At 45.8% G+C, this 57671-nt stretch carries 57 protein-coding genes (1 of these 57 running past the window's edge); 7 read left to right on the top strand and 50 right to left on the bottom strand.

Features of this window, described 5'->3' with window-relative positions; all coding sequences use genetic code 11:
- Window positions 1–49 precede the first annotated feature (49 nt).
- The gene (locus J7E32_RS02120; RefSeq protein ID WP_214902935.1) at window positions 50–301 is read right to left on the bottom strand and encodes a methyltransferase; all 252 of its coding nucleotides are present in this window, start codon (window positions 299–301) and stop codon (window positions 50–52) included.
- A complete protein-coding gene (essC, locus tag J7E32_RS02125; RefSeq protein WP_214902938.1) occupies window positions 294–4913 on the bottom strand; it encodes a type VII secretion protein EssC in 4620 nt (1539 codons plus the stop codon). Before essC ends, J7E32_RS02120 begins: the two co-directional genes overlap by 8 nt.
- A gap of 420 nt (window positions 4914–5333) precedes the next feature.
- Here essC and J7E32_RS02130 point away from each other — a divergent pair, with 420 nt between their 5' ends.
- A complete protein-coding gene (locus tag J7E32_RS02130) occupies window positions 5334–5672 on the top strand; it encodes a WXG100 family type VII secretion target (RefSeq protein WP_214902941.1) in 339 nt (112 codons plus the stop codon).
- A 213-nt stretch (window positions 5673–5885) separates the two neighbouring features.
- Here the strand turns inward: J7E32_RS02130 and spoIIID are convergent, their stop codons facing one another.
- Complete coding sequence (spoIIID, locus tag J7E32_RS02135) at window positions 5886–6158, bottom strand: sporulation transcriptional regulator SpoIIID (RefSeq protein ID WP_031307660.1); 273 nt, start codon at window positions 6156–6158, stop codon at window positions 5886–5888.
- A 361-nt stretch (window positions 6159–6519) separates the two neighbouring features.
- Between spoIIID and J7E32_RS02140 the strand changes: the two genes are divergently transcribed.
- On the top strand, window positions 6520–7344 hold the full coding sequence (locus tag J7E32_RS02140; protein ID WP_286182604.1) for a LysM peptidoglycan-binding domain-containing protein: 825 nt from the start codon (window positions 6520–6522) through the stop codon (window positions 7342–7344).
- Between the two features lie 40 nt (window positions 7345–7384).
- Here the strand turns inward: J7E32_RS02140 and J7E32_RS02145 are convergent, their stop codons facing one another.
- The 10 genes from J7E32_RS02145 to spoIIQ all read right to left on the bottom strand — a co-directional run bounded on the left by J7E32_RS02145 (window position 7385) and on the right by spoIIQ (window position 18908).
- Window positions 7385–7732 (bottom strand): hypothetical protein, encoded by a 348-nt coding sequence (locus J7E32_RS02145; RefSeq protein ID WP_214902944.1) that lies wholly within the window; start codon window positions 7730–7732, stop codon window positions 7385–7387.
- Window positions 7733–7921: 189 nt separating this feature from the next.
- On the bottom strand, window positions 7922–8587 hold the full coding sequence (locus J7E32_RS02150) for a 3'-5' exonuclease (RefSeq protein ID WP_214902947.1): 666 nt from the start codon (window positions 8585–8587) through the stop codon (window positions 7922–7924).
- 152 nt (window positions 8588–8739) lie between these two features.
- Window positions 8740–10626 carry a DUF294 nucleotidyltransferase-like domain-containing protein gene (locus J7E32_RS02155; protein ID WP_214902951.1) on the bottom strand — a complete coding sequence of 629 codons (1887 nt, stop codon included), beginning with the start codon at window positions 10624–10626 and terminating at the stop codon, window positions 8740–8742.
- Window positions 10610–12277, bottom strand: a complete 1668-nt coding sequence (locus J7E32_RS02160) for a sodium:solute symporter family protein (protein WP_214902954.1) — start codon at window positions 12275–12277, stop codon at window positions 10610–10612. The genes J7E32_RS02155 and J7E32_RS02160 overlap by 17 nt, the downstream gene beginning before the upstream one ends.
- A gap of 44 nt (window positions 12278–12321) precedes the next feature.
- Complete coding sequence (locus tag J7E32_RS02165; RefSeq protein ID WP_023613617.1) at window positions 12322–12624, bottom strand: DUF4212 domain-containing protein; 303 nt, start codon at window positions 12622–12624, stop codon at window positions 12322–12324.
- A 167-nt stretch (window positions 12625–12791) separates the two neighbouring features.
- Window positions 12792–12974, bottom strand: coding sequence for a hypothetical protein (locus J7E32_RS02170; protein WP_214902956.1), 183 nt, complete (start codon window positions 12972–12974; stop codon window positions 12792–12794).
- Between the two features lie 538 nt (window positions 12975–13512).
- A complete protein-coding gene (ggt, locus tag J7E32_RS02175) occupies window positions 13513–15117 on the bottom strand; it encodes a gamma-glutamyltransferase (RefSeq protein WP_214902959.1) in 1605 nt (534 codons plus the stop codon).
- Window positions 15118–15189: 72 nt separating this feature from the next.
- Complete coding sequence (locus J7E32_RS02180; protein WP_214902963.1) at window positions 15190–15765, bottom strand: hypothetical protein; 576 nt, start codon at window positions 15763–15765, stop codon at window positions 15190–15192.
- 93 nt (window positions 15766–15858) lie between these two features.
- Complete coding sequence (locus J7E32_RS02185) at window positions 15859–17859, bottom strand: penicillin-binding transpeptidase domain-containing protein (RefSeq protein ID WP_214902966.1); 2001 nt, start codon at window positions 17857–17859, stop codon at window positions 15859–15861.
- Window positions 17860–17984: 125 nt separating this feature from the next.
- Window positions 17985–18908: a stage II sporulation protein SpoIIQ gene (gene spoIIQ, locus J7E32_RS02190; RefSeq protein WP_483297593.1), complete on the bottom strand. Its 924-nt coding sequence runs from the start codon at window positions 18906–18908 to the stop codon at window positions 17985–17987.
- Between the two features lie 195 nt (window positions 18909–19103).
- On the opposite strand from spoIIQ, the gene J7E32_RS02195 reads away from it, so the two are divergent.
- Window positions 19104–19541 carry a VanZ family protein gene (locus J7E32_RS02195; protein WP_214902972.1) on the top strand — a complete coding sequence of 146 codons (438 nt, stop codon included), beginning with the start codon at window positions 19104–19106 and terminating at the stop codon, window positions 19539–19541.
- Window positions 19542–19857: 316 nt separating this feature from the next.
- A complete protein-coding gene (locus J7E32_RS02200) occupies window positions 19858–20847 on the top strand; it encodes a nuclease-related domain-containing protein (protein ID WP_214902975.1) in 990 nt (329 codons plus the stop codon).
- Window positions 20848–20956: 109 nt separating this feature from the next.
- Here J7E32_RS02200 and spoIID read toward each other — a convergent pair whose 3' ends face one another.
- The 17 genes from spoIID to atpD form a co-directional block, all read right to left on the bottom strand.
- Window positions 20957–21985, bottom strand: a complete 1029-nt coding sequence (gene spoIID / locus J7E32_RS02205) for a stage II sporulation protein D (RefSeq protein ID WP_214902990.1) — start codon at window positions 21983–21985, stop codon at window positions 20957–20959.
- A gap of 248 nt (window positions 21986–22233) precedes the next feature.
- Complete coding sequence (gene murA / locus J7E32_RS02210) at window positions 22234–23541, bottom strand: UDP-N-acetylglucosamine 1-carboxyvinyltransferase (protein WP_214902993.1); 1308 nt, start codon at window positions 23539–23541, stop codon at window positions 22234–22236.
- Between the two features lie 32 nt (window positions 23542–23573).
- Window positions 23574–24293, bottom strand: a complete 720-nt coding sequence (locus J7E32_RS02215) for a YwmB family TATA-box binding protein (protein WP_214902997.1) — start codon at window positions 24291–24293, stop codon at window positions 23574–23576.
- A 307-nt stretch (window positions 24294–24600) separates the two neighbouring features.
- Window positions 24601–24837, bottom strand: a complete 237-nt coding sequence (locus tag J7E32_RS02220) for a DUF1146 family protein (protein ID WP_214903000.1) — start codon at window positions 24835–24837, stop codon at window positions 24601–24603.
- A 334-nt stretch (window positions 24838–25171) separates the two neighbouring features.
- Window positions 25172–26692, bottom strand: coding sequence for an NADH-quinone oxidoreductase subunit NuoN (gene nuoN / locus J7E32_RS02225; protein ID WP_214903003.1), 1521 nt, complete (start codon window positions 26690–26692; stop codon window positions 25172–25174).
- Between the two features lie 6 nt (window positions 26693–26698).
- On the bottom strand, window positions 26699–28219 hold the full coding sequence (locus tag J7E32_RS02230; protein WP_214903006.1) for an NADH-quinone oxidoreductase subunit M: 1521 nt from the start codon (window positions 28217–28219) through the stop codon (window positions 26699–26701).
- On the bottom strand, window positions 28219–30081 hold the full coding sequence (gene nuoL, locus J7E32_RS02235) for an NADH-quinone oxidoreductase subunit L (protein WP_214903009.1): 1863 nt from the start codon (window positions 30079–30081) through the stop codon (window positions 28219–28221). The genes J7E32_RS02230 and nuoL overlap by 1 nt, the downstream gene beginning before the upstream one ends.
- A 144-nt stretch (window positions 30082–30225) precedes the next feature.
- Entirely contained in the window at window positions 30226–30540 is a 315-nt protein-coding gene (gene nuoK / locus J7E32_RS02240; protein WP_214903012.1) for an NADH-quinone oxidoreductase subunit NuoK, read from the bottom strand.
- A complete protein-coding gene (locus tag J7E32_RS02245) occupies window positions 30537–31061 on the bottom strand; it encodes an NADH-quinone oxidoreductase subunit J (RefSeq protein WP_214903015.1) in 525 nt (174 codons plus the stop codon). Before J7E32_RS02245 ends, nuoK begins: the two co-directional genes overlap by 4 nt.
- Complete coding sequence (nuoI, locus tag J7E32_RS02250; protein WP_023613591.1) at window positions 31058–31477, bottom strand: NADH-quinone oxidoreductase subunit NuoI; 420 nt, start codon at window positions 31475–31477, stop codon at window positions 31058–31060. The genes J7E32_RS02245 and nuoI overlap by 4 nt, the downstream gene beginning before the upstream one ends.
- A gap of 43 nt (window positions 31478–31520) precedes the next feature.
- Window positions 31521–32528, bottom strand: a complete 1008-nt coding sequence (gene nuoH / locus J7E32_RS02255) for an NADH-quinone oxidoreductase subunit NuoH (RefSeq protein WP_214903018.1) — start codon at window positions 32526–32528, stop codon at window positions 31521–31523.
- A complete protein-coding gene (locus tag J7E32_RS02260) occupies window positions 32528–33628 on the bottom strand; it encodes an NADH-quinone oxidoreductase subunit D (RefSeq protein ID WP_214903021.1) in 1101 nt (366 codons plus the stop codon). The genes nuoH and J7E32_RS02260 overlap by 1 nt, the downstream gene beginning before the upstream one ends.
- Window positions 33629–33631: 3 nt before the next feature.
- Window positions 33632–35026: an NADH-quinone oxidoreductase subunit C gene (locus tag J7E32_RS02265; protein WP_214903024.1), complete on the bottom strand. Its 1395-nt coding sequence runs from the start codon at window positions 35024–35026 to the stop codon at window positions 33632–33634.
- Between the two features lie 3 nt (window positions 35027–35029).
- Complete coding sequence (locus J7E32_RS02270; protein ID WP_144479119.1) at window positions 35030–35542, bottom strand: NuoB/complex I 20 kDa subunit family protein; 513 nt, start codon at window positions 35540–35542, stop codon at window positions 35030–35032.
- Entirely contained in the window at window positions 35533–35910 is a 378-nt protein-coding gene (locus J7E32_RS02275) for an NADH-quinone oxidoreductase subunit A (protein WP_023613586.1), read from the bottom strand. The genes J7E32_RS02270 and J7E32_RS02275 overlap by 10 nt, the downstream gene beginning before the upstream one ends.
- A gap of 795 nt (window positions 35911–36705) precedes the next feature.
- Window positions 36706–37113 carry a F0F1 ATP synthase subunit epsilon gene (locus J7E32_RS02280; protein ID WP_214903026.1) on the bottom strand — a complete coding sequence of 136 codons (408 nt, stop codon included), beginning with the start codon at window positions 37111–37113 and terminating at the stop codon, window positions 36706–36708.
- A gap of 22 nt (window positions 37114–37135) precedes the next feature.
- The gene (gene atpD / locus J7E32_RS02285) at window positions 37136–38548 is read right to left on the bottom strand and encodes a F0F1 ATP synthase subunit beta (RefSeq protein ID WP_214903028.1); all 1413 of its coding nucleotides are present in this window, start codon (window positions 38546–38548) and stop codon (window positions 37136–37138) included.
- Between the two features lie 57 nt (window positions 38549–38605).
- Here atpD and J7E32_RS02290 point away from each other — a divergent pair, with 57 nt between their 5' ends.
- Complete coding sequence (locus tag J7E32_RS02290; RefSeq protein ID WP_214903030.1) at window positions 38606–38746, top strand: hypothetical protein; 141 nt, start codon at window positions 38606–38608, stop codon at window positions 38744–38746.
- Window positions 38747–38754: 8 nt separating this feature from the next.
- On the opposite strand, the gene J7E32_RS02295 is transcribed toward J7E32_RS02290, so the two are convergent.
- The 20 genes from J7E32_RS02295 to J7E32_RS02390 form a co-directional block, all read right to left on the bottom strand.
- Window positions 38755–39615, bottom strand: a complete 861-nt coding sequence (locus tag J7E32_RS02295; protein WP_023613583.1) for a F0F1 ATP synthase subunit gamma — start codon at window positions 39613–39615, stop codon at window positions 38755–38757.
- Window positions 39616–39710: 95 nt separating this feature from the next.
- Window positions 39711–41219: a F0F1 ATP synthase subunit alpha gene (gene atpA / locus J7E32_RS02300; RefSeq protein ID WP_214903032.1), complete on the bottom strand. Its 1509-nt coding sequence runs from the start codon at window positions 41217–41219 to the stop codon at window positions 39711–39713.
- A 24-nt stretch (window positions 41220–41243) separates the two neighbouring features.
- The gene (locus tag J7E32_RS02305; protein ID WP_214903034.1) at window positions 41244–41780 is read right to left on the bottom strand and encodes a F0F1 ATP synthase subunit delta; all 537 of its coding nucleotides are present in this window, start codon (window positions 41778–41780) and stop codon (window positions 41244–41246) included.
- Complete coding sequence (gene atpF, locus J7E32_RS02310) at window positions 41777–42304, bottom strand: F0F1 ATP synthase subunit B (RefSeq protein ID WP_214903036.1); 528 nt, start codon at window positions 42302–42304, stop codon at window positions 41777–41779. Before atpF ends, J7E32_RS02305 begins: the two co-directional genes overlap by 4 nt.
- A gap of 281 nt (window positions 42305–42585) precedes the next feature.
- Window positions 42586–42798: a F0F1 ATP synthase subunit C gene (gene atpE, locus J7E32_RS02315; protein WP_023613579.1), complete on the bottom strand. Its 213-nt coding sequence runs from the start codon at window positions 42796–42798 to the stop codon at window positions 42586–42588.
- A gap of 71 nt (window positions 42799–42869) precedes the next feature.
- The gene (gene atpB, locus J7E32_RS02320) at window positions 42870–43580 is read right to left on the bottom strand and encodes a F0F1 ATP synthase subunit A (protein ID WP_214903070.1); all 711 of its coding nucleotides are present in this window, start codon (window positions 43578–43580) and stop codon (window positions 42870–42872) included.
- 23 nt (window positions 43581–43603) lie between these two features.
- Window positions 43604–43975, bottom strand: a complete 372-nt coding sequence (locus J7E32_RS02325) for an ATP synthase subunit I (protein ID WP_214903038.1) — start codon at window positions 43973–43975, stop codon at window positions 43604–43606.
- Window positions 43976–43981: 6 nt separating this feature from the next.
- Window positions 43982–44203, bottom strand: a complete 222-nt coding sequence (locus J7E32_RS02330; protein ID WP_102264588.1) for an AtpZ/AtpI family protein — start codon at window positions 44201–44203, stop codon at window positions 43982–43984.
- Between the two features lie 358 nt (window positions 44204–44561).
- The gene (locus J7E32_RS02335) at window positions 44562–46793 is read right to left on the bottom strand and encodes a S8 family serine peptidase (protein ID WP_214903073.1); all 2232 of its coding nucleotides are present in this window, start codon (window positions 46791–46793) and stop codon (window positions 44562–44564) included.
- A gap of 396 nt (window positions 46794–47189) precedes the next feature.
- Window positions 47190–48332, bottom strand: a complete 1143-nt coding sequence (gene wecB, locus J7E32_RS02340) for a non-hydrolyzing UDP-N-acetylglucosamine 2-epimerase (protein ID WP_214903041.1) — start codon at window positions 48330–48332, stop codon at window positions 47190–47192.
- A gap of 12 nt (window positions 48333–48344) precedes the next feature.
- A complete protein-coding gene (upp, locus tag J7E32_RS02345; RefSeq protein ID WP_214903044.1) occupies window positions 48345–48974 on the bottom strand; it encodes a uracil phosphoribosyltransferase in 630 nt (209 codons plus the stop codon).
- 180 nt (window positions 48975–49154) lie between these two features.
- Window positions 49155–50396 (bottom strand): serine hydroxymethyltransferase, encoded by a 1242-nt coding sequence (locus J7E32_RS02350; protein WP_214903047.1) that lies wholly within the window; start codon window positions 50394–50396, stop codon window positions 49155–49157.
- 173 nt (window positions 50397–50569) lie between these two features.
- Window positions 50570–51136, bottom strand: coding sequence for a TIGR01440 family protein (locus J7E32_RS02355; protein WP_214903076.1), 567 nt, complete (start codon window positions 51134–51136; stop codon window positions 50570–50572).
- A 48-nt stretch (window positions 51137–51184) separates the two neighbouring features.
- Window positions 51185–51625 (bottom strand): ribose 5-phosphate isomerase B, encoded by a 441-nt coding sequence (gene rpiB / locus J7E32_RS02360; protein ID WP_214903050.1) that lies wholly within the window; start codon window positions 51623–51625, stop codon window positions 51185–51187.
- A 324-nt stretch (window positions 51626–51949) separates the two neighbouring features.
- Window positions 51950–53245, bottom strand: coding sequence for a methyl-accepting chemotaxis protein (locus J7E32_RS02365; protein ID WP_483297594.1), 1296 nt, complete (start codon window positions 53243–53245; stop codon window positions 51950–51952).
- 96 nt (window positions 53246–53341) lie between these two features.
- Complete coding sequence (locus J7E32_RS02370) at window positions 53342–53779, bottom strand: low molecular weight protein arginine phosphatase (protein ID WP_214903053.1); 438 nt, start codon at window positions 53777–53779, stop codon at window positions 53342–53344.
- A 144-nt stretch (window positions 53780–53923) separates the two neighbouring features.
- Window positions 53924–54478 (bottom strand): manganese efflux pump MntP, encoded by a 555-nt coding sequence (locus tag J7E32_RS02375; RefSeq protein ID WP_041964620.1) that lies wholly within the window; start codon window positions 54476–54478, stop codon window positions 53924–53926.
- Between the two features lie 139 nt (window positions 54479–54617).
- Complete coding sequence (locus J7E32_RS02380) at window positions 54618–55661, bottom strand: L-threonylcarbamoyladenylate synthase (RefSeq protein ID WP_214903056.1); 1044 nt, start codon at window positions 55659–55661, stop codon at window positions 54618–54620.
- A 142-nt stretch (window positions 55662–55803) separates the two neighbouring features.
- Window positions 55804–56247 carry a GNAT family N-acetyltransferase gene (locus tag J7E32_RS02385; RefSeq protein WP_214903059.1) on the bottom strand — a complete coding sequence of 148 codons (444 nt, stop codon included), beginning with the start codon at window positions 56245–56247 and terminating at the stop codon, window positions 55804–55806.
- Window positions 56248–56589: 342 nt separating this feature from the next.
- Window positions 56590–56976, bottom strand: coding sequence for a KGG domain-containing protein (locus J7E32_RS02390; protein ID WP_214903062.1), 387 nt, complete (start codon window positions 56974–56976; stop codon window positions 56590–56592).
- Window positions 56977–57281: 305 nt separating this feature from the next.
- Here J7E32_RS02390 and J7E32_RS02395 point away from each other — a divergent pair, with 305 nt between their 5' ends.
- Window positions 57282–57659 (top strand): globin domain-containing protein, encoded by a 378-nt coding sequence (locus J7E32_RS02395; RefSeq protein ID WP_214903065.1) that lies wholly within the window; start codon window positions 57282–57284, stop codon window positions 57657–57659.
- A 10-nt stretch (window positions 57660–57669) separates the two neighbouring features.
- On the top strand, window positions 57670–57671 hold a 2-nt sliver of the coding sequence (locus J7E32_RS02400; protein ID WP_353654006.1) for a cupin domain-containing protein. The gene runs 343 nt beyond the window's last position; a 2-nt sliver of its 345-nt coding sequence is all that appears in the window; the start codon is cut by the window's right edge — 2 of its three bases fall inside, at window positions 57670–57671; its stop codon lies beyond the right edge, outside the window.

Consider the following 57671-nt stretch of genomic DNA (forward strand, 5'->3'; position numbering starts at 1 on the left):
TCCGCTTTAAGAACCGTCCCTATGTCGCGCGAGAACCGTCCCCATGTCCCTAAATCAGCATCAGCTTCGCCCCGTTCATCAACCCGATTTCTTCGACGGTCTGGTTGATGTTTAAAATGGTGCCGGTCTTGCGGTCACAGAGGATGGTGTCGTGTTTTGCTGAGAAGTATCCTTGTGACAGTTCGGTCATGGTTCCTGCGAGCAGGTAGATGACTTCGTGCAGCAAGACTCCCTGCGGCAGGAAGACGTCGTATGATTTTTCAGAGGCGGGGATGAAGACCTCTACAAGCACCTTATCCATGGTACGCTACCTCCTCTTGCATGCTTTCTACTGAGGATAACAGCTTCACGAGTGTCGGTTTTCCTTTTTTGACCACATAGCCAAAACCTGGCGGAATTTCCTGGTACATATCGTTTGTGACCTTGCCGAGCTTCATGACGTACTGGTCTGTGATGCCATTGCCTGACCAGATGAAATCGCTAAGCGATACATGCTGCTTGAACCAGGCTTCGAATGAGACAGAGCTCAGTTTGTCGGCACAGTCGGAAATGATCAGGTTCACATTGAGGCCATTGCCTTTTTCAAGGAAGACCTTGAGTTTATCCTGCCCGTCCGGTGACAGATACATCATCAGATCAGTGAAGGAATCAATGATGCAGGTGATGTTGCCGAACACTGGCGGCTGTTCGCCCGCTTCGATGGCATCCTTCGTCGTATTGTTGCGGTGCACGAGCGTGTTGAACAAGTAAACGATGGTATCTTCAAATTCAGACGACTCGCAAATATACTTATAATCCTGCGTGCGGCCGGCCGCGATGTGCTCATTAGGGTCGATGACGATCAGCTCCCTGCCTTCTGAGGCTGTGAAAACTTCGGCGACTCCCTGCATGAAGCTTGAGCACTGGTCGTTCTGCAGTGCAGTAACCACGTTTACATAGTTGCCAAGGAAATCGAAATAAGCTGTTTTCAGTGAGTTCTTCTCGATGCCGACTGGCACTTTATTGCTGTTCATATTCCTTGCTTCATCACTTAGGTAGTTCAGATCCACTTTTTCCGGCAGGATTGGCACGCGCATTGCGGCCGGCTGCGTCCATGTTTCACGCAAGCCTTTGCAATAGTCGGTGATGAAGCTGTACATATTGTCTATATCACTTGTAATATGGGCCGTCTGGAATTCATAAGTCGTATCACTCTTGAAGATGCCTCGGCCCTTCAATTTGGATGGATATACTCCGTCTGTATTGCCCAATACGCCCGAGTATTCACTCTGGTCGTTCAGCTGAAGCACATACATCTGCTTGAAGTTCTGCAGCAGCCTGTAGCGTATCGCCCCCGTATTGATTGCGGTGACGATGAAGTAAATGCCGTACTTCAGGCCCTCACGCGTCAGGAATGAAATGCCTTCCTCCAGCTCCTCGAACATCTCCGAGAACGCTGCGTAGTTGTGGATCGCCACAACGATCGATGGCAGGCTCTCACCCGACATCTCGTTGTAGGTGATAAAATCGCCGCCGTAATTCGAAAGCAGCTTCTTCCTCCGTTCAATCTCGCCTGTCAGCATCTTGAACAGATTGTGGATCTTCTCGATTTCATGCGACAGCATGACATCGCCGACATGCGGAGCTTCACGGAACCAGGCAAGCGTTTCTGAGCCAAAGTCAAGTAGGTAAAAATTCACTTCGTTTGGCGTGTGCTCTTCCATTAACGAATAAAGCATCGTCGTCAGGAAGGTCGTTTTTCCGCTGCCAGCGATGCCGTAAATAACAGCATTGCCTTCCTGGGTGATCGGCATCCTCATGACCATCTGCCTCTGGTTCGCCGGATCATCGAATTCACCGATGATCGGGTTCAATGCGAAACCTTGCTGGACGACACCATATTTCTTTTTCTGCTTATCTACAAAAATCAGTTCAGGAATCGGCTCAAGCCACAGCTGGCGGACCTTGATATTCTCCTGCTGCGCCATTTTCGCCAGGTATTCCGTAATCTTATCAATTTGCTTAGGCGGATTCTTCACAGCAGACTTGCGCTTATCGATGCGGGCATTCTTGATGACACGGCCGAGATCATCGATGACTACGACACTATCATCTTTGTGCTTTTCAACTCTGTCAGACGGATAGTAAGGCGCACCGGCCCATGCTGACTGTCCCAGCTCGAACAATTCATTGAAGCCGACCTGGAGATAGAAGCGTCCGGTCTGCTTCAGTTCGGCAGCATCTGGACGTTTAATGACCTCCATACTGTCCGCTTTTTCCTGTACCTTCAAAGAGATACGGAATTTACTGTTGCTCCAGATTTGGTCATCGACGACACCTGATGGCTTTTGTGTCGCCAGGATCAGGTGGACGCCAAGGCTTCGGCCGATACGCGCCGCACTGACAAGCTGATCCATGAACTCAGGCTGCTGGGCCTTCAGCTCGGCAAACTCGTCAGAAATGATGAACAAGTGCTGCAGCGGCTCTGTTACCATGCCTTCGCGGTATAGTTTCTGATATTTATAAATATCGATATTGCTCTGGTCAACAACCCGGCTTGTTTCGCTAAAAATAGCCTGGCGGCGCTTCAGCTCACTCTGGATTGAAATCAATGAACGGTTGACCGCCGCTCCATCAAGGTTCGTGATCGTCCCAGCAAGGTGCGGCAGGTCTTCGAACGCATTCGCCATGCCGCCGCCCTTATAGTCGATCAGAATGAATGCTACCTCATCCGGGTGGTAATTGACCGCTAGCGATAAAATGAACGTCATGATGAATTCACTTTTACCGGACCCGGTCATTCCGGCAATCAGGCCGTGCGGTCCGTGATATTTTTCATGCAGGTCGATCATGAACGGGTCGCCCTGCGTATCTACGCCGATTTGCGTCTGGATCGTGTGGACTGGATTGTTTTCCTTCCATTTTGTCAGCGCATTGAGGTGTTCAATCTTGCCGACGCCAAACATTTCCAGGAATGTCAGCATATCAGGCAGGGTATAGGCCTTCTGTGAGGTATTCAGCTGGATATTGGCCAATTTCACTGCCAGTTCTTCCGCATCCTCCTCCAGATAGCTGTCAGCATTAAAGCCTACATATTTCCCGGAAATATCGTCCTTGTCATAGATCTTTGAAAAGCTCTTGTCGAGTTCGATGACATTCGTACATTCCTTTGGCAGGTTTTTCAGCTCGTCATAAAGAGTGACAAGACTGATTCTGATATTCTTCTTTTCTTTTAAAAGTTGATTGATCATTTCGGCCTTCGAAGCGAGGCTCTTGCTCATCGAGAACACGATATAATGCTGTTCGATTTCCGCAAGGTCTTCTTCATCGAGTGCCTGGCGTGCACTGATATCTTTTTCAAAATAAGCCGAAAGCTCTTTTACCTCGTTCGCATCTGTGGCAACGAAACGGATCGTCTTGCCATCATCCCAGACATGCGGCAGCCATTTCAAGAAATTCCACGTATCATGCTCGTGTTCGTCATAAATGAACACCAACTTTAACTCGTCATAGCTATGCAGTGCCGTCAACTGAAAGATCAGCCCCTGCACGAAGCTCTTCACTTCTTCCCGTCTGCCGATGATTCCAGTGATCCGTTCCTCGGTCAGGTCAACTGTGACCGGAACATCCTTAAGGATTTGCGGCTGATCAACAATCTGGTAAAGTTCATCCTGAAGGTTATCGTCCTCAAGCATGAAGCGCTTTTCCGGATACTTGATTTCTGCGTTTAAGGGCAGATCGCCTATTCCAAGACGGACTTTGAGAAAATCATTCTGCCCTATGCCCCGTTCCCAAAGATTCCTCTGGCGGCGCTTGATTCTCGTCAGGCAGTTTTCCAGTGTGACATGATTCTCCAACAGAATCTCACTCTGGTGCTTGCACTCTTCCGCAATCACCTGCTTCATTTCCGCAAGGTACTTCGAATACTTTTCCTGGCGAATGCCTTCGAGTTTGATACGGCGCTTTTTCTCATATTTTTTAGTTAAAATCGGCCAGAGTACCGTTCCGATCATCATACTGAACGACATAACGAGCATCGGCATCGCCGACATGATATCCCCGTCCTTGCTCATGACATTCTGTAACATCAGGAGTCCTGTAAACATGGATGCCATCCCCATAGTGATTGATGGTCCCAATAGCAGCATCAGCGGTGTTTCATCAATATTCGGCTGTGGCGGCGGCGGATCGATTTTTATCGTCGTTTCCTCAATATCCCTTTTAAAGCGCGGAGAACGGTAAAACAGCTGATCATTTTCTTCTTCAATATGTATTTCATCGAGGTTGAGTTCTTTTTCGACCACAGGTTTTTCGGCAATAAATGAATTGAACGTGTTCCGGTCGAGGAATACCGACTTATGCGGATTGTTAAGCGACAAAAGACGGCCGTTGAAAATGATTTTAAGGCCCATGATGAAAATGACATCACCTACTGCCAGCAACTTCTCCTTGATTCTCTCTCCATTAACATAGGTACCATTTGAACTGTTAAAATCCTTGATGACTGCCTTGCCATTGCTGTTGTATTCAATTACACAGTGTGACCCGGATACAAGTTTATTCGAGAAACAAATTTGGCTGTCCTGTGAGCGTCCGATTTTAATGACATTGCTGGTGGCGATATGTTTTGTGAATTCGTTGCGATCCGCCGTTTGCGGCTCAACATAAACTAGCGCGGATTGATCATTGTTGCGGTGGATACTATATGTTTTGAATGGTTCTATGAGGACCTTCGATTGTATTTCATTTGCGGTATTTTTCAAGAATGCATGTTTATTAGATTTTAAGTACCAGCGGCCATCTTCCGCTTCCACTGCCAGCATTTCAACCTGGTTTTGGTCCTTATCCTCAGTATTCAGTATGTATCTCCCGGTTACCCGATCAGGCAGCACAAGGTCAAACGCCTGATTCCGGTCAAAAAGTGTGAGAATCAACTCCATACCCCCAGCCCAAAAAAATTTCTATTCCTATAGTATGTATAGTGGTAATTTCATATTTTTTTACCATTTTAGCTCAAAAAGTGTAAATTTACATCAAACCTTTGGTTCATCTCTAAATATATAAATATCTTACAATATCAGGAATTATATTCAACTAATTACCCCCTCAATTGGAAAAATAGGGATATTAGTCCTATTCAAGCTTTGAGTTACCAGGGATATCATGGTGTTAATGTACGAAGTTACTAAATCACATACAGAAAACTAGTTCTTTTTACCCCGAAGCAATCTATCCCAAACCACTTTCATCTAAAATATCCCATTATTTTTTACAATTTTTTGCAGGTTTTCATTGGGATTTTTTCAAAAGGCATACTATAATCAAAGAATCTAAATAATGAGCAGGTGATTCAAGTGAAGATTAATGTCGGCCAGGCGTATTCGCAGGCAAATAGAATCAGTGACTACGCGCAGGAATTGAATGAAATCAAAAGCAGGCTGCAGGACTTCAAGGGGAATCTGAACAGCGGATGGCAGGCCCAGGAAATGACCTACATCAATAACGCGATCAATAGCATCAGCAGGGAGATCTCCGAGTTGCAAACGCTGCTTTTTTCGATCGGACCGGATATCGTCGCAGCAGCGAATGAAATCAAAAGTGAAGAAGAAGCAAGAGAGGCAGCGGAACGGGCAGCAGCAGAACGGGCGGCTGCTGAAAGGGAAGCAAGATTGAAAAATACTGGGTTACGGTAAACATGACAGGGCATGCCGGCATTACCGGCTTGTCCCTTTTTTCCCATGATAAAAAGGCGGCAGCCTCCGCTTTTGTATTAAGCAGAATCATACACGCCTTTTGTGGCGATGCCCGGCTTTTCTAAATCTAAGCTGGGCATTTTTCATTTTATTGTCGGAAATGATCACACAGCTGAATTACGGTCCCTCCAATCTGTTAGTTTCAATACTTTTTCACTTAACCGGCTCTTCTTCCCTTTCCTCTTTGCGGTACTTCATTTTCGTGGCTTCCCCGCCTCTTAAGTGGCGGATCGATTTATGATAATCAAGGATTTCTTTTACTTCATTGGCAAGGTCAGGGTTGATCTCAGGCAATCTTTCTGTCAGGTCTTTATGGACTGTACTTTTGGATACGCCAAACTCCTTCGCTATGACGCGAACTGTTTTTCTCGTCTCCACGATATACTTTCCAATCTTGATTGTTCTCTCTTTGATGTAATCGTGCACACCACTCGCCCTCCCTAAATTGGATGTGAGAAGTGTGAAATGAGACTCGCTTTTATCTGCCAATACTGCATCCCGCATAAAACACATACTTGCGGCAGAAGGTTGTTCCTTCTGTATATTACGAAGATTAATCATGTCCCCAGCTGAATCCTCATATTGTTCAAACGACTCCTCACCTCAAACACTCTCTTTGTCAGGTTTGTAACATTTTATTAGCTTGGTTGAGGATATATGCACGAAAAAAGCAATAGGGACAAGGTATTGTTAAGTTTTTTGAAAAATTCAACTATTTTAAAGGCGGAAAACTTTCCTGTATACCCATATTTATGTACATAAAAACCTGTTTCTTAGCGAATTTCTTTTGAGGAGTTATTTTTCACTTGGGGGAGAAGCAGACTTGATTACCTACAGACAGACTAGAAAACAGAGAATCAGAGAGCAAAAACGGAAAGTGACCTTGAAACGGAACAGAAAACTGATCGGCGCAGCAGTAGCCGGATCGGTAGCGGCAGGATTACTGTTTGGCATTGGCCAAAAGAAAACAGATGCAATCGGATCTTTTTATACCGTAAAAAAAGGCGATACACTATACAGCCTGGCGAAAGAATATGATACATCGGTTGAACTGCTGAAGGAAGTAAACTCGTTGCCTTCAGATATCATTAATACAGGACAGAAACTCGAGGTACCTGTAGAGGTTGAAGCAGGGATTTATATCGTAAAAAGAGGCGATACATTGTTTTCCCTTGCTAATAAGTACAGTGTTACCGTCAAGGAATTAAAAAAGGAAAATAAATTGGTCACTGATTCCATTTATATTGGACAAGCCCTTTCAGTACCAACCCACAGCTTTGAAAACAATGAAGGAATTTATTTCGTCAATCCCGGGGATACATTGTTCAATATCTCCCAGCGATTCGGTGTAAGCTTAAAGGAATTAAAACAGGCTAACGGTTTAAAGGAAGACATGGTGCTAATCGGCCAGCAGCTGGCCATTCCAGGAGAAATTGAATTCATGGAAGCAACGATTAACGGTGCGGCGGATAATTTTACGATCGAGGTTGAGAGTGATGGAAAAGCCATTCCGTTAAAAGTTTCTTATGGAACAGCGAGGAAATATGAAGAATTTGCAGGTCAGCGGGTTTTCCTATCCTATAAGAATGGTGCTTTAATTAATATTCATTAATACAAAATGCTTAGAGTGCAGTGAACTCTAAGCATTTTTCTTATGTCCATATGAGATAATAAACACCTGCCATTAAAACAGCGAATGACATTATTCCGACACTCTCTTTCACACTTTTATCCAGGTGATCCAGACCACCATAAAACCAGCCAATAAATAGTATAGATGCCCCGATGTGCTGAATAACGGGATTGAAAGCAATCATTCCAGAAAACATCAAAGCAAAACCTATATATCTAAATCCATCGTCCAGGTAATATAATGGATTTTTTAATGTAGCTTTGATTTCCGCTTGCTCCTCTTCGTTCATCTTCCTGTACATCCGTATAAAACGGACAATCGGTACACCCCACAACAATACCAAAAACACCATTTGCACGGCATCCATGCATTTCCCCCATTTTCATGACAAGTAGAATAAACCTACATTTCTATAAAGTGCAAAATACATTTTTTACACTATCAGCATTATATGAGATTATCAAGATTAAAACTGCTGCGGATCGCCGAGGGATATGCCTTTTTCCTAATCAAATTCTTTCGATCACGTATCGCTGGCCGATATATCTGTTTCCACTTAAAACTGCATCGACCTCATCTGGCTTTCGGTAGCCTTAATCAGCTCACCCCAGGTGGAATGCCCGCGGTTCTTGAACTGCTGCAAGAGTTCTGTGAAAAGATAGGCTGTGGTCAATGCATCGCCCACCGCGCTGTGGCGATCATATATTCGTGTGCCGAATGCCATCGCGTATCGCTCCAAGTCACGCATATCATATGAGGGAGCAATAAAACCAATCAGATCGAGTGTATCGATGGTGAACAGTTTTTTCAGCGCAAGCTTTTCACGTTTCAGTTCGCTCTTCAGCACGAGGTGATCGAAGCCGACATAATGGCCGACAAGGCATACCGCTTCGTGTGATCCAACATAATCAAAGAAGTCATGTATCGCTTCTGATGCCACCGGTGCTCCGGTAACCTTTTCATTCGTAATCGATGTCAGCTCAATTATTTCCCGAGAAATTTGTCGCTCCGGGTTCACATATGTCTGAAAACGGTCATTTTCCATCACCTTCAGCCCGCTTACCGGCACACCGCCAATTTCAATGAGCCGATCTGTGGTCGCTACCTGGAATCCCGTCGTCTCTGTGTCGAAAACAACAAACGTAAGATCATCGATTTTAGTCGATAAAGGAATCTTTTCATACATAAGCGGGCAGGAAATATTCTTCCGTTGAAAAAACATGTCAGCCTCCTTTCGAAGTGCCTGTCTTCGTTGAGATTTTGCCGGGTTTATTTCTGGTGTTCAGCGTACCGTGCTCGTCACTACCTGAATTCCGACAGATTTCTTTCTCATTCCGAGGTGCCTGTCACCACCCGAACTTTGTCGAAACGATTTTACACCGAGAATCTAGCAAATACCATCCCCTGGAGTTCGCGTAGTGTTCGCAGGCTCAGGATGAGTTCATCCTTTTGTCTGGTCGACATGGTGGCAAATGATAGAACGGAGCTGCCGCCGTTATTGCCCCATCTTTGCCTGATATAAAGGTCGAGCACGTGGCTGAAGGCTTCTTTAAGGTCTTCTGTGAATCCTTCTGTAAATATACCCTTTTCTTTTAAACTAGCGATTTTCTCTAGTGGCGTTCCCGGGATTCCTCCGTAATAGAGCGATAGGATTTGCAGGCTGTGGTGGAAAGGAAACAAGATTTCTTTTTTTATATCAATGTTTTTCCTCCCGAGCTTGAATAGCGCGCGGATCGGTTCGTCCAGTGTCGGGATTTCCTGCTCCCTTTCGGCCTGAACCATCCGATACAGGAAGATTTTTGAGCGGTCAAGCAGCTCTGCAATTTTTGCTTCGAACTCCACGTTTAGCACTTCGCTCCCCGCTACGAAGCGGTAGGAGAAAAAGTTATGTGCCAGCAGAAGATTTTCATTAGTGGACTGCAGCATCCACTTCCTGACGCGATCCTGCCACTGCAGCAGCGTCCCTCTCCATCGCTCCTCGCTCGACATCATCAAGCCCTTGCAGCGGGCGTAACCGGCTGCTTCCAGCATTAAAGTGATCTCCGCACCTAACTTTTCAAAGTAGCCGTGCTCACTACATTCCCCATACACAAGGAAATGATCCTGATCCGTCAGCATGAACTGTTCACCTCGACCGGCAGAACCCATTAAATAAAACGCAAAAGGTGCAGGTGGCTCCAGCCCTTTCTTGCGGAGTGCCGCAAGAGATAATTCGACTGCTCTCACTATCAACCGGTCGTATAATTTCGTGATGATATCGAGCAACGCTAGAGCCGGAACTCGATCTCGCATAAGCGTTTCGGTAATTTCATAGATTGCTGCCTTGATTTCAGGTAGGTTCGTTTCATCTGCTTCTTCAATCTTCTTTATCGTCCTCATCAAACTATCATTCTTTTTCCGGAGCAAATCGGTCAGCGTTACAACCCCGGAGATTTTCCCATCATCAACCACGGGCAGATGCTTGATTCCATTCAGCAAAATTTTCGATAACGCATCGTAATAGTAAGCAAACCTGGATATCGTTACCGGTTTCTCCGTCATAACTAGCCTGGATGGCTCTTCAACAGAAATCCCCTTCGCTACCACCCGGCCGACGATGTCCCGTTCGGTGATGATTCCTTTTAATTCCTGCTGTTCCACTACAAGTACCGAGCTTGTCTGTGAATTGGCCATCTTCCGTGCCGTTTCTTTGATGCTTGTTATTGGAGAAACTGATACTATTTCTTCAGTCATCAGATCCTGGACCCTCGCTAAAATCGTCTCTCCCTCGCCAATTCCCTTTGCCATTTTTACCTGCTCGGCAAGTGATCCATAAACATCTTTCAGCCTGATTGAAACCTGGGACAGCAGGTAATCATGTACATCCTGGTCATCCCACCTTTTTGCCAGGATGGAAAAAGGAATCAGAAGTGCCTGAACATCATCTACTGACCTGACCTCGACATTGGCCTGCTGTTTATCGGCGCTCGAGAATCCGAGGAACTCTGCCAGACTTGAAAACCCAACAATTTCACCTTTTCGGATGACTTCAAGGACTTCTTCCTGGCCGGCGGCATTTTTTACGAACACCTCGGCAATTCCCTGTAAAATCAATAAAAGCCCCTGACGTGGTGTGTCCGTCTTGAGCATCATTTCTTTTTTTCCATAGGTAAGAGCTTCACATTCCTCGACAAGGGAAAGGGCTGTGCGTTCATCCACCCCCTGAAACAGGGGATGGAACTGCACAGCCTTCCAAATTTCCTTATTAAGCTTTTGTTGCATCGTCATTCATCCATACTTCGCCGTTCTTATACGTCATCTGTTCAGGATAGCGAAGGTCGAGTACTTCCTCCTGAATTTTTTGCGAAGGAGCCGGAGTCGCAAGTGAAACAATGACGTTCGCAAGGATTGCAGCTGTTGCACCAAACACTCCAGCACCGGTATCAATGATGCCAAGAATAGTGAAACCGCCGTATTTCGCTGCGAAAATGTATCCGAGTGTCACAGCAAGACCGATGAGCATACCAGCGATGACACCTTGTGAATTCGAACGCTTCCACCATACACCCAGAATCAGGGCTGGGAAGAACGTTCCACTGGCAAGCGCGAAGGCCCAGGCAACGATCTGAGTGATCGCTCCAGGAGGATTAAGGGCGATCAGTCCTGCAAACAATGTAGCGACAACAATGGAAATACGCGCCACATTCAGGCGAGTTTTTTCCGTAGCGTTTGGCTTCATGACACGGTAGTAAATATCGTGCGCAAAAGCGGAAGAAATCGCGATCATCAAGCCGCCTGCTGTAGAAAGGGCTGCGGCCATAGCGCCTGCCGCTACAAGGCCAATGACGAATACGCCTAGGTTAGCAATCTCAGGTGTCGCCATAACGACGATATCGTTGGAGATGATCAACTCACTCCACTGAAGGATTCCATCGCCATTTCCGTCGGCAACTTGAAGCTTTCCTGTATCGACCCATGTTTTCGTCCAGGCAGGAAGTTCACTGATTTTGCTGCCGGCAACCTTTGTCATCAGGATAAAGCGTGAGAACGCCGCATAAGCAGGCGCTGACAGGTAAAGCAAACCGATGAATAGAAGTGCCCAGGCGCCTGACCAGCGAGCAGCCTTCATCGTTGAAACTGTATAGAAGCGGACGATTACGTGCGGAAGACCCGCCGTACCGGCCATCAGTGTAAACATAAGGGCAAGGAACTGCCATTTCGTTCCGTTGGTGAATGGCGCGAAGTATTCCGAGATCCCTAGCTCACGGTCAAGCTCACCCATTTTGCCAACGAGCTCACCATAGGAAAGCCATGGGAGTGCGCTGCTTGTAACCTGGAGAGACATAAAAATGACTGGAATCAAGTAAGCAACGATCAAAATGATATACTGCGCAACCTGTGTCCAGGTGATCCCCTTCATACCGCCGAAGGCTGCGTATGTCGCAATCAGGACTACCCCAATCATCGTGCCGAGCTTTGCATCGATTTCGAACAGTCGCCCGATTACCACGCCGGAACCCGAAAGCTGCCCGATCGAATAGGTAAAGCTGATGATGATCGTTGAAATCGCAGCGATGACGCGTGCCGTATGGCTGTTGTATCGGTCACCGATAAATTCAGGAACCGTGTATCGCCCGTACTTCCTGAGCTGTGGCGCAAGCAGGAAGGTCAAAAGCAAATATCCGCCCGTCCAGCCCATGATATACGCCAGGCCGTCGTAGCCGAGCAGCATGATCGTACCCGCCATCCCGATAAAGGATGCAGCACTCATCCAGTCAGCGCCAATTGCCATCCCGTTAAAAATTGGCGGAACGCCGCGGCTGGCAACATAGAAGTCAGACGTCTGCTTAGCCGTATTGTAAATCGCAATCCCGATATACAAACCAAATGTAGCTAAAATAATAGATAATGAGACCAAGAATTGTGTATCCAAAGTTCTCCCCCTTATTCAAACGCTCTTTTTTCTTTCTCCGTGACTTAGTGGTCCAGGCTTTTTCCTTCGCTCAGCTTGACGTTCTTCTCTTCATCGATACCATACTTCCTGTCAATTCCATCACTAAGTTTGGCATTGACAAACAGCAGGATGATGAATGTTACTACTGCACCCTGCGCTCCCATGAAATAGTGGAACGGGAAGCCTCCGATTGAAATCTCGCTTAGCGGTTCTGCGATCATCACCGCACCGAATGAAACAAGGAACCAGATAATGAAATAAATGATCATGTTACGGGTCTTTTCACGGAAATACGCGTCAGCAACTGACTTATCAATTTTCTTCACATTTACACCCCTTTGGTTTTGCTAATCCCCTTTGTATAATCCTTCATGAATGACAGACACAGCCTTGCAATTGAAAGCTTGCTTCACTCCTTTATTTATGGATTTTATTTATATGAACCCTGCGCCAGGCAAGGTCGATACCTTTTTTTTAAAAGAATGTCGACGGATTAACTCAAGCTGAAGATGAATTTTAGCGTTTCGAAAAATGGTGCCGGTACCATGATGATCTGGATGAGGAAGTAGAGAAATATGCTCAGGAACGGGACAGCAAGGAAAATTGCCTTGTTTTTCTTCAAGCCAAGGAAAAGGCTAATGCCGGTAATAACCAGCAGACCGATTAGAATGATCACGTTGATTCCTCCTGTGTAGAAATTAGTGAAGATATATTTGCATAGTTATGAATAAATATTTATTTAACTAAATCTTTAGAAAATTTAATTTAATTATCCATATAATGTCCAGGCAGGTCAATACGTTATTTCTAAAAAATGTAATCGCTTTCTATGTCGATATTTTACTGACCGTGTAAAATTCGTTAGTAATAGTAGGGGTTTAACGGGGTAAGAGGTAAAGGAGTTTGTCGAAAAGTATTTTTAGCTGGTGCGGTATATTTCCCATAGTATTGTATCGTTTGTAATGATTTTACAGAATAGTAAAAGGAACACTCGCCTATGAGTGTTCCTTCATTAGAATAGGCTCTTTTCTCAAACTTTGTTGCTATTGACTACAAAATAAAAGTGAATGAACTATGTTTCTTCGCAAAGTAGACTCTTGTTATGAGAAAAGAGCATGCAAACTTAATACCGACCTACACAATGGCTTTATATTACGTTAAAATCGGCTTTAGGATTTTAACAACACCTTTACGAAAACAGCATTGAATATAATTTACCAGCAGGCAATTGCGCCGTCGGTTCTCATTTCCGTTCCGCCGGTCAGCACGCCGGTTTCTGGATTGCGGACAATGACCTGGCCGCGCCCGAAGCTTCCGCCATCATATGCTACCTTCATCTGATGCCCGCGGGCTGCGAGTTCCTTGACAATATGATTCGGGAAGTTGTGCTCCACTTCGATTTGTTTGCCTTCGATCCATTGCCAGCGCGGTGCATCAAGCGCTGCCTGAGGATTCAAGCCAAAGTCAATCATATTCATCGCTACCTGAACATGCCCCTGTGGCTGCATATAACCGCCCATCACGCCGAACGGTCCGACTGCCTGGCCATCCTTCGTGATGAAGCCAGGAATGATTGTATGGTATGTCTTCTTGCCCGGAGCAAGCGCGTTCGCATGGTTAGGATCAAGCGAGAAGTCATGTCCGCGGTTTTGCAGGCCAATCCCTGTACCTGGAACAACAACACCAGAGCCGAAGCCCATATAGTTGCTCTGGATGAAGGAAACCATGTTGCCTTCTCCATCCGCGGTCGACAAGTAAACTGTTCCCCCTTTAGGGAGCTGGCCAGGTTCCGGCATTCTTGCTTCATCATTGATCTTAGCTCTAGCGTCCTCACCATACTGCTCTGATAGTAGGTCCGCTACCTTTGCCTGCATCGTCTTAGGATCGGTGACATATTCCTTGCCATCCGTGAAGGCCTGCTTCATGGCTTCAAGCTGAAGGTGGACACCGTTCACGTCATCCCGATGAGTAAACTCATAACCTTTTAAAATATTCAATGCCATCAAGGCAACAATTCCCTGCCCGTTCGGCGGGATTTCCCAAACCTCATGGCCGCGGTATGTTACAGAAATCGGCTCCACCCATTCTGGATGATAGTTTTCGAGATCCGCCTTGCTCAGGAAAGCACCTGCTTTTTCAGACGCGTCTGCGATTTTATCAGCCAAGGCGCCCCTGTAAAAGCTTTCCCCATTCGTTTCCGCAATCTCCTGTAGCGTGTTCGCATGGTCCTCAGATTTCCACATCTCGCCTACTTCAGGAACCTTGCCATTAGGAGCGAATACCCGGAACCACTCATCGTACTCCTCGCCCTGGAAGCGATTCTTGTAAGCATTGTAAGCACCCTTCCAATATTTTGCGAGAGTTGGAGTCAGCGGGTAACCGTTGCGCGCATAGTCGATCGCTGGCTGCAGTACCTCAGTAAGCGGCAGGCGACCGAATTTTTTCGACAGCTCCGCCCATGCTGATGGTGCTCCCGGAACTGTAACCGGAATCCAGCCATGTGAAGGCATTTTTTCATGGCCAAGTTCTTTCACTTTCTCAATAGAAATCGATTGTGGCGCAGGACCGCTCGCATTCAGGCCATACAGCTTGTCTTTTACCCAAACAAGCGCGAACGCGTCGCCACCGATTCCATTAGAAGTAGGCTCAACAACCGTCAGGCACGCTGCCGTCGCAATTGCTGCATCAATCGCGTTGCCGCCCTTTTTTAAAATATCAAGCCCAGCCTGCGCAGCAAGCGGCTGTGACGTAGCGACCATCCCATTACGCGCCACCGACGTCATCCGCTGAGAAGGATATGGATATGTATGCAAAGACATTTAGATTCCCCCAATATATTTTCGTCTTACGAAATATTATAGCAAAATAGCTGAAAATTCTAAATAAAAAAGTTAATTATCAACTAATAGAGTAAACGACATCAATGTCATTAATAGCCCACCAAGGTAAAAAACTATTGGAAATATAAGAGGAGGTGCATCGGCATCAAAAATCTGCAATATTATATTTCCGTTTTCATTTGTGAGAAAAAATGAACCTATGAATAATAGAAAAGTTACCCAAATCATTATATATCTGTTTGTTGATAACCCAGAGACCTGAACACCATGGAAAACATCTAGATATCTTAAAATAAAGTTAAAAATGTAGATGAGATACGCAGCCAGTAGAATCCAAAATATCGAAGTACCATAAGCAATCCTTAAAAAAGGTGTAACCCAAAAGAAGCCCATCAGCAAAAATAAAACAAAGCCAACTCGGTTCCACATGGTTCTTGGGTCAGAAACTTTCTTGTAAAAAAGGATAGAGACGATTGTTCCTGCAAAAATGAGTGCCATATTCATTATAAAGATTGATTGCGACCAATCGGGAATGGAACTTCCAATAAAGTTGAAAAAGAAAGCTAGAAGTAATCTGGAGAAGGTTTCAAATAATAATTCATCATCTTTCTTCCGTTTATGTTTCATCTTATCAGTCCTTATTGATTTATGTTGCTTTAATACGCATATATCATCTGTTTGGTTTCATAAAAAAGCCCGGCCTTTTGACCGGACTTTTTACTACATTCCATTCTGAAGTCTTAGTTCATAAAAATCCTTCACTCGCGTCACAACATCCTTTGACCCCGAATCCTCGATCATCATTGCGACAATCATATCGGCGGATTGCGGATTGTAGGCGACGAACCATCCTAGTTCCCGTCCTTTATCGCCCTGCTTTTCCTTGATTTCCGCTGTGCCTGTTTTACCGGCGAGCGGATAGTTGGCAATCAGCCCATTATGCGCGGTTCCTTTTGGATCGGTGATGACTTTTGTCAGCATATTGCTTAAAGCTGCTGCATTTTCGGGACTGACCACACCTTCCTGCCAAATCTGTCCCTGCTCACCCTCCATATTAAGAATTGGCTTAATCAAGTTGCCCTTATTCACGAATGGCGAATATGTCGTCGCCAGATGCAGGATATTCATTTCAACCTGCCCCTGCCCGTAGGCAGAATCCGCCAGGCTGATTTCGCTGTCAATATTGCCGATTTGCGATGGCTCGATTGGATAGAGATATTCCGGCTGATCTTCAAAGCCAAATTTCTTCAATCCTGCTGTAAAAGTATCCTGTCCCATTCCGAGCGCTGCCCGGGCGAAGTAAATATTATCAGAATAGATCAGCGCTTTTTCAAGGTTGATGCTTCCTTTTACATCAGAGTATCTTGTCACCTTGTACTTGCCCCACGATGCGTCTTTTTGCCACTGTTTCTCATTGATATCAAATGCTGTATCCAGCTGGAGTTTTCCACTCTCAAGTCCGATTGCCGCTGTGATCGGCTTGATCACAGAACCCGGCACATAGGTCAGCTTGAATCTATTAAGCATCGGCTTAAGCGGATCATCTTCTAGCATTTTGCGTTTGTTTTGCGAGATTCCAAGTGCCATTTCATTCGAATCGAATCCTGGCGCACTGACCAATGCCAGCGTCTCTCCGGTAGTCGGATTGATTGCTGATGCTGTACCCGATTTTCCTTTTAGCTGGTCGTATAATTGCTGCTGGGCAACTACATCGATTGTCAGCTTAACATCCTTCCCATTTTCAACCGGCTTTTCAGCAAGTGTTTTGACGGTGCCATCCTCTTTTACAATCGAGATTTTCACTCCGTTTGTTCCTTTTAATTGTTCTTCTAGGACCTGTTCAAGGCCGCGGCGGCCAATTAGGTCAGTTGCGGTGTAGCCTTTGCCCTCCAGTTTTTCCAGGTCATCGGCTAGGATTGGGCCGACATATCCGATTAAGTGGGACAGCGCCTCTCCGTATGGATATTCGCGGGCACCTACATTCTGGCTCTTCACGCCGGGCAGCGTGAATAATTTTTCATGAAGGCCTTTATCTTCCTTCGAAATTTTCTTCAACGGCACGAATAAGTCTGGTTTTACCCAACCTGCATTCATGGCCTTGTTGATTTGCTCCTCGGACATATCGAGCAGCTCGGCCAGTTTGGAGATCGTTTGCTCTTTTTGCTCACCCAATTCGCCTGGCACTACTCCGACTTGAGGAGCTGTCCCATTGATCGCAAGGCCATTACCAGCGCGGTCAAGGATGCTGCCGCGTTCTGCCTGGACATTCTTGAAACTGAGTTTATCCCCTGCTTCAAGCTCAGGAAAAATATAAGTCGTATTCCAATCGACAAACCAATTTGTTTCTTTGTCACGTTCTTCTTTTACAAGAGTAGCATTGTGGCCGAATTCGATCGGACCAGCGGCACTATTCATTTTTGCCGAAAAAGGAAGCTCAGCGTTTGCTTCATGTTCTTGTTCTTCCTCAGGCTGTTTATAGCTTACCTTCAGCTGATCAATCTCCAAATCTTTATAAATTTTATTATAGCGATCCACAAATTCCTCCTTAGTGATGGAATCCTTCGCTTTCTCTGATAAAAATGCATACATTTCATCAAACTTCTGGTCGTTCCAAAGTTTTACGTACTGGGAAAACCGTTCTTCGGGAGTCGGTTCTTTGCTGCAGCCGGAAATGAGTGCGGCGATTACGACCGACATGATTATAAATAAAGCACGTTTCATATGTATCCCTCCTCACGTTGATTTTACCATAGATTTCCCATTTACATAAATCCGGATGATTTCTTATTATTCCAATAAAAAAACCCGCCTTTATAGCTAGGCAGGTTCCAAAATTTTATTTTTTATTAAGAATTTGTTGAAGTGTCAGAGTCAGTTGAAGAGTCTTTGTCTTTATCTTCTCCTGCATCCTTATCTTCGTCTTTTTTATCAGAGCCGCCTTCAGCAGGCTTGTCTTCTGCTGGAGTTGTGCCTTCAGCATCTTCCTCTGAGCTTCCTTCTACATCTTCTTCGGCAGCATCTTCAGACTTGCCTGCATCTGCATCAGAAGAAGCTTTCTCTTCTGTCACATTTGCATCCTGCAATGCGCTTAGTGGCTTGTTGAAGAACTCATGCGGATTGACTGGTACATTGTCCTTGCGGATTTCAAAGTGTACGTGGTTGCCAGCCTTTTCATTGATCAGGCTTGTTCCGGACTTCGCAATCACTTGTCCTTGCTCAACCTCGTCGCCAACCTTAACTTGGTAGTCTTTAACTGACTGATATTGTGTTACAATACCTTTGTCATGCTCGATTTCGATGACATTTCCAAGCACTGCATCTTCCATGACATTAGTGACAGTACCGCTTAGTGATGCGATTACATCAAATTCCTTGCCATCTTTTGAAGCAATGTCTAACCCAGTGTTCGGATGGTACGTATTATCATAGAACACTAGAGCTGCTTCTTGCTCAGCCGCGTCGCCGTCATTGTCATAGAATTGCATCTGGATGACAGCATCGTCTTCATTCACCACTGGCATTACAAAGTTCTCCATCGCGCGGTTAACCTCAACTGCTGGCTGATCATTGATCTTTTTGCCAGGCATGTCAGTCGCTTTGTACTCGGACTGATCAATGTTTTCGGTCCCGCTGTTTTGATACCATAGGACACCAGTTAGAATGATTGCGGCACTAGCAATATAAACTGTTGGATACACCCACCGCTTCTTGAAAAAGCTGTTCTTGCTTTTGTCTTGAGAAGATCTTTTTTCTTCCTCTCTCATTTTCATCACCTCAGCAATCAGTTTGAACAGAAGCGAAAAAATATATACATAGAGTTGAAAAATTTTTTACTGCTTATTTTTCGACAAAGGTGAGAATTTTATGCAAAAAAAGTTTTTTGGGTTGATTTTGGGATTGAGATACAGTTTATTCGGGGTCTACTATAAACAACACGAGTTACTACTATAAAGCGAGGTATTAAGATGAAAAAGTTATTAGTATGGTTTTTACGCATTCTCCCGCTGCTCTATATGGCCGCAATCTGGATCATGTCCAGCAATCCTGCAGATGCTTTGGTCGAGCTGCCCAATCAGGGAATTGACCGTTTTATAAAAGAATCACTCCACCTTGTAGAGTTCGGCATCTTGTATGTGCTGCTTGTCCTGGCTGCGTTAACGACCGGGCACTTCACACCAGTGATGAGCTTTGCCTTCATGGGCGTGGCGATCCTGTACGGCCTGCTCGACGAGATCCATCAAAGCTTCGTCCCGTACCGATCAGCGACACTGATTGATTTTATAAAAGACGTAATTGGGGTCTTAGCGGCCTCGCACTTCATCCATCATGCCTACTTCAGCGGCAAGTTCCCGCGGCTGGGGAGGGTTTTGCGCGGGATTAAGGAGCGAGTTCGGGGATATTAGCTGGATTTGTTTTTAAGATAGATATTAGTTACGGTTTTTTAGGGGCCGGCCTTGTTATTTAGGCTGGCTTTTTGTTTATTAGTAGAGACTTATGGCACTCATTGCTTCAACCGTTGATAAAACGAGGCTAGCCGTTGATAAAAACCCCTCAACCGTCGATAAAACTTCTGCAACCGTTCAATTATTCGCTCCAACCGTTGATATAATTAAAAATTGTAAATCGTACAATAAAATTTCATATTAAAACCTTTATATCAGCAGGTATTTTTCTTGTAAATGAAGAATTGATTTAAAAACTAATAAGGAAGTGACCAATTTGATTGAAAAAGAAAGGACATATCCCATTCGGCTACTCATGTATGAGGCACTAATGGAAAGAATCATATCAAATCATCCTAAACTCGCATTAATCGAACAAGATTACAAAGCCTGGCGTGCTGGTTACAAAGGCGAACTGCAAACAGATTACCGTTTAAGCTTTTTACCTGAAAAAGGCTACCACATATTCCGGGATTTACGTCTTCAAGATGAGAAATGGCATTTTCAGATGGATACCCTCATTTTAACTCTTCGTTATATCCTTCTAATTGAAACCAAAGCCTATGCAGGTACCCTTTTCTTTGAAAAACATTCCGAACAAATGATTCAAACAAAGGATGGTCAGGAAAAAGCTTATGACAATCCCATTAACCAGGCTCGAATGCAAGCCTGGCACTTGAAAAGATGGCTTAAGAACCACAAATTCAGTGTCCCGCCCATATACCATCTCGTAGCCATTAGCAATTCCTCTACGATTATTAAGGTGAGTGACCGGTCTCTAAATAACTTAATAGTTAAAGGGGATGTATTATTAAGTCGCGTTCTTCAGATCGACGATACCACTCCTAATCCATGTTTTACTGACAAAGACTTAAAAAAGATATCCAAGTCTCTTGTAAAAAGTCATTCTCCACACCACCCAGACCTTCTTAAACAATATTCCCTTACCCCCGACGATCTTCAAAAGGGTGTTCAATGCCCATCATGTTTATCATATGGCATGTATCGAAAAAAATGGATTTGGCGCTGTCCTGTGTGTGAACATCAATCCAAAACGGCTCATCGTAAAACTGTAAAAGAATTTTTCCTCCTTATTAGTCCTACTATTAAAAACCAGATGTGTAGAGAGTTTTGCCCAGGTGTATCCTCCAAGACTATCAAAGACCTTTTAATATCTTTGAACCTACCCCACACGGGCACCAACAAAGGCCGCATCTACCACATGCCACCAGACATCGAAGCATTCTTCAATCCCGCGAAAAAGTAAAAGTTCACCTGTCATACTTCATCCGCGAAGATTTTAATAGTCAAAACGCCACACCAATCCGCGCTAAAAAGCCAGGGTGCTTTTCACCCTGGCCTCGTCATTATCTCTTTTATTTCTTCGCAGTAACCTTCGTCAGCATGCTATCGGCCTCGCTGATCTCGACGCCTTTATAATAGTGCTTGACGATGTCCTGGTAGGTCTTCCCTTCGGTGGCCATGCCGTTGGCTCCGTATTGGCTCATGCCGACGCCGTGGCCGAAGCCTTCGGTGGTGATGACGACATTGCTGCCTTTGAGCTCCCAGGTGAAGTCGCTGGAGCGGAGTTTTAGCTTCTCACGTACTTCCTTCCCTGTGAGGACTTTGCCGCCTATATCGATTTTTGCAACGCGGTTGCCTGATGTTCTTGAGATTACTTTGCCAATCTCCGAGGTGTTCGGCAGCTTGACACCAAGCTTTGACTCCACCTCAGCAACCGTCATCACCGTTTGACTTCTGAACTTAGGTGACTCGAGATCCCACGGGCTTTCTACACTGCGCAAATACGGCAGCGAGTTTGACCAGTATTCCTCTGAGTTTTCGGTGAAGCCATTCGATGTCGAGAAGAAGGTCGCATCGATCGGGGTGCCATCATATGTAAGCACCTGGCCATCCGTTGCTTTGACCGCTTCAGCAATCTTCTTGACCTTCCATTTGTAGTCGACGCCCCACTGCTTTTTCAATTCTTCTTTATTTTTAAAAACCTGGTGAATTTCTGTATCATTCAACTGGGCGCCTTCAGGTACGCCTACTTTATTTGGGCTCAGCATTTGTTTTACATAATAAGTCCTTGCCGACAGTGCCTGCGCCTTCAATGCCTCCAGTTCGAACTCAGCGGGCATTTCAGCAGCGACGACACCGATCAGGTATTCATCAAGCGGAAGCTTCTCTGTCTTGGACAACGCTGTCCGGTAAACGGCTACCTCAACAGCCGAGTCTGCGGTTGGAACCGCGGCGACATCCTTTGCCTCACTTTGCAGCTCTTCCCCCAGTTTTCCGCCTGCCTTATCTTCCATAAAAGGGAGGACGAGCAAGGATGGGATCAGGAGTGTGACAGCGAATAGAATTGCAGCTAGTACGATGAGTGGTTTGAATTTAAACATAGAAAAAGCCTCCATTATGAAATTAATCCGGTCGAAAACCGTCTCATTTCATTCATATGGAGGCGGACAAGCTTTTATGACAGAAATCGAAAATGCATATTGTTCTGTCGAAAGTCTCATAATAAGTCGGGCAAAACTAATTCACGAAATTGGACAAAATTTTTCGGGCTCAATCCGCCCGCTTAACATCAAAAAACCGCAGAACTATACGTTAAAGCACAATTCTCCGGTTCATTGAGTAGTAATATTTATGCGTTCATGTCTGAGACTAATTGATCAGTTACTGGCTGTTCTTCTACTTCGCTGACGCGTTCGATGTCTGCGCCAAGTGCTGCTAGCTTCTGATGGAAGTTCACATAACCGCGATCCAGGTGATACAGTTCTGTAACGCGAGTCATTCCATCTGCTACAAGTCCAGTCAGGATCAGTGATGCTGCGGCACGCAAATCAGTTGCTGCCACTTCTGCTCCCTGAAGGTTTGATGGTCCGTTCATGATGACAGAGCGGCCATCGATTTTGATGTTTGCGTTCATGCGGCGGAATTCTTCCACGTGCATGAAGCGGTTTTCGAAAACAGTTTCGGTGATCATGCTTGTGCCCTGAGCGCGCAATAGCAATGCCATCATTTGGGATTGCATATCTGTCGGGAAGCCAGGGTGCGGCATTGTCTTGATGTCAACTGCCTTCAATTTTTCAGGCCCGATGACACGAAGGCCGTCTTCTTCTTCAATGATGGTAACGCCCATTTCTTCCATCTTCGCTACCAATGAAGAAAGGTGTTCAGGTACAGCGCCTTTTACAAGGACGTTTCCGCCAGTGATGGCAGACGCAACCATGAAGGTTCCTGCTTCGATTCGGTCAGGAATGATGTTGTGGTCTGCACCAAACAGTACTTCCACACCTTCGATCTTGATTGTGCCAGTGCCGGCGCCTTTTACCTTCGCTCCCATTTTGTTCAGGAAGTTGGCAAGGTCGACGATTTCTGGTTCTTTTGCGACGTTTTCGATGACTGTTGTTCCTTTTGCAAGGACTGCCGCCATCATGATGTTTTCCGTAGCACCTACGCTAGGGAAATCAAGGTATATTTTAGCTCCGTGCAGACCACCGACTGCTTCGGCTTCGATAAAACCGTTTCCTACCTTTACTGTCGCACCCATTGCTTCAAAGCCTTTAAGGTGCTGGTCGATAGGACGGGAACCGATTGCGCAGCCGCCTGGCAATGCTACACGAGCACGGCCATTCCTGGCAAGCAGGGATCCCATTACTAATACAGAAGCACGCATTTTACGAACATACTCAAAAGGTGCTTCTATTTTTAACTCTCTGGATGCATCTACTGTAATTGTGTTATTTTCAAACTCCACTACGGCGTTTAAAGAACGTAATACTTCGTTGATGGTATATACATCGGAGAGAGTTGGCACATCACGAATTACGCTTTTTCCGTCACTTGCTAATAATGTTGCAGCGATAACAGGCAAGACGGCATTCTTAGCTCCTTCAACCTTTACAGAACCGCTTAGCCTTTGTCCGCCGCGGACGATGATTTTTTCCAAGTGTATTCCCCTCCGCGTCCAATTTCTCTATATTAATATTCAATCGTTATGATGGGTGTGCCAACTACTAGGGTAGTCTTTGCGCCCAATCGATCAGTTTTCCGTAATCCAAGCTGCATATTCATCTCATGGTCATTGCTCAAAGAGTTGTCGAACAAAGGCGAAACGGCGGATGTGGAAATAAACGCTTCTTCTTCCAATCCTTCGACTTCCTCGGCTTGAAAAGCCTTTAGCAATTTAGTTTTATAAACAGGTAAAGCCGATTTTATCTTATCATTGATTTCGCCTTCAATACAAGAGAAAGTTGTGGCATTCCCTCGAAAAATGTCAAATAATCTGCCTGGTAAATTTTTGTTTAAAAAGGTTTCTGTATTTTTATTCCACTGCTGACCTCTGACCTCATACATCACATACGTATGTATCGGCCCGTTTGTGTCCGTAGAAACGATTTTAATTTTTTCCTGAATCTCAGAAGAATTCGAAACAGCGGTGAGTTCTCCATTGAGGTGGTTCCATGTCCAATCCGGGAGCTGGACCTTCAAGTTTTTTACCAAATCTTCGACATTTTCTTCTTCCAATGTTTCCCTTGCATATATAGACCAACCAGTGATCAAAATATTTTCGTCCTGCAAAACTGAGGCCAGAGTTTTTATTTCATGATCAGCGTCAGCTACAGTCGTCTTATTCCCAGCTTGAAGCACTATAAAACCAATAATGCCAAAAATTGATAAAATAAATGGAATCTTCTTCATATGTCTTTCACTCTCCCTTATTACCATTCTTACCAGGAGAGCAAATCGCATACTTGGGAATTCTCGTCACTTTTTGACATTATTCTATGTACCAACTTTGCCGGGTGTTCATCGTTTGTGAAAAAATAAACATGCTAACGCAAAAAACAAGCACAAAAACAATAATACTCAAGTTTTCGCGTTTTGGGAACATGTATGAAGACCTAATTTTTTACCAATTTGTTTAGAACTAACAGCAGATGGGCTAAAATTCCAGAAATCGGATCAAGTACAAAACTACCTTTGTTAAGTAAAAACCAATTAGGCCTTACTGAAAAATCATCGGAAGCTGCTGTGACCATTGGAGGTAATCAAGGAAGAAATTACTTACTGTGGATCCCAGTGCGATGGAAGTTAGAATATATAAAACTCGGGCTTGAAGCACATGGTTTGCCCGGAGCAGCTTATCAAATTGGAGTGCTTGAAGAGCCCACCATGAAACGGCGATAAATATAAGATGTGTCAGAATGCTGGTCAGCGCAAAGCCGCCAAAACCTGTAATCATAAACGGTCCCCCCTTACCATGTCTATTTTAACATAAACTAGATGATTACCTGTTATTTTAGACGTTTCAGAAGACGGAAAGTTTCATGTGACCGAAAGTTCTCTTTCCACTAGCTCCTCTGGTATATGCTCTTCTCGCGTGTGATTTAATCTTTCCCGTTGCTATTATCGCAAAAATCCTTCTATGCGATCTTTTCTCAATGGCAAAAAAAAACTGGCCCGCTTTAAAAGCAAGGCCAGCTGAATTTACCCCTTTGTTTCCATGAATTGATTTTCCCCAAAATCCATACATGATTCGAGCTTTGTTCTTACTTCTTAGTTAGCGAAGTGAAAAATTATCTCATGAAGTCAATGAACTGGTTAAAATTACTATGCATGAAGTCGATTGCCAGGTTTGGCATGACTCCGAACAGAATCGTTCCGATGACTGTTACCAGGATCACGACGAGTGTTCCGATTGGCAGCTGAATTTTTTCATCGCTTGCTGCCGGGCGGAAGAACATTTGTGTCATGACTCCGAAGTAGTAGAAATAGGATACAACTGTTGTTGCAATCATGATCGATACAAGGACGTAGTGTGCCTGGTCGACCATCAATGCTCCCATGAAGATGTTCAGCTTACCGATGAAGCCTGCTGTACCCGGGATTCCTGCGAGTGACAGGATGAAGATTCCCATTCCCACTGCCAATAATGGCGAGCGGCGGTAGAGGCCGGCGAAGTGGCTGATATCTTCTGAGCCTGTTTTCATTGTGATCAGCTGAATCACAGCGAAAGCGCCAAGATTCATTAATAAGTAAGCAAGCATGTAAAACCAGATTGCATCGAAGGTCACGAATGACATGGCAGTCAATGCGACAAGGATGTAACCGGCATGCGCGATACTTGAGTAGGCGAACATGCGCTTGATATTGCGCTGTCTTAATGCGATGACATTACCAATGATCATCGTTGCTCCCGCCAGGAATGCAATGTAATCCTGAACCGCGAACAGCAGAGGAATTGGCTGCCCATCTTCCTGTGCTACTGGAATATATCCGAAGATAGATAACAGGATACGCAGGATGATCACAAATCCAGCTGTTTTCGAGACGACGCTCAAGAACGCTGTCACTGGAGTTGGTGCTCCTTCGTATACATCTGGTGCCCACATATGGAATGGAGCGGATGCCAGCTTGAATGACAGGCCGACAAAAATCATGAAGAATGCCAGTCCAAGAATGTAAATGTGCTGAGGGTCACTCAGACCTCCAAAGACTTGAGCGATTCCTTTTAAATTGGTTGTTCCGGCGATTCCGTACACATAGCTCATACCGAACAATGTGATCGCGGAGGAAATTCCGCCGTTTATGACATATTTCATTGCTGATTCGTTCGATTTCAGGTTTCGTTTGCGCATACCTGCAAGAACGTAAGACGGAATAGACAGCAATTCAAGACCGACAAACAAGGTGATCAAGTCTCCGCTTGATGCCATGAACATCGTTCCAAGCAAGGCAGTGAGGAACAGGTAGAAGAATTCTCCCTTATATTCCCCAATTCCATCATTCGGCCTGTAGTCGATCGCCAATAGCATGACAAGCGCCGCTCCGAGAAGGAGAAGCAGCTTGAACGCAATCGCGAACGAATCCAATCTGAATGTATCGTATAAAATCGATGTGGTTTCAGTGCCAATTAGCGATACGAGTGAAATCAGTGCCAGCACCACACCTGCAAAGCCGGCCCAGCCAAGGACTTTCCGGTCGACTTGCTTTGGCATGAATAAATCAGCGACTGATAAAATTGCAATGACACCAAGGATGATGAATTCCGGAGTCATCGTCCCCCAATCAAATGATAGAAGTGTATCTAAATCCATCCTTCATCACCCCCCTATTCCCATCAAGATAGTCTCTAAAGTTGCCTGAAGCGGTTCACTAAGAACAGCTGGATATACACCAATCAGTACGATCAAGCCAATCAACACTAACACTGGTGCCCATTCAAATGAGCGAATGTCTGATATCCCGACAAATTCACGTTCTGCATTGCCATACGTGATGGCGAGGACTGCACGCAGCAGGTAAACGGCTGTCATGATGATGCCGATTGTACCAACCGCTGCAAGGACTGGCATTTCTTCGAATAGTCCAAGGAATGCCATGAATTCACTGACGAATCCTGACATGCCAGGCAATCCAAGCGATGCCATCGCGCCTGCAAGCAGGAAGCCTGATGCAAGCGGCATTCCTTTTGCCATGCCGCCAAGGTTCGCAAGCGTTGTCGTGTGCGTGCGCTCATAAAGAACCCCGACAAGGAAGAACAATAGAGCTGAAATCAAGCCGTGTGACACGACCTGGAAAATAGCGCCTTGAATTCCTGCCTCATTTAATGCGCCAAGCCCGATTAAAACGATCCCCATATGGGAAATAGAAGAGTAAGCAAGGACCATTTTGAAGTCTGTCTGGATAAAAGCAAGGAACGCTCCGTATAAAAGGTTAATAACACCCAATACCGCAAGCAGCACTGCTAATTCCGCGAATTGTTCAGGGAAAATCCCCATCCCGAAGCGGATCAGACCGAATGCACCGATCTTCAGCAAGATCCCTGAGTGGATCATAACGATGGATGGCGGCGCTTCGACGTGGACGCGCAGCATCCAGCTGTGCAGCGGGAAGATTGGCAGCTTGACACCGAACGCGACAAGCAATGCGATCAACAATCCCATCTTCAATGACTCAGAGACTGGCGCGAACATTGGCGCATTGTCTGTGTTCATCATGACTGACAGCATTTCGATATTAGACGTTCCTGTTCTTGAAAATAACACCATGATGACGATCAGCAAAATTGCTGAGCCAAGTCCGTTATAAATCAAGAAGCTGTATGCAGCCTTTTCTTTTTCGTAATAGCCCCATTTCCCAATCAGGAAGAACATTGGGATCAAGGTGATTTCGAAGAAAAGGAAGAACAGGATCAAGTTTTGTGATGTGAATACTCCCAGCATCCCGATTTCGAGAAGCAAGAACAGCATGTAGTAGCCTTTCCATTCTTTTTTGATATGGAAGGACGCGATTGCCGCAAGCGTCGCAATCACTGCTGTGAGAACCACCATGATCAAACCGAATCCATCAATGCCGAGTTCATAGTTCACTGAGAACATGCCCTGCTGCTCAGCACCCTGTCCGCCGAATTGGATCCAGCGGAATTTTTCCGTAAAATTGGCGAGGTCATGGCCGCCGCGATACGAAAAGTATGCGATCAGCGCAAGGATCAATGACGGCAGTGTTGCCAGTACGCCAAGCATTTTGATGCCTGATTCATTCGCCTTTGGCATGAATGCCAACAGCAGGATTCCTAGTATAGGGGAGAATACCAGCAAGGTAAGGAAATAGTTGAAATCCATTATAAATACCCCCCTGTCAGCGCATAGATGACGATCAGGACTGCAAGGCCGACGAAGGCGATTGTGCCGTAAGTCTGTACCTGGCCGTTCTGGATTTTCGCACCTGTTTTACCAAGTGTCTGGACGGCAGCAGTTGTCAGTTTCACAAGTCCTTCAACAAGGAAGACCTCGATGAACCGCAGGAACAAGCTGATCGCTTTCGCACCAAACACGATGCTCTGATTGTAAATCTCATCGATATAGTACTTATTTTTCACGATGCCATATGCAATTGGCGCTCTGCTGGACAGCCAGTCGCGTGAAATCGACTTCTTGCTGTACATCATCCATGCAAGCAGGATGCCGAGCAAGGAAACAGCCGTAGCGACAATCATGATCCAGCCAGGACCTTCGATATGCCCGTGGCCAAGCGCTTCGTTTCCTTCAACGAGCCAGTCGCCAAGGAATGTGCCGAACCAAGGTGTGTTAACGTAACCAGCTACCACAGCCAGTACAGCCAGTACAACCATAGGCATCGTCATGACGGATGGCGATTCATGGACATTCTTCATTTCGCTGCGTGCTTCACCAGTGAATACCATGAAGAACAGGCGGAACATGTAGAAAGCTGTGAAGAACGCCGCAATCACTGCAAGCCAGAACAAAGTGTAATTGCCATGAGCCCATGCAGCAATCAAGATTTCATCTTTACTGAAAAATCCTGAGAACAATGGAACACCACTGATTGCCAGTGTTCCGATCAGGAACAAAGGTCCAGTGAAGGAAAGCTTTTTCCAAAGCCCGCCCATTTTTTCAATATCCTGAGTATGTACAGCATGGATAACGCTTCCTGCTGCAAGGAATAACAATGCTTTAAAGAACGCGTGAGTCATCAGGTGGAAGACTCCGGCAACATAGCCGGCAGAGCCTAATGCAAGCATCATGTAGCCAAGCTGGCTGACAGTCGAGAATGCAAGAACACGCTTGATGTCAGTCTGGACAAGGCCGATTGTTGCCGCGAAAATCGCTGTGAAGGCACCGATGATCGCAACTGTCATCATGGCTGTTTCACTCGCATTAAAGAGCGGGAACAGCGATGCGACCAAGTAAACACCGGCCGCAACCATCGTTGCTGCGTGGATTAACGCAGAAACTGGCGTTGGGCCTTCCATCGCGTCTGGAAGCCATGTATGAAGCGGGAACTGACCTGATTTACCAACTGCACCGATGAAAATCAAGATGGCAGTAAGGGTAATCATCGTTCCGGAAATTGCGCCTTCTTCTACCGCAGCAAAAATTTCATCATATTCGAAGCTGCCAGTTTGCCAGAATAAAAGAATCATCCCGATCAGCAGCCCGACATCCCCGATACGGGTCATGATGAAGGCTTTCTTTGCAGCCGCTTTGGCGCTTTCTTTGTAAAAATAGAATCCAATCAACAGGAATGAACCTACACCGACCAATTCCCAGAAAATATATGTCTGCAAAAGGTTTGGCGAGATGACAAGACCAAGCATTGCAAAAGTAAAGAGTCCTAGATAAGCATAGAAAACCGGAATGCGCTCATCACCATGCATATACCCTTTTGAATAGGTATGCACAAGGAAACTGACAAGAGACACGATCACCAGCATCAATGCGTTTAATTGATTTACTTCAAAGCCCGCAGTTAGTTCCAGATTCCCTATTGTCAGCCATACGGCTTCAGCTTTGAATGTAGACTCCGAAAAGCGCTCGATCAGCACAAGGATGGAGTATACAAGAGAGGCAAGCGTCGCAAGGATGCCCACGAATGCGCTCGCTTCTTTCAGCTTTTTACCGAACAGCAGCAGGAATAGAAAGGATACAAGCGGGAACAGCGGAATGAGCCAAGCATTCTCCATTAATATCACAATCCCCTTTTTTGAACGTGCGCTATCTATCTTATATACGCCCGTCAGATTGAGGCCCGTCTTTCACGGGGCAGTCCAGCTACAAGAAATCTTCTGATTTCAGCGGCAAATGCCGCCTATGAAAAATCCATCAATCTAATTTTTCAACTGATTCATTTCATCAATATTGACCGTACTGCGGTTGCGGTAAAGCGATATCAGAATCGCAAGTCCTACCGCTACTTCAGCTGCTGCTACCGCGATGGAGAACAGCGCGAAAACCTGGCCAGTGATCGAAGGATTCACTCCGTATTTACTGAAGGTTACCAGATTGATATTGACCGCATTAAGCATCAATTCGATTGAGATCAATACAATAACTGTGTTCTTTTTTGTCAGGGCACCGTAGAGGCCGATGCAAAAAAGAATAAGTGCAAGAGCTAGATAGGCTGAAACCGGAACAGAACTCATTCCTGATCACCCTCCTTTTCATCATCCTTGCGCGCCAGTACAATTGCGCCTACGAGCGCAGCAAGCAGGATCACGGATGTCAGTTCAAACGGGATAATGTAATGCGAGAACAGTGATACCCCGATTTGTTCTGTATTGTTTTCATGCAGTGTATTTGGTACTGCTTCGAAATTCAAATCGTAAATTCCGAAATATACTGCTGCTCCAAAGCCGAGTACGCCGAGCAGCAATGCAAGCTTGCGCAGCATACCGCCTTTTGGTTCAGCATCGTCACCATGGTGGCGGGTAAGCATGATTCCGAACAGCATCATGATTGTGATGGCGCCGGAATAGATCATGACTTGGATGACCGCCAGGAATTCAGCGGACAAGAGCACATAAATACCTGCAATACTGACGAAAGTAAAGACGAGCGCTACGACCATGTGGATGACCTTCGTGAGGTTCAATAAAAGCACGCCGCCGATTACCGCCACTAAAGCAAGTGACATAAACGCAAAAAATTCGCCTGTTAACGTCATGCTTTATTCACCTTCCGTATATTCTCATCATTTTCGTCAAGCCATTCCAGGTTCTTGAATAAATCATCCCGGCTGTATTCAGCAAGTTCAAAGTTGTTCGTCATGATGATCGCTTCAGTCGGGCAAACTTCTGTGCACAGGTCACAGAGGATGCATAGTTCGAAGTTGATATCATACGTATCAATGATTTTGCCTTTTTTCGTTGGATCAGGATGCTTTTTACCAGTCAAGTTAATGCAATCTGTCGGGCAAATATTGGCACATTGGTTGCAGACGATGCATTTTTCAGGATAAAACTTCTGGATCCCGCGGAATCTGTCAGGAAGCGGAATCGGTTCGTTTGGATAATCGTAAGTCAGCTTTTCGCGAGTCAATTGTTTAAGGGTATAAGCTAATCCTTTAGTCCATCCTAGCACGTAATTCACCCCTTTAATGCAGGAAGCAATGCTGCTTCCGTTCCTATTTTAGAAAAAATTCTTTAATCAAAGCAGTTAGGAAGATGTTTGCCAGCGCTACCGGCAGAAGCACTTTCCATGCGAACTCCATCAATTGGTCGGCGCGGATACGCGGGAACGTAGCACGGAACCAAATGAGGATGTAGACCACTAAGCTGAACTTGAGCGCGAACCATACAGCTCCTGGAATGAAGCCGAGGAACGGCAGCGGCAGCCAGCCTCCAAGGAATAATACAGTGATCAACGCAGACATTGCGAACATATACACATATTCAGCAAGCATGAACATCGCCCAGCGGAAGCCAGAGTACTCTGTGTGGAAACCGGCAACAAGCTCGTTTTCCGCTTCAGCAAGGTCGAACGGAACCCTGTTCAATTCGGCAGTAGCAGCGATGAAGAACACGATGAACGCGATTGGCTGCCATAGGATGAACCAGCCATTGTCACCTTGTGCTGCAACAATCTCATTAAGATTGAGGCTGCCTGTCAGCAGGACGATTCCAATAACGCTCATGACAAGCGGGATTTCGTAGGAAATCATCTGTGCCGCGGCACGCATACCGCCAAGCAATGAGTACTTGTTGTTGGATGCCCAGCCTGCCATCAGCATGCCGACGATCGTCAGCCCTGAAATAGCGATATAATACAGGAAACCAACATTCAAGTCAGCAAACTGCAGTTTGTCAGTCAAAGGAATCGTTGCCATGACCATGAAGGACGGCGCGAACGCGATGACCGGTGCGATAATGAACAGCGGCTTATCCGCTGCCTTTGGAATTAAGTCTTCTTTTACAAGAAGCTTTACGACGTCGGCTACGGATTGCAACAGCCCCCATTTACCGCCGACATGGGATGGACCGTAACGGCCCTGCATAAAACCAAGCACTTTCCTCTCTGCCAGAATCGCCATTGTTACGAATCCAAGGATTACGAACAGCAGGACGACAGCCAGGACGAAGAAAATACTGAAATTCATGAGGCCTGCGCTTGATTCGAGTAGCTCCTGAACCATTATCCGTCTACCTCCCCAAGAACGATATCAACCGCTCCTAAAATTGCAATCAGATTTGAGATGCTTTCTCCTTCGAGCAGTTTAGGAAGGATTTGCAGATTGTAGAAGCTCGGTCTTCTGAACTTGAGACGGTACGGCTCTTTCTTTCCATCGCTGGATATGTAGCATCCGATCTCACCTCGGGAGCCTTCGATCCGGACAAACGCTTCCCCTTTTGGAGCCTTGATGATTTTTGGAACCTTGGCTATGATTTCCCCGTCTTTCGGGAATTGCTGCACAGCCTGTTCGATGATTTTAAGAGATTCCTCGATTTCACCCATCCTTACATGGTAACGGGCAAAGGCATCTCCTTCTTCGCGAGTGACAACGTCGAAGTCGAAGCGGTCATAGATTGAATACGGCTCATCCTTGCGCAAATCCCATTTCACGCCTGTAGAGCGCAGGTTCGGGCCGCTTAAAGAGTAATTGATTGCGTCTTCCTTTGTATAAGTACCAATGTTCTTTGTACGGTTCAGGAAGATTTCGTTTCCTGATACAAGCTGGTGATAGCCTTTCAGCTGGCCTCTAAGGTAAGGAACAAACTCTGCCACTTTTTCAATCCAGCCTTCCGGAGCATCCCACTTTACGCCGCCTACACGCATGTAGTTGAACGTCAGACGAGCACCAGACAGTTCATTCAACAGGTTCAGGATCATCTCGCGGTCACGGAATGCGTAAAGCAAAGGGCTTGTCGCACCGAAGTCGAGGATGAATGTTCCCCACCACAGCAGGTGGCTGGCAACCCTGTTCAATTCCATCGCCAGTATTCTTAAATACTCAGCGCGTTCAGGCACCTGTAAGCCCATCATCGTTTCGACTGCATGGACGATTACATAGTTATTCGTCATCGCCGAAACATAGTCCATACGGTCTGTATACGGAATGATCTGTGTATATTGCAGATCTTCGGCAAGCTTTTCTGTCCCGCGGTGCAAATAACCGATGACCGGCTTTGCTTCAACGATAATTTCACCGTCAATTTTCAGAACGAGGCGGAATACACCGTGTGTACTAGGGTGCTGAGGGCCCACGTTCAAGAGCATTTCTTCTGTGCGTATCACGGGCTACACCTCCACATCATACGGTTCATAGTCTTTTCTTAACGGGTGGCCGACCCAGTCTTCACCAAGCATGATGCGATGGAGGTTAGGATGGCCTTCGAATTTGATGCCAAGCAAGTCATACGTTTCACACTCTGGCCAATCTGCTCCTGCCCATAGCGGCTGGACGGACTGAGTAACAGGCTGATCGCGGTCTAGCTTGACCTTTAACGCAACTGATTGTCGATTTTTGTATGAGTACAAGTGAACATACACTTCCATATGTGTCTGGAAATCCGTGCCGTGAAGTTCTGAAAGGTAATCAAAACCTAATCGTTCGTTGTACTTAAGGAATTCAGCCAGTCGGTAATAAGATTCCTTCTTCGCGACAAGAGTTGGAACATCCTTTGAAAGAGGGTTAATATAGGAATCTTCCAAAATATCATCACCAAGGTTGTCTGTAATCGTTTTTACATATTTATCTAAGTAAGGCTGGTTTGGAGACGGTTTTTTCTCTTCAACAGGCTCATCTGCTCCTGCTTTTGCGCCAGCTGCTGATTTAGCTTTCGCTGCTGCGGCTGCTTTTGCCTTTGCTGCGGCAATCGCTTTCGCTTTTTCGTCGTCTGCTGAGCCTCCGCCGGCTGCGGCTTTGGCTTTTGCTGCTGCAGCTGCCTTCGCTTTTGCTACGGCTGCGGCTTTCTTTTTCGCAAGATCATCGTCGTCGCCTGCTGAAGCGTCTGCTCCTCCGCCTGCCTCCTGAGCTTTCCTTTTTGCTGCCGCTGCTGCCTTTGCCTTCGCTACGGCCGCGGCTTTCTTTTTCGCAAGGTCATCATCGTCGCCTGCAGGAGCATCTGCCTCTCCGCCTGCTTCTGCCTGTGCTTTTCTTTTCGCTGCCGCTGCGGCCTTTGCTTTTGCTACGGCTGCGGCCTTCTTTTTCGCAAGATCATCATCGTCTCCCGCTGTAGCTTCAGTGGCTGCTGGAGTTTCCACTTCAGCGTTTTCCTCCACCTGGCCAGTTGCTTTCATTTTTGCAAGTGCGGCTGCTTTCGCTTTTGCTGCAGCTGCGGCTTTTTTCTTAGCTAACTCAGCGTCTTGACCTTCTACCGAAGCTGATACTTCTTCTTTGGCTTCAGGAGCTTCCTCTGTGGCCTGGCCATTCGCTTTCATTTTCGCCAGTGCAGCTGCCTTTGCCTTCGCTGCGGCGGCGGCTTTCTTTTTAGCGAGTTCAGCATCGTCACCTGCTGGTGCTTCTGCCTTTGCCTCGGTTTCCTTCACTTCAGGTTCTGCGACTTTGTCGGCAACCTCTTTCGGGTCGTTTCCTTCCCCTGCTTGTTTAGCGGCCTGACGCTGCTTCGCAAGCTCTTTTGCTTTTTGGGCTGCTTCTCTCTTTATCTGCTCTAAATCCTTTTCCCCGCTCATCGGTTAGATCACCTTCTTCCCGGTTTTCGCCTCATAACGGATTTTCTCTTTCAATTTATTAATCCCGTAAATCAATGCTGCTGGATTCGGCGGGCAACCCGGTATGTAAACATCAACCGGCACAATCTGATCGACACCTTTTACAACTGAGTATGATTTTACGTATGGACCGCCTGCTGTCGCGCATGAACCCATCGCGATTACCCACTTAGGTTCTGCCAGCTGGTCGTACAGCCTGCGGACAGTCGGAGCCATTTTCTTCGTTACAGTACCTGAAACAATCATGACATCGGACTGACGAGGTGAGTTACGGTAAAATGTCCCGAAACGGTCCAGGTCATAGTGAGCCGAACTGGATGCCATCATTTCAATCGCGCAGCACGCAAGACCGAAAGTCATTGGCCACATCGAGTTGCTGCGGGCCCAGCCTTTAACCTGTTCAAGAGTTGTCACGAATACATTCCTTTGGAGTTCTGCCGCTTCTGCGGGTGATAAATCATCCAATTTTAAATCCATTTTAGCACCTTCTTTTTCCATGCGTAGATGAGTCCGATTAGAAGCATTACGACGAAGATCAGCATCTCGATCAATGCGAAGATTCCCAGCTTCTCATAGGCGACAGCCCATGGATACAAAAACGCTGTTTCTACATCAAAAATAACGAACATAAGAGCAAAAACATAATAACGGACATTAAACTGGACCCGCGCATCGCTGAACGGTTCCATCCCGCTCTCGTAGGTGGTATATTTCCGCTCGTCCTGCTTGTATTTCGGCCTCAAAAGCTTAGCCGCAAACAAGGCTACGATTGGAAGCAATACCCCGAGACATAGGAACACAAAGACTATCAAATAGTTATTTTGATATAGATTCAACTGCTCCATGCCCATCCCTCCAATGTTGTGAAATTTTCATACTTTTTAATCTTGTAACCGATAACAATTATAACATTGTTGCAATAGTGTGTCGACAAGCCTTTGTATAATCTGGCAACCTACTTCCAACCCTTTTCAATAGAAAAATAGTTTCTCTATTAAGGTTATGTGGACTGGCAAAAAGACGGCTCCCCTTTCATACTTAGTTGCTTTATAGGCAATATATTCTTACTCTTTTGCCCAGGCTTTTTCGAGCGCCTGCAGCTTTGGAGGGTGCAGCCTCCATAGCAAGCACTTTTGAAGGTAAAAACGCAGCAGACAATCGGTTACATCCTATATTTAATCCAATTTGGTTTAAGTTGTCAGTGACGTTTGTCAACATTTATAAGGTCTGTTTCAGAATAGATTTGGGGAGAACTTGTGGGCTTTTTTAAATGGCGAGAGTTTTTTAGGGTAATTATTATAAAAATGATTGATGAATTGATCTTCGAATAAGTGTTTTCTGGATTAAACAGTAGTACTTGTCTCTTTTATTAGCTTGAATTGTTGATTAAACACTCTTTAATATAGTCTACAAAATGTTTTATAGCGAAATTTTTACTTTTATAGCGAAAATCTATTTTTAATAGCGAAAAATTGATTATTATAGCGAAAATTCATTTTTAATAGCGAAATCTTAGTTTTTATAGCGAAACGGAATCTGCTTCCAGATTACCAATTAATTTGGCAGTAAGCACAGGAGCCTCTCTCCAAAATAAAAACACCCTCCGGCGTCCCGGAGGGTGTTGATCGCATCATTTAAAATTAAATTCTGCGTTCTGCAACTGAAATACGGTTGATCGCACGCTGAAGGGCAAGTTCTGCACGCTTGAAGTCAACGTTCTCCTGCTTTCTTTCATGCAGGCGCTGTTCAGCGCGTTCTTTTGCTTTTAGTGCACGTTCAAGATCGATTTCAGATGATTGTTCTGCAGATTGAGCAAGGATGGTCACCTGCTCGGGACGGACCTCGAGGAAGCCGCCGCTGACTGCAATGAATTCGTTATTGCTGCCATTTTTCAAACGGACAGCGCCAATTTGTAGCGGTGCAACCATTGGAATGTGGCCTGGCAAGATTCCAAGCTCGCCTGTGCTCGCTTTTGTGCTTACCATTTCAACATCTGATTCATACACCGGCCCATCGGGAGTAACAACACTGACTTTGATCGTCTTCATTTTTTACCCTCCTGGTCCGTTATTAGACCTCTACACCCATACGTTTTGCATTCTCGATAACTTCTTCGATTCGGCCAACTAGGCGGAATGCATCTTCTGGAAGGTGGTCATATTTGCCGTCAAGGATTTCAGCGAATCCTTTAACTGTTTCTTTAACTGGCACGTAAGAACCTTTTTGTCCTGTGAACTGTTCGGCTACGTGGAAGTTTTGTGACAGGTAGAACTGGATGCGGCGAGCGCGGTGTACAGTCAGCTTATCTTCGTCAGAAAGCTCATCCATACCAAGGATCGCGATGATATCCTGAAGTTCTCTGTAACGCTGTAATGTTTGCTGTACGCGGCGAGCTACTGAATAGTGTTCTTCGCCAACGATTTCAGGTGTCAATGCACGTGAAGTCGAAGCAAGTGGATCCACCGCAGGGTAGATACCCATTTCAGAAAGCTTACGCTCAAGGTTCGTTGTTGCATCCAAGTGGGCGAAAGTTGTAGCCGGTGCCGGGTCAGTATAGTCATCGGCTGGTACATAGATCGCCTGGATGGAAGTAACAGAACCTACGTTAGTAGATGTGATACGTTCCTGCAATTTACCCATTTCAGTTGCAAGAGTCGGCTGGTAACCTACCGCTGAAGGCATACGGCCAAGTAGCGCGGAAACCTCAGAACCTGCTTGCGTGAAACGGAAGATGTTATCCATGAAGAAAAGAACGTCCTGTCCTTGCTCATCACGGAAATATTCAGCCATTGTCAAACCAGTCAGGGCAACACGCATACGTGCTCCTGGCGGCTCGTTCATCTGGCCGAATACCATCGCAGTTTGCTTGATAACGCCAGAGTCAGTCATTTCGTGGTAAAGGTCATTACCTTCACGTGTACGCTCACCAACACCTGCGAATACGGAGATACCGCTGTGCTCTTGAGCGATGTTGTTGATCAATTCCTGGATCAGAACGGTTTTACCTACACCGGCACCACCGAACAATCCGATCTTACCACCCTTGATATATGGAGCAAGAAGGTCAACTACCTTGATCCCTGTTTCAAGGATTTCAACCTCAGTTGAAAGCTGTTCGAATGTTGGAGCTTCCCTGTGGATTGAATCGCGGCGTGCTTCAGCCGGTAGTGGAGCGTCAAGGTCGATTGACTCACCCAATACGTTGAATACACGTCCTAGTGTTACGTCCCCAACCGGAACGGAGATTGGAGCACCTGTATCTAATACTTCGACGCCACGCTTAAGGCCGTCTGTGGAAGACATCGCGATTGTACGAACTGTGTCATCGCCTAAGTGAAGGGCTACTTCAAGAGTTAGTTCGATGTTCACATCCGCATCGCTGGTTACAATTTTCAAAGCGTTATAGATCTCTGGAAGATTGCCGCTTTCAAACTTAACGTCAACAACCGGACCCATAACCTGGAGAACGCGTCCTTTGTTCATCTTGTTCCCTCCTATCGTACTAGTTGAAATATATACATCATGATGGGATGCAGCGTTATGCCACATCCCCGATTGTCATTTGAAAAGCGTAAGCGCCTTGTCCAGCCCCGACATGCGCTGGAGGGCCGGCCGGTGAAGTCGTTCTTTGACTTCACTGGACGGACCGAAGCGACTCGAGGGGCTAGGCGCTGGAGCTAGACACTAATCTATTCGAGCGCTGCAGCTCCACCGACGATTTCGGTGATTTCCTGGGTAATCGCAGCCTGACGCGCGCGGTTGTAGCTCAAGCTGAGGGAATTGATCAGCTCTTTCGCATTGTCCGTTGCGTTTCTCATGGCTGTCATACGAGCAGCGTGTTCACTTGCTTTGCTGTCAAGCAGTGCTCCGTAAATCAAGCTTTCTGCGTATTGCGGCAAGAGAACTTCCAGGATCTCCTCAGCGTTCGGCTCAAATTCATAAGAGGTAAGCTTTGTTGATGCTCCGCCAATATCCGTTAACGGAAGCAGCTTCTTATCTGTTACTTCTTGAGCGATCGCGCTGACGTAATGACTGTAGTAAATATATAGTTCATCAAATGTTCCGTCCGAGAACATGCCAACTGTGTTGCTGGCGATATCCTGGATTTCCGCGAAAGACGGCTGGTCAGCGATGCCTACGATATCAAGGACAACGTTCATGCCACGGCTCTGGAAAAAGTCACGGCCGACACGTCCGATTGCGATGATCGCAAACTCGTCATTTGATTTATGGCGCTGTTGGATTGTCTGATACAACTGGCGCAGGACGTTACTGTTGTAAGCACCTGCAAGACCACGGTCAGATGTAATCACTAGATATCCCGTTTTCTTGACTGGACGGCTGTTCAGCATTGGGTGGTTGGAATCCTTGCTGCCCATTGCGATTGAGGCAGTCACTTCCTGGATTTTTTCCATGTAAGGGACGAATGCTTTCGCGTTCATAACTCCACGGTTCCATTTAGCTGCGGATACCATCTCCATTGCCTTGGTAATCTGGCTCGTCTTTTTAGTTGAAGTAATACGGTTTTTTATATCGCGTAAAGATGCCATTTCGGTTCTCACCACCCTTTTACATAGATTGTTAGTCCAAGGTCAGGCAGGAGCCAGAAGCCTTAATCAAGACAGACTGGCAAATGCCTTACTTATTATTCGGAAACTGCGAACGTCTTCTTGAAAGCGTTAAGCGCAGCAGCCATATCGTCGTCTGAAGGAAGTTCCTTCGTTGAACGGATATGATCTAACACATCTGTATGGTTGTGGTCTAACCATGAAAGGAATTCACCTTCGAAGCGGCGGATATCCTGCAATGGAATATCGTCTAGGAAGCCGCGAGTCAGTGCATATAGGATCGCAACTTGCTTTTCAACAGCAAGCGGCTTGTTAAGATCTTGTTTAAGTACTTCTACCGTACGGGCACCGCGGTTCAATTTTGCCTGAGTTGCTTTATCAAGGTCAGAACCGAACTGTGCGAATGCTTCCAATTCACGGTATGAAGCAAGGTCAAGACGCAGTGTACCAGATACCTTCTTCATCGCTTTGATTTGAGCGGATCCACCTACACGGGATACAGAAAGACCTGCGTTGATCGCTGGACGTACGCCAGAGAAGAATAGGTCAGACTGCAAGAAGATCTGTCCGTCTGTGATTGAGATAACGTTCGTTGGAATGTAAGCAGAAACATCGCCTGCCTGAGTTTCAATGAACGGAAGTGCTGTGATTGAACCTGCGCCTTTAGCGTCGCTCAACTTAGCAGCACGCTCTAATAAGCGTGAGTGCAAGTAGAATACATCCCCTGGGTAAGCTTCACGACCTGGAGGACGGCGAAGCAGCAAGGAAAGTTCACGGTAAGCTGCCGCTTGTTTTGAAAGGTCATCATATACGACAAGAACGTGCTTGCCATTGTACATGAATTCTTCACCCATTGTTACACCAGCGTAAGGAGCTAGGTATAAAAGTGGTGCCGGCTGTGAAGCAGATGCTGTAACAACGATAGAGTAATCTAACGCGCCGTGCTTACGGAGAGTTTCAACCGCGTTACGTACAGTTGATTCCTTCTGTCCGATTGCAACGTAGATACAGATCATGTCCTGGCCTTTTTGGTTAAGAATTGTATCGATCGCTACAGATGTTTTACCAGTCTGGCGGTCACCGATGATCAATTCACGCTGTCCGCGGCCGATTGGCACAAGAGCGTCGATCGCCTTGATACCAGTCTGCAATGGCTCATGAACGGATTTACGGTCCATAACGCCCGGTGCAGCGTACTCGATTGGACGAGTTTTAGTTGTATTGATTGGACCCATGCCATCGACTGGCTGTCCAAGAGGGTTTACGACGCGGCCGATAAGCTGTTCCCCTACAGGAACCTCCATGATGCGGCCCGTACGGCGTACCTCGTCGCCTTCGCGGATGTCCGTGAAAGGTCCAAGGATGATGATACCGACGTTATTTTCTTCCAGGTTTTGTGCCATACCCATAACGCCGTTTGAAAATTCAACAAGTTCTCCAGCCATGACATTGTCGAGGCCATGAGCACGGGCGATACCGTCACCAACACTGATAACTGTACCCACATCACTCACTTGAATTTCCGACTGATAATTTTCGATTTGCGATTTTATCAGCGCACTGATTTCTTCAGCTTTGATGCTCATGAGTTTCACCCCTATCTACGAATCTTAGCCTAGCAATTTACGTTCTAAGCGGTCTAGCTTGCCGCGCAAGCTCCCGTCAAAAATGCGGTTTCCAATGCGAAGCTTTACGCCTCCAAGCAAATTGGAATCTACAATGTTTTCAATATGAAGTGACTGTTTGCCAACCTGCGGCGCGAACGAAGCTGAAAGTACTTCAGCCTGCTCAGCCGTCAAAGGCTGGACACTATAAACTTTTGCTTCAGCCACGCCTTTTGCATCATTTGCAAGAGCGATGAACTGATCAGCAACATCTGCGATCTGGTCTTCGCGGTGGCGGTCAACCAAAATCATCAGAGTGTTAAGGACATATGTGCTTACTGAACCGAAAGCTGTCTTTAAAACCTCTTTTTTCTTCTCGTTCGGAAGCTTTGGAGACTTTAAAAAGGCAGTCAATTCCGGATTGTTCACAACAACTTCTTTTACAGTGCGAAGCTCTTCCTCAACCTGCGGGAGAGCCTGCTTTTCAGAAGCGAGTTGAAAAAGTGCCAGGGCATAGCGTTTTGCTACTGTCGAGTTGCTCATCGGGCATTACCCGCCTCTTGAATGTATTCATTGATGAGCTTTTCCTGGTCAGCCGCAGAGATTTCCTTCTCGATTACTTTAGAAGCAATCAATACAGAAAGTGAAGCCACTTGTTCGCGGATTGCCGCAACAGCCTGCTCCTTCTGCTGTTCAATTTCAAGCTTCGCAGATTCTTTGATTCTGTCAGATTCAGTGCGTGCCAGTGCAATGATTTCATCACGCTGAAGGTCGCCCTGTTTCTTTGCGTTTTCAATTAGGCCCTGTGCTTCTGTGCGTGCCTGCTTAAGCATGTCACGCTGTTCTTCCAAAAGTTTGTGTGCTTCAGCACGGCTCTTTTCAGCCGCTCCGATTTCGCCAGCAATATGCTCTTCACGTTCCTTCATGATGCCCATCAATGGACCCCAAGCGAACTTCTTAAGCAATGCTAACAAAACAAGGAACATAACAAGCTGGAACAAGATATCGCCTGTATTCAAGCCGCCGTGTGCTGCTTCAGCAGTTGCTCCCAATACTAAAAAATTCATTGTTAACACCCTCGATTCACTCCCTTCAAGAGTTGTACCATGATTTAAAAGGTCCAACATGCGTCTTCTGGGTAAAAACCTGCGGCTAGTAGCCAACGGCTAGAAACCGACGCATAAGGCTGCCCGTTCCAAATCCCGGGCTTGCCCGTTTTTATTTCAAACGATTGCTTGCATTCAAATTCAAGTCGACCCCTGCGGATATAAATCCGCAAAAGTCTACATAGTAGAATGGCGAAGGTTCGCGCGGAATGATCTTCGCCATCTTAAATTCTTATAATGAATTAACCACCAATAACCATGAACGCGATAACTACAGCGATGATAGGAATCGCCTCAACCAATGCAACCCCGATGAACATTGTAGTTTGAAGCATACCGCGAGCTTCTGGCTGACGAGCGATACCTTCTACTGTACGTGATACGATCAAACCGTTACCAATACCTGCACCAAGTGCTGCCAAACCGATTGCGATTGCTGCTGCTAAAAGACCCATTATAAAGTTCCTCCTTTAATGTATGAAAAAATGTTTTTTTAAGTTTTGTCCATTAAATGAACAGGTATATATTAATGGTCATGACTCACTTTATGAGAGAGATAAACCATCGTTAACATTGTGAAGATAAATGCCTGGATTGCTCCGACGAAAACGGAGAAACCTTGCCATACAAGCATCGGTACGGCTGCGGCCAAGTGCCCGCCTACCCCGGTTGCGAGGCTGGCTGCAAGCAGACCCAACAGGATCTCACCTGCGTAAATGTTACCGTAAAGACGTAGACCAAGAGTGAGCGTGTTCGCAAACTCCTCGATGATCTTGATCGGGAACATGAACCAAAACGGCTTAAAGAATTCCTTACCGTATTCGGCTGTCCCTTTAAGCTTGACGCCATAATAATGGGAAAGTCCTACTACCATGACTGCAAGAGTCAGTGTAATGACTGGATCGGCTGTCGGTGATTTCCACCATAGTTCATTGTCGTATACGACAGAGAACGGCAATCCCAGCATGTTGGCAACAAACACATACATAAGCAATGTGATGCCAAGGACATGAAATCTTCCCCCATCTTTCCAGTCCATCGTGCTGTTGATGATTCCTTTGACAAAATCCATGATCCATTCCATGAAATTCTGGATTCCTGTCGGCTTCATCGCGAGCTTACGAGTGGAAAGTACTGCAATGATGAAGACGATAGCACTTGCTACTGTAATCATCAGCATGTTTGCCAGGTTAAAATAAAGTCCTAAAAATGGAACTAAAGGAGCTTCATGATGCATCAATTATTCACCTCTCTTCCCCGCTATTTACGTGATTGAAAAGACTGGACAAAAAAATCTATCATAATGACAATGTAAGCTGTCATTAATCCCAAAATTGTAAACACAAGGTTTATGCGATCCGGGTATTCCATCGCAACGATTACAGCAAGTGCTCCGGTAGCAAGCCTCGACATCGAGCCGAGCGAGCGCACCTTCTTCCCCTGTACAACCGAATCCCCGAAGTTGTTCATCTTCCTCGCAAGGAGCCATAAATTAAAAAGGCTCAGGCTTGTACCAAAGATCAACCCGGCAAAAACAGATTGATAGCTTGTAAAGCCGTACCCGAGTACGTATAAAGACAACAAGGTGAATATGTATTTGCGCTGGCGAGTAAACAAGTCCTGAATTTCCATAGATGGCTAGTCTCCCGAAAAGAAGTGTTGGATGAGGCGGAGCATGGCATAAACACCTGCCGCCAATCCGATCAGCAATCCGAATATTAAGAAAAGTGGCTCTGTACCAAGACTCTGGTCCAGCCATCTTCCGGAAAAAATGCCAATTAAAATGGAGCCTACCAATTGAGATAGTATAGCGGACATGAGTGCCATCGCTTGAAAAGGGTGGCGGTTGTTTCGGCGCATAAAAAACGCATCCTCACTTTTGAGAATGGGAGCTTCAGGGGGTGAAAAATCATTTTCCGAAAAAACAATATTTTCACAAAAAAAGCTTGCATATCAACATTGAAAACCTTATCATTTTATGCCCTTTGTAAGCATACAATAGGCTATTGTCAATGTCAATCCATAGCGGTGAAAAAATTCACAAAGTTTTCACTTAAAATATATACCAATAACCCTATGTTAGTATTATATTATAAAAGCTTATTTTCGCCTGAATTTTCTCTGTGTTTTTTTCACATTAATGATACTGTCAGAACAAAAATAGTCTAATCAGAATAATATAGGGCCGAAAAGGAATTACTTCTCTCCGGCCCTTTTATTATTTTTTAAAATCACTGCTTGCATCGTGCTCCCCGACCCTTACATTTTTACCTATAAAAATCATCGCGTCTATCGTGCTCTCTCGCCCTTTTTTCTTTGCGAAAACCTTGGCAAGGTAAAGGCCTTCTTCCGGCAATTTTTCCAGAGGTATTTCTTTTCCTACCATTCCCTTTTCCAGCTTTCTTCCCCAATCAAGAAATCCGACGAAGCGGTATTGATCCGGATCAAAAAGTGCGATGCCGAATTCGTCTGCTCCTCCTGGCAAATAGACTTCATAGCGATAAGCCTTACCGTTATCTGCCGGTGCGAAGTCGAAGCCCATCACCCGCGGGTAATCCGGTTCTTCCAGAACATACAAGTATGGAATCCTTATCTTGTTTTTTCCATCATCGATAACGAGGCTGTCATCATGGATTTTATCTTTTAACAAATCCGGAGTGGCTTTCATCGCCAGCTCCAGGTTTTTCGCTTCATTCGGTTTCAGCGAAAAGCTCATTGGAAGCTCCCATTCTATTCCCTGCTCTTTTTTGGGAATGGAAAATGAATAATTTTTAGTGGCTGTACCAGTATTTTTGACTGTAAGCTTCGCACTGTGGCGATGCATATTATCGGCAAGCTGGAATTTCCCGAATTGAAGCGACCCTGGAATGACCAGGCTCTCCGTATTGATCGCGTCCTCCAGCTGGATCCTTCCTGCTCCCTGCTCGAATGTCCGGTACCTCTTGCCGTCACGGTCGCTAATATCCTTGGCAGTGTTCATGATTGCCGCCTTGATTTCAGCCGGGGTCCAGTCTGGATGGGCCTGCTTGATCAGGGCTGCCGCTCCTGCAATATGGGGCGCTGCCATACTCGTTCCCTGCAGCGGGAGGTAGCCTCCGGGAATCGTACTATTGATTGCAACGCCGGGTGCGACGATATCCGGCTTGATTTCCCATGTGACCGTCACCGGACCGCGTGAGCTGAAGTCAGCAAGAATATCTTTTTCTTCTATTAAATTCACGCGGATGAGCATTGAGTTTTTATTGAGCTGCCTTTTTAGCGCCAATCCTTCTTCTTTACTGATCGCGGCCACCGGGATTGGCAGGTTTTCTTCGAGGTTGCCAAAGAATGTCCCCTTTGTGTTGTTATAGATGATCACTCCGACCGCGCCCGCTTCAAGTGCATTCTTCGCTTTTTCGGTAAAAGTAAGCTTCCCCCTCTCGACCAGGACAAGCTTTTCCCTTACATCTTTCATTTCCTCTTTCGTGCCCAGTCCTGCAGAAACAAGATTTTCACTTTGGGTAATGTTCCAATTGTCCGAACCCTGTAAAAGTTCCAGCCGTATTTCTTTGGATAGTCCCGGAGCATTGAGGTAAGGCACCTGCATTGGAGGTGTCGAGGCCCCTACCGAGATCGCCTTTGAAGCGGTGCCAGGAGACCCTACCGTCCACCGGTTCGGACCTGAATTCCCGGATGAAGTAACCGCGACGATACCTTCATCCACAGCCTTATTAAGCGCCAGGCTGATGGGCAGGTCAGGACCATTAACATCATTTCCGAGCGAAAGATTCAGGATGTCCACCTTATCCTTTATCGCTTCATCAATAGCAGCTATGACCTGTTCCGTCGTTCCGCTGCCTCCTGGGCCCAAAGCACGATAGGCAACGATTTTCGCATCGGGAGCCATCCCCCGCATTCTCCCATTCGCCGCGATGACACCTGCCACATGCGTTCCGTGCAGAGTGCTTCTAAAGCCGGCCCCCTTCGTTTCCATCGGGTCATCATCGCCATCGACCAGATCATGCCCCCCGGAAAAACTTCTCCGCAAGTCAGGATGCTCATAATCGATCCCTGTGTCGATCACCCCAATCGTTACACCTCTTCCCGTCAAACGATTTCCTTTTTCATCAAGAAGTCCGCGAACCGCTTCCGTTCCAATTAATTCAAAATTATCGATAAAATTTTCGCTTGGCTTGTATCGATTTGGCAGATGGGCTGAGTTCTCCACCTTGTACGTGTTTACTTCGGATAAAAGTTGGATGTCATTCGACTTTTCAAGCTGTTGAAGCTCGGATATAGGTCCCTTAACCGAATATCCATTCACCGCATGCGTGAAGATGCGGCGTAGCTTTGTATTTTTCAGTTGTTTTAACTGATTATTGATGTCCTGTTCATTGGGTGGTTGCTTCGTTAATACGATCGCGATTTTTTCCGTTTGGGGATCTTCTTGAGGAATCGGCGGAACCTGCATTTTTTGCGGTTCGAAAGCAGCGAGAATCAGCAATAATGGAAAAATGAAGATTAGAGAACGCTTAATCAAGACGGAATCCCCCTTTTTTGAGTTAGCGTTTCAATTAGTGGCTGCTTATATACAGGGGTATTTTTTCCAAAAATAGGGTAAAGGTGCAATTATGTATAATGAGCGTGCAATTATTTGAGTTGAGTGTGCAATTATTACTGAGTTCGGTGCAATTATGGCATTTAAATGATTTGTATATTTTTCCAACTATCGTTCTGGTTAATTTTTTTTTAAGTATAAGCTGAAGACACGTTATCAGGCTGTTTCCTTCACCAGTGAAACTCTAACTGACCTTCCACTCGAAAGAAAAACACCCCTTTTTTTTAAAAAAAGAGGTGTCTATAGCTTCTATTTATATTGTTCAGGTCGATTTTCTGTGCGTTTGAAGTAATAACGAATGGCTTCACAAATACGCTCGGATGCTCGGCCATCACCATATGGATTCGATGCTTTGGCCATTTTTTCATATGCTTCTCGATCTGTCAGCAACTCTGTTGCCATCTGGTAAATTGGCTGCTCTTCGTTTCCTGCGAGCTTCAGTGTTCCTGCTTCGATGCCTTCCGGACGCTCGGTTGTGTCGCGCAGAACCAGTACAGGCACGCCTAATGACGGTGCTTCTTCCTGCACGCCGCCTGAATCAGTCAAAATGAGATGCGCGCGTGAAGCGAAGTTATGGAAATCAATGACGTCAAGTGGCTCGATTAGGTGGATGCGCGGGTCGTTGCCTAATACTTCATCGGCCAGTTCACGAACAACCGGGTTTAGGTGAACTGGATAAACAACTTGAACATCACGCTGCTCATCGACGATTCTTTTGATGGCACGGAACATATTGCGCATCGGCTCGCCTAGGTTTTCGCGTCGGTGCGCCGTCATCAGGATCAAGCGGCTATCGCCAAGCTTATCGAGAACTTCATGCTGGTATGTTTCCTTAACAGTCGTCTTCAAAGCATCAATTGCCGTGTTGCCGGTTACGAAGATATTTTCTTCGGATTTATTTTCCTGCAGCAAGTTAGCCGCCGATTTGGAAGTTGGAGCAAAATGAAGATCTGCCATTACTCCTGTCAGTTGGCGGTTCATTTCCTCAGGGAAAGGAGAATATTTATTCCACGTTCTTAAACCTGCCTCGACATGTCCGACAACAATCTGATTATAATACGCCGCCAGGCTTGCTACAAACGTAGTTGTCGTATCTCCATGCACAAGAACGATATCCGGCTTTACTTCCTTCATTACTTTATCGAGGCCTTCCAAACCTCTGGTCGTTACATCAATCAAAGTTTGGCGATCCTTCATGATGTTGAGGTCATGGTCTGGCGTGATATTGAAAATGTTCAGTACCTGATCCAGCATTTGGCGGTGCTGGGCAGTTACCGTTACGATTGATTCAAAGTGTTCAGGGTGTTTCTGTAGTTCAAGGACAAGCGGAGCCATTTTAATAGCTTCCGGGCGTGTCCCAAAAATGGTCATTACTTTAATAGGCTTGGTCAACTCAAACACTCCTTATTTAGTCCCGAATAAACGATCTCCTGCATCTCCCAATCCAGGTACAATGTATCCGTGGTCATTCAGCTTTTCATCGAGTGCAGCGATGTAGATGTCTACGTCAGGGTGGGCTTCTTTTACCGTTTCTACCCCTTCTGGAGCTGCAATCAAACACATGAACTTGATGTGCTTCGCGCCGCGCTTTTTAAGAGAGTTGATCGCTTCGACTGCAGATCCGCCTGTCGCAAGCATCGGGTCGACGACGATAAAATCGCGCTCTTCGACGTCACTTGGGAGTTTTACATAGTATTCAACCGGCAATAATGTTTCTGGATCACGGTAAAGTCCGATATGTCCGACCTTCGCAGCCGGGATCAGCTTCAGGATTCCATCTACCATTCCGATACCTGCACGAAGAATCGGGATGATGCCAAGCTTCTTGCCTGAAAGTACCTTCGATTTTGTCTTTTGGACTGGTGTTTCAATTTCAATTTCCTCAAGCGGCATGTCACGCGTGATTTCGAACGCCATCAGCGTTGCTACTTCATCTACAAGCTCGCGGAATTCCTTTGTGCCTGTGCTTTTTTCGCGGATATAAGTAAGTTTATGCTGGATCAATGGATGGTCAAATACGTATACTTTTGCCATGTGTATCGCTCCTTTTAAAGGTAAATGAGTTGTGAACACCTGTCTGTTATATGTAAGATCTGTTGAATCACACTTCGTATAATTTTACAGAAAAACCTCTGTACAAGCAACCGCTTATGTCTGAATGATTTTACCCTGAAAAAGCGGCCCTCATTCATGGAGGGCCGCCGGGTAACAATCTTATCTCTCTGGATATAGTTCAAATTTGCTTGTCAAATCTTCGACGCGTTTGCTTGCTTCTTCCAGCTTCGCCTCGTCTTCGTGATTTTTCAATGTGAAGGCAATGATTGAAGCGATTTCGTCCATTTCTTCATGCCCAAAGCCGCGGCTTGTGACTGCAGCCGTACCAATGCGGATTCCGCTTGTAACGAATGGGCTTTCCGGGTCGAATGGAATCGTGTTTTTATTGACGGTGATACCGATATCATCAAGAACTTTTTCCGCTACTTTCCCAGTCAGGCCAAGTGAACGCAGGTCAACCAATAGCAAATGATTGTCTGTACCGCCCGATACAAGGTCGATTCCTTCCTTTTTCAAGCCTTCAGCAAGGCGGTTCGCATTCGAAATGATATTTTGCGCGTATTCTTTAAAAGAGTCCTGCAGCGCTTCACCGAATGCTACTGCTTTTGCAGCGATGACGTGCATAAGCGGACCGCCCTGAATTCCAGGGAAGATGGACTTATCGATTTTCTTCGCGAATTCTTCTTTGCAGAGAATCATGCCGCCGCGCGGACCTCGAAGAGTTTTATGAGTAGTTGTTGTAACAAAGTCAGCATACGGCACCGGATTCTGGTGGAGGCCTGCTGCGACCAAACCAGCTATATGAGCCATATCGACCATCAGGTAAGCGCCAACTTCATCGGCGATTTCACGGAATCGCTTGAAGTCAATCGCTCTTGGATAAGCACTGGCGCCGGCAACGATCAGCTTCGGCTTGTGCTCGCGAGCTTTTTCAAGAACGACATCATAGTTAATTGTATGTGTGTCTTCGTCGACACCGTATTCAACGAAGTTGTACTGGATGCCACTGAAGTTGACAGGGCTACCGTGCGTCAAGTGGCCACCGTGGGACAGGTTCATCCCAAGCACAGTGTCTCCCTGGTCAAGAATTGTAAAATAAACAGCCATATTGGCTTGAGCTCCAGAGTGCGGCTGGACATTGACATGCTCTGCGCCGAAGATTTCCTTGGCGCGGTCGCGGGCGATGTTCTCAGCAACATCAACATATTCGCATCCGCCATAATAACGGCGGCCTGGATAGCCTTCTGCGTACTTATTCGTCAGTACAGACCCTTGGGCCTCCATTACGGCTTCACTAACAAAGTTCTCTGAAGCGATCAATTCGATTTTCGTGCGCTGGCGCTTCAATTCATCCTGCATTGCAGCGTACAGCTGGCTGTCCTGCTGTGACAAGTGCTTCACTTAAGTTCCCCCTCTTATATGTATTCCCTTGTTCATTTATTAGAAAATTCATTCTTATTTTAGCCGATATTATAATGAAAGAAAAGGAGGAAGGAAAAAGTAGACCTGAATATCAGGCATGTGCTTTCCTTCATTACCTTCCCCTTGTCAGCAAAACCTAGTCCTTAACTCTGTCAGCAAGACTCGTTTTCCTTCGTTTGCTCGTATACCGCACGAGCGCCGCCGATCAGCTTCGGCCTTGTTTTCGCCAGAGTAACATGGGCATGACCGATGGTTTTTTGCTGCACTCTGACTGGTACGGCAACATGCTTCATTTGCATACCAATTAAGGTATCGCCAATATCGATGCCGGCGTCAGCCTTGATGAACTCGACGACCACAGCATCCTCGAGGTTTTTATAGGCGTAAGCTGCCATCGCGCCGCCCGCCTTCCTAACCGGGATCACGGTTACTTCATCCAGCTGCTTCTTTTCAGCTGTTTCCCGCTCGACAACAATCGCGCGGTTTAAATGCTCGCAGCACTGGAATGCCAGCTGGATGCCCGTTTTACCCTGCAGTTCACGGAGCTGCCTGAATACCATTTCCGCAACCTCATCTGTACCTGCTGTGCCGATTCGCTGCCCAATGATTTCACTCGTGCTGCAGCCAACGACCAGCACCTGGCCTTTTTTCAGCTGCACCTGTTCATTAAATTCAGTAAGGATGGAGTTCAATTCTGCTTCCCATTGTTGAATAGACAGTTATAACGCCTCCATTACATTGGTATTTTAATTTGGGAGTGCTCTGGATTATTTATTTTCATACTCCTTGATTTTACCGACGCGGTTTTCGTGGCGGCCGCCTTCATATTCCTCTGAAAGCCATACTGCTGCTATTTCACGCGCCAGTCCCGGTCCGATGACACGTTCGCCCATCGCAAGGACATTGCTGTCATTATGCTGGCGCGTCGCCTTCGCGCTGAATACGTCATGCACAAGCGCGCAGCGAATTCCTTTTACCTTGTTCGCGGCGATGCTCATGCCAATTCCCGTACCGCAAATCAAAATACCCTTATCAAACTCTCCGTTCGCCACTTTCTCAGCAACCGGAAGTGCATAGTCAGGATAATCAACAGATGTACCGCATTCGCAGCCGAAATCTTCGTACTGGATATTCATTTCGTCCATCAAACTCTTAATTTCTTCGCGGATATTGACTCCGCCATGGTCTGAAGCAATAGCAACTTTCATTGTAAAATCCTCCTATGTAATCCCGGCATGCGGGGCGATCAAATCTATCGTTATTTTCTCATATTCGTACGGAATTATAAAGAAATCGGGTTGGTTAGCACTGATATTTTAGATGTTCATCACTAAAATCAGATCAGAGAAAAATAGTATCTGCAAAATAGCCTTTTTATAGCCAGTTTTCATTTTTATATCGACTTTTTCGTTTTTATAGCGATTTTTTGATTTTTATAGCGAAATTTTGATTTTTATAGCGAATTGGAAATTCTGCCGTATTTTTTCCAGTTACAAAAAAAACCACAGCATCATTCAGCTGTGGTCCAACAATTATAACGAAAACTTCGTGATCGTCCCTTTTAATTTTTCCGCCTGATTCTTGAGTTCTACCGCTAACTCTTCGACATTCGCGATGACCTCTGCCTGCTGTTCAGCTGCTGATGCTACGCTGATCGCTCCGGCGGATGTTTCTTCTGCGATTGCCGCCATTTCCTGTGATTGAGTCGATGTGTGCTGGATTGTTTCCATTTGTGTTTCGACAAGGGCGGCGATTGTATGGATGACGTCAGCCATCTCATGAATCGTTGAGGTCATCGCGTCGATCACCTGGTTCGTTTTCTCGCCTTTTTTTGCTTCTCCGTTCGCTGTTTCAACCTGTCTGCTGATCTGGCCGACAACATTCTGAACTTCAGACTGGATGTTCTGGATCAGTTCAGAAATGCCCTGGACCGCGTCCGCACTCTGGTCAGCAAGCTTCCTCACTTCTTCGGCAACGACAGCAAATCCTTTTCCGTGCTCACCAGCTCTTGCTGCTTCAATCGATGCGTTCAAGGCGAGCAAATTCGTCTGTGCCGCGATATCACCAACGAGCTGGATGATTTGTTCTACTTTTGTCGCGTTTTCTTCCAATCGTTTTACCGTCCCAAGCGATTCTCGATTATCATTTGCCAGTGTCTCGATACCGGAAATCAGTGAATGAATGGCATTCTTCGATTCTTGCAAGTCTTTGACCATTTCCACTGAAATCGATTCAGATGTCCGCGCTTTTTCCTGGACATCCTCGGCAATCCGAATAACTTCATCGACAGACTCAGCTGTTGTTTGTGTAGATAATGCCGATGAATCCGCCCCAGCGGCAATCTCTCTAATCGTTGTCGAGATGATCGACGCCTGCTCAGATGCTGCGGCAGATTGTCCGGAAATTTGGATGACTTTTTCATTTGTTTCTTTGAAATTGCTATCAATCTGGCTGACCATTTCACGCAGGTTTGCGAGCATATTATTGAAAGCCAGTCCCAAAGAACGAATCTCGTCATCCGATTTCGAAACTTCCGCATCCTCGGCAATTTCACCATTCGCTGCTTTTATTGCAGACTGCTCGAGCTTTTGCAACGGCTTAATAATCAAACCGGCGGCCATATACGCAAGCAGGCCTGACCAGAAAATCCCCATAGCTAGAACTGCTGCCGTATAAACGACCGAATTGATTGCCAAGAAATTTTGAACAAAAGGATACAGGAAATAAATAAAAAATGCGCTTGTTGAATAAGTGATGATCGCCAACACAGTTGTCAGCATGACCATTTTCTTTCTTAATCCCATTTTGTAGCTGCGTTTAGACCCCACTGATAATCCCCCTGAAAAAATATTAGAATGACGTTTTAGCATCATTGCGCTCTTTGGACCGATTGCGCTCACTCCAAAAAGAATTTCTCAAAGGTATTATCGGATTTTATCTATGATTCTTTCGATACTTTTTTGAATTTCTTTAAAAGCTTCGCGATAAATTTGTTCATTGCCGCCAAATGGATCTGCCACATCAAGGTTTCCCGTTTCATCAGCAAATTCTTTTAACGTGAAAATTTTATCAGCCGCGAATGGATACTGATTCATGATCAAGCCTTTATGACTCTGTGTCATCGTCAAAACTAAAGTTGCCCAGTCGATGTTTTCCCTTGTTAATGTCGAGGAGCGATGATCATGGCTGATATTGTTTTCCTCGAGCACGGTCTTCGCGTTGACCGAAGCTTCCGCGCCATTCGGAGCATATACTCCAGCCGATTTCACCTCAACTCCAGGCAGCTGCTTGCTTTTTAAAATCGCTTCCGCCATCGGGCTTCGACATGTATTTCCGGTACAGACAAATAAGATGCGCGCCATGCTTGTCCCTCCTGTGAATCACTTTTCTACATTATAAGATAATCCTTCAACAATTTCATTTCCGCTAAAAAAATACACCTGAAGAGCAGGTACATACAATTTTTATAAAAAAAACACACCTGACAAGCAGGTGCATGAGAAATGTTATAGAGGAAGAAGCAATTTCAGCCCGAAAGCGAGCAAAATGCTGCCACCTAATGCCTCACTGTATGTACCAAGCCAACCCTGCACTCTTTTTCCAACCAGGAGGCCTGCCCACGTAAGGACCATTGCCGCTGCACCAAAACAGATCAGTACAAGCAGCGTCCTTGCGCCGTAGATGCCAAGTGTCAGTCCTACTGAAAAACTGTCAAGGCTGACGCTGAGGGCAAAAATAAATAAACCCTTGCCAACCGGGGTAATCACGCTTGTCTCATCTTCCTTGAAGCTTGCCCAGATCATCTGGACACCCAGCACGATCAAGAGCAGGCCGCCAATATATCCAGCGATGGCCCCGAACTGCTCGGACAAAAATCTCCCAGCCACCATTCCAAGCAGCGGCATCCACACATGGAACAAACCAATCGTGACGCCGATTTTAAATATATGCCTTTTCGTCAGTCTGAACATGCCCATTCCGAGTCCAACGGAAAAAGCATCCATTCCCAACGCGAATGCCATCAACATAAGTGTGAATAATTCGCCGGCTATTGCTGTCATGTCTTCGCCCCCTCGGACTTGCTAATTCAGCATATGCACGTCCAAAAGGATTTAGAAGCAGGGAATTTCAGATGCGAAATATTAAAGCACCGTTTGCCATACAAAAAGCGCTCCATAACTGAAGCGCTTCTCACATGTCTTATTTTTCAATGATCGGCAGTCCTGAAGCCTTGGAAAGCCGGTTCATGATTGCCTGGCCTACGCCTGTTTCGGGAAATATTTCTCCGAAAATGATATCGAGCTCTTCCTGATTGAACGCCCGGAGTGTATCATAGAGCGCTTCGGCGACTGTTTCGAGTTTTGCTCTTGCGCCACATGGTATCACAATATCAGCATCATAAAACTCAAGATTTTCCTTCGTTGTCATCACGCCGACTTTCAGGCCTTCTCTTCGCTTTTCATTCACAAGCTGCTGGATTTCTTCTCTCGTTCCATCCACAAGATAAAACGGTGCATTTGGTGCATAGTGACGATATTTCATCCCAGGGGATTTTGGGGCCTGACTGGAATCTTTCAGGGCTGGATCGACGGCGACTTCACCGACTACTTCTTCCAGCTGTTCCTTTGTTACGCCGCCCGGTCTTAAAATCGCAGGAATGTCACCGGTGCAATCGACAACGGTTGATTCAAGTCCTACTCCGGTCGCTCCACCATCAACAATCCCGGAAATCCTGCCCGTCAAATCATCGGCAACGTGCTTCGCAGTCGTCGGGCTCGGCTTGCCTGAAAGATTTGCACTTGGGGCTGCCAGCGGCAAACCGGATGCTTCGATAATCGCCAGTGCGATTGGATGGTCGGGCATCCTGACGGCAACTGTGGATAACCCGGCAGTTGCTTTTTCAGAAAGCGCCCCCTCTTTTTTTTCGAGGATAATCGTCAACGGTCCCGGCCAAAAGGCATCCATTAAAACCGCTGCCTGATCAGGGATTTCTTTTACAAAGGAGTGAATCTGCTCACGATTTGCAATATGCACGATCAACGGGTTATCCCCAGGTCTTCCTTTTGCTTCGAATATTTTCAAGACGGCTTCATCGCTTTCTGCGTTGCCGCCGAGGCCATAAACCGTTTCTGTCGGAAAAGCTACTACTTCATTTTGCTTCAGCTTTTGTGCAGCTTCGGTGATTTGTGGATATGTTTTTAAATTATCCACATTCTTATCCACTGCCCACATTTGTGTTTGCATTTACATCCACCTTTTATTTCTGGCTAAACTAATATATTTCTATGAAAGTATAAAAGAAGAATCATGCGAACACAAGTTTTTATCCACAAATTGTGTATAATTTTAATGAAACCGTGGATAACTTTGTGGATTAATCCACAATTTACAGAATTATTTTCATAATTGCGGAGTTATCCACAGTCAGAACTTGTTTTAAATGACTTTTTTCAAGAAGAGAATCCGGAAGCTCTGACTGGTTTACCATTTCAAAACCAAGGCTGCCGAAGAAGGAAACTGCGCTCATCTTGTTTGTAACCAGATATAGTTCTTCAAGCTCCTGGTTTTTCGCTGTCAGGAATGCCCGTTTAAAAAGAAGCATCAAATCAGGCTGGCCAATTTGCGGGGAAACGACAAATGAGCGAAGCAGTCCTGCTCGATCCACCGGTTCTACTCCAAGGCATGCCTTAAGCTCGCCGTCCTGGTTTTCCATCAGCGAAAAGTTTTTGATAGAATCACTCAATCCTTCCGTGCTTACTCCTGCTTCTGTTAAAAAAGCCTCCAGTTTTGGCAGATCCCCTTGCTTCGCACTTCTGATTTTCCATGTCATATTATTCACCTCAAAAATAAGATTCTACTAAATGAATATGATAGAAGATAAAAAGTAGAACCTTCTTCTTGATAGAACGCTGTTTTCGTAAAGATTGTTGTTAAAATCCTAAAGCCGATTTTAACGTTATAAAAAGCCATTTTGCAGGTCGGTACTAAGTTTGCATGCTCTTTTCTCATAAAAAGAGTTAACTTTTACGAAAAAAATAGGTCTTGAAATCCTATTTAGTATTCAAAAGCAACAAAGTTTGAGAAAAGAGCCTTATAGAAAAAGAAAACACGGCCGCCTTCATTTAAATGAAAGCTGCCGTGCCTCTTTTAGATCCTGGCTTTCTAAGCCATATTAGTTGTTATTGTTGTTGCGGGCATTGCCGCCTTTTTCGCCGATTTCTTCATAGAAGCTTCGGTCATGGTTTTCAGAAGTCGCTTCTCCGCCTTTGCGGCCGATCTCCTGATAGAAGTCCTTGTCGTGGCTTTCTGATGTTGCCTCGCCACCTTTTTTCCCGATTTCCTGGTAGAATTCGCTGTCATGGCTCTCAGCAGTAGCCTCTCCGCCTTTGCGGCCAATTTCCTGATAGAAATCTTGATCGTGATTGTTGGAAGTTGCTTCGCCGCCTTTACGGCCGATTTCCTGATAGAATTCGCTGCCATGGTTCTCGCTTGTTGCTTCGCCGCCCATGCGTCCTCGTTCTTCACGTGACATCTTATCATTGTTATTGTTTTTAGCCATTATTACTCATCCTCCTTGAAATCTAAGTTTTGATGTTACACTACACTAAATATCCGGATTCTCGTCACCCGAAACTATTATCAAGTGAATGTAATCTGCTTGTTCGAATAATGTAATATTTTTGGAAATTCTGACGGTCGTTTTTCCTCCTTTACCAAGTATTTCTTTTTAAAAGCTAGCTAATGTTTCCTAGCTTCTCATAGTAAAAATTTATAAGTGAGTGATATAAGTCACTATGTCAGTCATTTAGTCTGGTTATAATAAACTTAATCAATTGAAAACCTTTCTCAAAAAGGGGGAACGGCATGGAAATAAAAACAATATACGAAAAGATCGGCGGAGATGAATCAATCCGGAAGATCGTAGATACTTTTTATCCAAAGGTTTACGAAAACGAGGAGCTCAGCCCATTGTTCGAAGGTGATATAGATGAAATCAAGCGGAAGCAGTGGATGTTCCTCACGCAGCTGACCGGCGGCGGTGCGCTTTACAGCGAAGAGTTCGGACCGCCTAATATGAGAGTGAGACATATGCCATTCGAAATCTCGCCGGTGCGCGCGAAAGCATGGCTGAAGCTGATGCACGAAACACTTACGGAAACAGGATTAATTGAAACTGAGGGTGGAAAGGCGCTGTTCGAGCGATTGAGCCAGATCGCACCCATTATGATTAACAGACAATAAGGAGGAATTTAT

Source organism: Bacillus sp. ISL-55, from assembly GCF_018613155.1.
Taxonomy (GTDB): domain Bacteria; phylum Bacillota; class Bacilli; order Bacillales; family Cytobacillaceae; genus Mesobacillus.

Coding starts and splice junctions, on each gene's coding strand:
- J7E32_RS02120 (WP_214902935.1), bottom strand. CDS start 301: ATGGATAAGGTGCTTGTAGAGGTCTTCATCCCCGCCTCTGAAAAATCA.
- J7E32_RS02145 (WP_214902944.1), bottom strand. CDS start 7,732: ATGGATGCCGTGCAAATGGTGTTTTTGGTATTGTTGTGGGGTGTACCG.
- J7E32_RS02150 (WP_214902947.1), bottom strand. CDS start 8,587: ATGTTTTTTCAACGGAAGAATATTTCCTGCCCGCTTATGTATGAAAAG.
- J7E32_RS02155 (WP_214902951.1), bottom strand. CDS start 10,626: ATGCAACAAAAGCTTAATAAGGAAATTTGGAAGGCTGTGCAGTTCCAT.
- ggt (WP_214902959.1), bottom strand. CDS start 15,117: ATGTCTTTGCATACATATCCATATCCTTCTCAGCGGATGACGTCGGTG.
- J7E32_RS02180 (WP_214902963.1), bottom strand. CDS start 15,765: ATGAAACATAAACGGAAGAAAGATGATGAATTATTATTTGAAACCTTC.
- J7E32_RS02185 (WP_214902966.1), bottom strand. CDS start 17,859: ATGAAACGTGCTTTATTTATAATCATGTCGGTCGTAATCGCCGCACTC.
- spoIIQ (WP_483297593.1), bottom strand. CDS start 18,908: ATGAAAATGAGAGAGGAAGAAAAAAGATCTTCTCAAGACAAAAGCAAG.
- J7E32_RS02195 (WP_214902972.1), top strand. CDS start 19,104: ATGAAAAAGTTATTAGTATGGTTTTTACGCATTCTCCCGCTGCTCTAT.
- spoIID (WP_214902990.1), bottom strand. CDS start 21,985: ATGTTTAAATTCAAACCACTCATCGTACTAGCTGCAATTCTATTCGCT.
- J7E32_RS02215 (WP_214902997.1), bottom strand. CDS start 24,293: ATGAAGAAGATTCCATTTATTTTATCAATTTTTGGCATTATTGGTTTT.
- J7E32_RS02220 (WP_214903000.1), bottom strand. CDS start 24,837: ATGATTACAGGTTTTGGCGGCTTTGCGCTGACCAGCATTCTGACACAT.
- nuoN (WP_214903003.1), bottom strand. CDS start 26,692: ATGGATTTAGATACACTTCTATCATTTGATTGGGGGACGATGACTCCG.
- J7E32_RS02230 (WP_214903006.1), bottom strand. CDS start 28,219: ATGGATTTCAACTATTTCCTTACCTTGCTGGTATTCTCCCCTATACTA.
- nuoL (WP_214903009.1), bottom strand. CDS start 30,081: ATGGAGAATGCTTGGCTCATTCCGCTGTTCCCGCTTGTATCCTTTCTA.
- nuoK (WP_214903012.1), bottom strand. CDS start 30,540: ATGAGTTCTGTTCCGGTTTCAGCCTATCTAGCTCTTGCACTTATTCTT.
- J7E32_RS02245 (WP_214903015.1), bottom strand. CDS start 31,061: ATGACGTTAACAGGCGAATTTTTTGCGTTTATGTCACTTGCTTTAGTG.
- nuoH (WP_214903018.1), bottom strand. CDS start 32,528: ATGGTTCAGGAGCTACTCGAATCAAGCGCAGGCCTCATGAATTTCAGT.
- J7E32_RS02265 (WP_214903024.1), bottom strand. CDS start 35,026: ATGAGCGGGGAAAAGGATTTAGAGCAGATAAAGAGAGAAGCAGCCCAA.
- J7E32_RS02270 (WP_144479119.1), bottom strand. CDS start 35,542: ATGGATTTAAAATTGGATGATTTATCACCCGCAGAAGCGGCAGAACTC.
- J7E32_RS02275 (WP_023613586.1), bottom strand. CDS start 35,910: ATGGAGCAGTTGAATCTATATCAAAATAACTATTTGATAGTCTTTGTG.
- J7E32_RS02280 (WP_214903026.1), bottom strand. CDS start 37,113: ATGAAGACGATCAAAGTCAGTGTTGTTACTCCCGATGGGCCGGTGTAT.
- atpD (WP_214903028.1), bottom strand. CDS start 38,548: ATGAACAAAGGACGCGTTCTCCAGGTTATGGGTCCGGTTGTTGACGTT.
- J7E32_RS02290 (WP_214903030.1), top strand. CDS start 38,606: ATGCCACATCCCCGATTGTCATTTGAAAAGCGTAAGCGCCTTGTCCAG.
- J7E32_RS02295 (WP_023613583.1), bottom strand. CDS start 39,615: ATGGCATCTTTACGCGATATAAAAAACCGTATTACTTCAACTAAAAAG.
- atpA (WP_214903032.1), bottom strand. CDS start 41,219: ATGAGCATCAAAGCTGAAGAAATCAGTGCGCTGATAAAATCGCAAATC.
- J7E32_RS02305 (WP_214903034.1), bottom strand. CDS start 41,780: ATGAGCAACTCGACAGTAGCAAAACGCTATGCCCTGGCACTTTTTCAA.
- atpF (WP_214903036.1), bottom strand. CDS start 42,304: ATGAATTTTTTAGTATTGGGAGCAACTGCTGAAGCAGCACACGGCGGC.
- atpE (WP_023613579.1), bottom strand. CDS start 42,798: ATGGGTCTTTTAGCAGCAGCAATCGCAATCGGTTTGGCAGCACTTGGT.
- atpB (WP_214903070.1), bottom strand. CDS start 43,580: ATGCATCATGAAGCTCCTTTAGTTCCATTTTTAGGACTTTATTTTAAC.
- J7E32_RS02325 (WP_214903038.1), bottom strand. CDS start 43,975: ATGGAAATTCAGGACTTGTTTACTCGCCAGCGCAAATACATATTCACC.
- J7E32_RS02330 (WP_102264588.1), bottom strand. CDS start 44,203: ATGCGCCGAAACAACCGCCACCCTTTTCAAGCGATGGCACTCATGTCC.
- J7E32_RS02335 (WP_214903073.1), bottom strand. CDS start 46,793: ATGCAGGTTCCGCCGATTCCTCAAGAAGATCCCCAAACGGAAAAAATC.
- upp (WP_214903044.1), bottom strand. CDS start 48,974: ATGGCAAAAGTATACGTATTTGACCATCCATTGATCCAGCATAAACTT.
- rpiB (WP_214903050.1), bottom strand. CDS start 51,625: ATGAAAGTTGCTATTGCTTCAGACCATGGCGGAGTCAATATCCGCGAA.
- J7E32_RS02370 (WP_214903053.1), bottom strand. CDS start 53,779: ATGGCGCGCATCTTATTTGTCTGTACCGGAAATACATGTCGAAGCCCG.
- J7E32_RS02375 (WP_041964620.1), bottom strand. CDS start 54,478: ATGACAGCAATAGCCGGCGAATTATTCACACTTATGTTGATGGCATTC.
- J7E32_RS02380 (WP_214903056.1), bottom strand. CDS start 55,661: ATGCAAACACAAATGTGGGCAGTGGATAAGAATGTGGATAATTTAAAA.
- J7E32_RS02385 (WP_214903059.1), bottom strand. CDS start 56,247: ATGACATGGAAAATCAGAAGTGCGAAGCAAGGGGATCTGCCAAAACTG.
- J7E32_RS02390 (WP_214903062.1), bottom strand. CDS start 56,976: ATGGCTAAAAACAATAACAATGATAAGATGTCACGTGAAGAACGAGGA.
- J7E32_RS02395 (WP_214903065.1), top strand. CDS start 57,282: ATGGAAATAAAAACAATATACGAAAAGATCGGCGGAGATGAATCAATC.